We start from the raw sequence: 57,671 nt of genomic DNA on the forward strand, positions 1-57,671 counted from the left end.
AGGATTTCTATTGGTGGAGGGCGATATGGACTACAATTCAGGAGAAAAAGCATGGTTTGACACGAAACGCCTTCGCAACTCTACTGTAGCGGCGGGTCGTCGTCATACCGTTGGTCTTAAAGCAGACGGTACAGTAACAGCTGTGGGTGATAATAAATACGGACAATGTAAAGTCAGCAATTGGAGCAATATCGTCGCAGTTGATGCTGCAAATGTTCATATGGCTGCAAACACGGGGAATGCCCACACCGTTGGCCTTAAAATGGATGGTACGGTAATAGCTACAGGTTGGAATAAACATGAGCAATGCAATGTAAGCGAATGGCGCGATATTGTTTCTGTTTCAGCAGGTTGGTGCCGTACTGTCGGGGTTAAGTCAGATGGAACGGTGGTTGCGGTGGGGCGAAATAACGAAGGGGAGTGTGATGTTAACAGCTGGCGCGACATTATAGCGGTCACGACAGGGGACTGGCATACAGTCGGTCTCAGACTAGACGGTACAGTAACAGCCGCAGGCAACAATAAGTATGGACAATGTAATGTTAACGACTGGAGCAACATATTAGCCGTCTCCGCCGGGTATCTTCATACGGTTGGGCTTCAATCGGATGGTACGGTTGTGGCTGCAGGTAGGAATAAGGAAGGTGAATGCGACGTAAAAGGATGGCGGGATGTTGTGGCCATTGCAGCGGGAAGTTATCATACGGTTGCTCTAAAATCGGACGGTACGGTCATTGCTGCGGGTTCAAATAAACATCAGCAATGCGCTGTAAGTGAATGGCATGAGATTAGAGCAATTTCAGCAGGATGCGCCCATACCATTGGAATGAAATCGGATGGTACGATGGTTGCGGTGGGCGATAATGATTATAGACAAAGTGATGTAAGTGAATGGAGTAACATCCAACATTAACAATAAAATAAAATGATATAAAAGAAAACCCACGCAAAGGTGGGTGTCCTCACTGTCTTTCTATAAAGGTTGTATACGTTAAAACCCGAGACATACATGACCTGCTTGAAATTTGAGATTTAGATTTGCAGGTTAGATTTGCAGGTTATCTTGCTCTTCAAGCATTCGTTTCAGCATTTGGCGTTGCCGTTTTTCCTTCTGACGACGCTCGCGATCCTCCGCTTGCAAAGCTTTGAGAAGAGAGACGCACATCCCGATCAGAACAACAGCGAATGGCAATGCGGCCACTATAGAGGCCGTCTGTAGGCCATTCAATCCTCCACTGATCAACAGTACGACCGCGATAGCGGACTGAAGAATTCCCCAAGTTAGCTTCACTCGATTACTCGGGTTCAGCGTACCGTCTGAAGTCAGCATGCCGAGTACAAAGGTAGCCGAATCAGCCGATGTAACAAAGAAGATCATAATCAAGATTGTAGCGATAAATGCTACGATCGTGCCTAAAGGCAGCTGTTCCAGCATAAGGAATAAAGCAGTTGTTGTATCTTCCTTGACAGCCTCTGCCAGACGCACGCCATCAAACAATTCCAGGTGAAGTCCAGTTCCGCCGAAGACGGAGAACCAGATAAATCCGAAAAGGCTTGGAATAAGCAAGACGTAAATTACAAATTCCTTAATGGTTCTACCTCTTGATACCCTCGCAATGAACGTACCAACAAAGGGAGCCCATGCAATCCACCATGCCCAGTAAAATAACGTCCAGGCTCCGATCCAGGTTTCTCTTGAAAACGGCGTCAGTCTCAAACTCATGTTAATAATATTCTGTAAATAACTGCCCATGGTTGTCGTGAATGTATCGAAGATAAACGTTGTTGGGCCAGTCACCAATACAAAAAGCATTAATAACACAGCGATCACAAGGTTGGTGTTGCTTAAAATCTTAATCCCTTTATCCAGACCGGAAGTCGCCGAGATTAAAAAAAGTACAGTTACAACGGTGATAATAACAACCTGAACTATTGTCGTATTAGGAATTCCAAATAAATGACTCAGCCCCCCGCCAATCTGAAGCGCGCCCAATCCAAGCGAGGTCGCCACACCAAAGATAGTGGAGATGACCGCCAGTATATCAATGGCCTTACCAAGCCAGCCAGCAGCAAGTCGCTCACCGATCAGAGGAATAAAGGTGGAGCTGATCAAACCTTTGTAGCCTTTCCGGAACTGGAAGTAAGCAAGTGCTAAACCAATGACGGTGTAGATCGCCCAAGGATGCAGCCCCCAGTGAAAAAAGGAATACCGCATTGAAAGTCTGGCTGCCTGCGTAGTCCCGGATGCTGCTCCTTCTGGTGCAGATAAATAGTGGGAGAGCGGTTCAGCAACACCCCAGAAAACGAGTCCAATGCCCATACCCGCGCTAAACAGCATGGACAGCCAGGAAATCGTAGAATATTCCGGTTCATCATCGTCATCCCCAAGCCTAATACCGCCAAATCGGCTGAAAGCCAAATAAAAAGCGAAGATCAGAAAAAACAGTGTCGCCAGCAAATAGAACCAGCCAAAATTTTGAATCGAGAAGTTGTAAGCTACATTAGCTACATCCGCCAGCTGATTCGGTGCCACCGCTCCCCATATTGCAAATAGTGCAACGATGATAATTGTGATTGTAAATACCATGATGAGACCTCCGTTATGTATGCTTTTACCAAACTGTTCCTTAGTATGTGCTAGTCCTGCTTGTAATCATGCGAAAAGCCAGCTGTTGATAAAATAAAACAAACCAACGTATATTGAAACATCCTCACCTAAATATATACTAGCGAAACAAAATTGAATGTTGGTAGTCTTTATATAAGACCTATAGTAACAGGAGTGGTCATTTGAAAATAAAACAAGTGCATGAATATAATATTGACGAGAAATTAGAAGCCGATATACAAAATGTATTGAATCGTTGTTTTCCTGAAATTTACCCGACAAATCGAATCTATTTCAAGCAATTGCCCCATCTTAGATTTCTTGCGTTTAATCAAGAGAATCAACTTGTGGGACACGTTGGTCTAGACTATAGAGTAATGAATTTAAATGGAGAAATTATAAAAGTGCTAGGTCTAATTGATTTATGTGTTTCGATAAATAACCGCTCCAAAGGAATAGGTTCCTTATTGTTATCAGAAGTAGATCGATTATCCAAAAAGGGGATCGTAGACTTTATACTATGGTTTGCAGATAATACGAATTTGTATACAAAAAACGGGTATCAAACGGTGGAAAACAACTGTACTTGGTTGAAAATAAATCATGGATCACAGAATACCATAGATATAGGGAGCGAATCCATTAATGGATTAATGATTAAGAAGGTTGGAAACAAAGAGTGGGTACAGGGGAATTTAGATTTGTTAGGGTATTTATATTAAGTTAAAAATCCCAATTTATTACAAACAAGCTGTGGTAAAAGAACATATTCCTTCTGAAGTCGCTATATTATAGGTTTTTTATTTTTATTGGTACAAGTCCGTGACCTGAGCTACGGGCACGAACTTGTTATCGGATTTCACAGAAACATAGTGTACTCAGAAGTTTGTAACAATTAAATCGGACCTGACCATTAGAGTTAAGCCTTCTCAGGGCAGCAAATTCATAGCCGTTTGAATGTTTTTCAGATCGAGCTGAATTTGTTCAGGCATATTGTAAGGGTGGTATAAGCCTTGCTTCACCATATAATTAGATATTTTTTCATGAGAGTCTATGGCTTCGTCAAGGTGTTTCATCAAAATTTGCTTGATTTCGGGGGTGGCGCATTCGGTCACAGCCATGGCGTAATTTCTGACTCCGCTCTTCGCGTTTATCAATAAATCCATTGCAATCACATCATCAGTCAGCGTATGGAGACCTGACATGTGTTCTAGTATTGGGTTCATTTTTTTATCTCCTATACAGTCGCTTTAGACAGCACTTCACCGAGTTCCTGAAGCTGCTGTTGGGATAATGTCATATCTTGCTGCAAAATTTGCATCAGCTCCGGGTCGGTGACCAAAGCTTGCATGGTCTTGGATTTAGTCACGCAAACCGTCTTGAATGCAGCTATTTCATGTACCTCGAGCATTTCATGTAAGGCATATTTGGAATTCATTCCGATTGTCCTCCCGTGGTCTGTCCATATTCAAGGCTTTAAAATGACTTTAATGCAATTGTCCGTTTTTGTATCGAACACTTCATACCCCCGCTTGGCATCGCTAAGTGGAATGACGTGCGTAACAATGTCGCCCGGGTCTACTTTGCCAGACGTAACCAACTCATACATATACGGCATGTAGTGAATAACGGGAGCTTGTCCGGAACGGATATTCACGTTACGCTGCATGATGTCACCTAACGGGAAACCGTTATATCGGCCACCGTATACCCCTGTGACTTGGATGGTTCCGCCTTTACGGACCGCTTGAGATGCAATGATAAACGCACTCATGGTTCCGCCTTGCAGTTTCAAACCGCTGGCTAGAAATTCAAGATCGCTCATCTTGCCGTCCATGCCCACCGCATCGATCACGACATCGGCGCCGCCTTTGGTCATTTCCTTAAGAGTGTTGCCAATGTTATTATCTTGTTCAAAGTTTACGGTTTCGACATGATTCGTTCGCTTCGCGTGTTGTAAGCGGTAATCGACATAGTCAACGGCTATGACCCGCTTGGCTCCTTTAAGCCAGCAGAATTTCTGGGCCAGGAGTCCTACTGGGCCGCACCCAAGAACGATGACCGTATCTCCATTTTTCACGCCAGCATTATCTACGCTCCAGAATGCCGTAGTCATGGCATCAGCGATCAAGCTTAGCTTTTCGTCCGGTTGTTCGCAGTTTTCGGGAATTTTGAAGTGAGTGAAATTGGCAAACGGAACCCGTAAATACTCGGCTTGCCCGCCAGGATATCCGCCGGTCGTTCCAGAGTAACCGAAATATGCACCCATATCCCCATGCTCGTTGGAAGTGTCACATTGACTTTCCAGCTGATTTTTACAGAAAAAGCATTCTCCGCATGCAATGTTGAACGGAATGATTACACGGTCGCCTTTTTTTACCTTTGTCACGCCAGGACCTACTTCTTCTACGATCCCCATCGGCTCATGACCGATGACATAGTTCTCCTGAAGGTTAGGGATCATCCCGTGAATCAGATGAAGGTCAGAGCCGCAAATGGCGGTACTGGTGATCTTTACGATCATATCGTCCGGTTTCACAATCTTTGCATCCGGAACCTCTTTGACCACGACATTTTTAACCCCTTGATATGTTACCGCCTTCATGCTTGGTGTCCTCCAATATGTTCATCTGGGGTCCGATCAAACATCCCTTTACGTGACGTATCACCCGGGAACAGATTCATCTGCCCGATCATCACCGTATTGTTAGCTGAAAGCTGGTCAAGTTGATATTGCTCGTTCAGCTCGTAAGGATGGAACCATTTTTTGCGAATCATGAGCTCCGTAATTTCCTGGTGCATTGCAATCCCCTGTTTCAGGTGATCACGCAACAGGGCTCTTACATCTGGCGAAGCCGTTTCTGTCAGGGCGATAGACAAATTACGCACACCCTCCTTGGCACGAACAAGGAAATCCATGGCAAAGGTCATATCGGCCATTTCCGGCATATTTAAAGCATTAATTGGGTCTAAATAATCGGTATTCATTTGAGCTCCCCTTAATGTGTTATAGGTGTAGGGCTATTCGGAACAGGCGCTTGGAAAGGAGCTTTCGCGTAAATGGCTTGTAACTCGGCGATCTGTTGCAAGGATTGCGTTACGTCTTTTTCCATTAAAGCTTTTAGCTCTTGGTCAAAGACCAGGCCTTGCATCAGTTTTGATTTAGCGAGACACAGCGTTTTAAAATTCAATGCTTCATGCAATTCCATCGATTCGTGCGGCGCTAACGTTGGATTATTCATCGAGGAATGATCACCTCCTTTTCTCATCAATGTTAGACTTTCCATCAGATCAGATCCTATACTTAAATGGATTTAAGTGGATTAAAAACCTCATATTCCTATTTATTTGCTAGAATATAAACTAATTTTTAACCCGATACTTATTGTTGTTTACAAAGGGAGGAGGTCTCACTTTGCCCAATCAAAACAAGGTTGATCTAGCTACCGAAAACGCAAAAAAACCAGCAGAAGGTTCGCTAAACTCGAGTGGACATACACTGGAGCAGCATGCATCTAACGCGGTTTCTGAGGTGCAGACGGCTTTAAATCAGGCTATAAGCTCGGTCAATGGAGCCAATGCGGCAACGGATTCACAAGCGTTGGAGAAGGCCGGGCAGCAGATAACCCGAGCAGAAGAATTTTTAGATCAAGCGCAAACTTCAGCAAACGCATTACGTCTGCCGGACCAACAATAAAACGGCCGTGGTGCTGGTCACAGCGTTTTTCCTTCTTTTCCGAATCTTCTCCGATAACATATGCATGGGTATTTACTCTGCATTGACGATTGGAGGAAGCATTTTTCCTAGCACACATATAGTCACTATCAAAATGCTTCGGCTTGCGCCGAAGTTTTTTGTTTTTTAAGTTGGTTCGGACCGTTTTAAGAAGCAGGTTGAAAAAGAATGATTGAAGGCCAGGTATTAGAAAAAGTCTTGAACATATTATAGGTAATATCTATTCAACTATGGTTAAGGAGGAAATGATAAAAACGATGTTACCTATGGAAGAATATTTTGGTAAGTTAGAACTCGTTCATTCATTTTATGGGGCTATGCCTACAGGCGTTAGTGTTTCCGAAACCGGTCGTATCTTTGTTTGTTTTCCGAAGTGGGGAGATGATGTCAGATTTACGGTAGCGGAAATTGTTGAGGGTCAGTTGCAGCCTTATCCCAATGCAGAAACGAATTTATTCAACCCTTCGAATATCGCGATGTCCCTCATCAGTGTGCAAAGTATAGTTGCGGATGGAAGGGGAACCCTGTGGATACTGGATACGGCTGCACCCAATTTTTCCGAACCCGTTAAAGGAGGGGCAAAATTAGTTGCCGTAGATTTAAGCACAAATAAGATAAGAAAAGTATATACATTTACAGAAGAGGTTGTCTTGCCGACAACGTATCTGAATGATGTCCGATTTGACTTTCGTGTAGGCAAAGCAGGTTACGCCTATATAACGGATTCTTCTTCCAATGGTCCAGGCGCCATTATCGTCGTGGATTTGGATAGCGGAAATGCGTATAGACGGTTGAATGGAGCAAGTTCTACCTCACCTGACCCGTATTTTGTACCGAAAGTGGAAGGTAGAATCCTGATGAATCGTAACGCGGATGGTTCGACATCGCCCTTTCGTTTGGCCTCTGATGGTATAGCCATTTCTCCGGATGGAAAAATGTTATTCTATTGTCCGTTGACCAGTCGCCAGCTATATTCGATCTCAACAGAATCTTTAAGAGACAGAGCAATACCCGATTTTAAGTTAAGTGATTTTGTGCAGTATTGGGGAGAGAAGGGTGCATCGGATGGCATGATCACGGATGCGAAGGGAAACGTTTATGCCGGAGATTATGAGAACGATAGCATTCGAAAAATATTGCCCAATGGAGTCATGGAAACCATTGCCCATGATCCCCGAATGTTATGGCCGGATACCTTCTCGATTGGCCCGGATCAATATTTATATGTAATTGTGAACCAATTACATAGGCAGGCAAGATTTCATTATGGAAAAGACCTGCGAGAAAAACCTTACATTTTATTGCGTTTGAAAATAGATGAATTACCTGCACCTACATTTTGATAATTAAAACTCTCTTCAAAGGGAAACGATACAACACCAACCAAAAGAGGCAGTGGATCACCATGATCTACTGCCTTTATTTGTTGTAACTATGTATAATTATATATGAATCTATACTATTTGTGGTAAATTTGAATAGTAGATTGTAGTCGAAAGCTGAATACCGTTCAATTTACAAAGAATTATGCTTTTGGGAAAATGATTGTATATCTTAAAATGACGTGTAGGGGAGAGCTTTCAATGCAGGTTCAGAAGGTTAAGCACCATGAATGCTTCGAGCAAATATATAACCATACACCGATTGGAGTTGCTCTCATAGCTCCGGCAGGAAATTGGCTGAAAGTGAATCCTGCTTTTTGCCATATGACCGGTTTCACTTGTGAAGAACTATTGGAGCTCCGCGGCCAGGATTTAACACACCCGGAGGATTCTTCGAAGGATGTTATTAAAGAAGCTGGAATGTTTGACAACAAAGCCAAAGAAAATATATACGACATTCGCTGCATTAAGAAGAATGGCGAAGAGTTGTGGTGTTCATTTCATGTAACTCCAGTCCGTGACGAAGTAACGTCTGAAATCATTTACTTCATTTGCTATATTGTAGATATTACGGATCGTATCCGATCTGAACAAAGACTTTCGCACAGTGAAGGCATTGGCATCAATGCCGAACGCCTGGCGAAGATTGGAAGTTGGAAATGGGATGTAGTTCATGATCAGATCACCATTTCCAAACAGGTGCTGGAGATCTTTGAACTTGACCGAATTAACCAATATTTCTGTGCAAAAGATGTCTATAAGGTAATGAGTCCTGCCGATGCAGCATCTTTACGGGAAAGAATAAAAGACGCAGCGCAAAGCAGTCCATTTGTTTTTGAATTTAAATCTACTCGCTCAAAAGAGAGCGTAAAATATATTCAATTACGTGGGTTAATCAATTTTGACGAACACCAACAGCCCATAGAGTTAAAAGGCGTGCTTCAGGATATTACCGATCAGAAACAGATCGAATTCAAGCTTCAAGAAACCATTGAACGTTATACCTCGCTTAAAAAGTATAATCATGACGCTATTATTTCATTCGACATGAGTGGAAACATTATTAACGCCAACCCAGCGGCCGTAAAGATGACAGGTTACGAAGTAAACGAGATGGTTGGGAAAAGTATAGGACGATTTATTGGAGCTAGCAATCTAGGCCTCATTCTGCGGAATCACTATGATTTGGCTGAGAAGAAAATGAACCATGTTTTGCACAGGGACGGCCGTGAAACGGAAGTATTGGCAACCCTTGCTCCAATTATTATTAACAATGTCAATGTCGGTTACTATTTAATGGCCAAGGACATTACCGAACAGAAAAAGCTTCTTGTCGCAAAAGAAACAGCTGAAAGAATGAATCAGGCGAAAAGCGATTTTTTGGCGATGATGAGCCATGAAATACGAACACCCATGAATGGTGTGATCGGAATGACAGATCTTCTTCTGGATACGCCGGGTCTAAGCTTGGAGCAGAAGGAATATATTCAGATCATTCAAAAAAGTGGAGATTCCTTACTTACGATTATTAATGACATCCTCGATTTTTCTAAAATCGAGTCTGGGAAAACCGATTTAGCAGTTGATCCATTTGATCTTCAAGAAATCGTGACAGAAACGGTGCAGATCGTAAAACCTTTGATCCGAGAAAAGAAGTTAGATATTCATATTTCTTTGGATGAGGCGCTTCCAATACCGCTATATGGTGACGCACCTCGTTTAAAACAAGTACTTACTAATCTCATCGGTAATGCTGTGAAGTTTACTCTGGAAGGCAGTGTAGACATTGAAGCAAGGGTTAAAGAACAATGTGAGGAAAACGTATATCTTCATTTTAAAGTCAAAGATACAGGAGTAGGGATCCCGGTAGAGAAAAGGCAGCAATTATTTGAGCCATTCTACCAATTGGATAACTATATGACCCGCAAAACGCAAGGAACGGGATTGGGACTGGCGATCAGCAAAAAATTGATAGAACTCATGCATGGAGATATATGGATTGAGGATTCGGATGAACCTGGCACAACGTTTGTATTCACAGCCTGCTTTAAAATAAAAAATGAGGACGTTGGCCAGCACATAGAGTCCTCTCAAAAAAAGAGTAGAGGCACCCCTCTCCATATTCTGATTGCGGAGGATAATGAAATGAATCAGCTCGTCCTCAGTAAAATGATTGAGAAAAAGGGACACTTCGTAGATCATGTCGTGGACGGAAAAGAAGCTATAGAGGCTGTCCAACGAAATGTATACGATATCGTGTTTATGGATGTGCACATGCCAAAATTGGATGGACTTGAAGCAACACGAGCAATTAAAGAGAAGCTATCTTCTGAAGAATGTCCTTATATTGTTGCAGTGACTGCAAATGCTCTAAGAGGAGATAGGGATCGATGCTTGAAGGCAGGAATGGATGAATACATTAGTAAACCGATCAAAAGTGAATCTATATATCAAGTGATAGAGACGTACTATAACAAAAAACAGATGAATCATTCGTAATTACAAAAGTTCATGTGGAAATAACCAGCCGCAGTCTTATACTGGAAAATAATATCTTAGACTGCGGCATCTGTTAGAGACACGTAATACTAATTTCAGTTTAGGTTAAACATTCTTACTACAAACTTTACTCCTCGAATACGGCCCATTCACCACGTTCCTGACGAATTAGTTATATAGCGGACTCCTCTAACTCTTTTACCAACGTAAAATCGGCAGTCGTGCCACGCCTGAGTCATTCATAGTATCCTTCAGTAGATTTTCTCAAAGTACTGAATTGATCCGCATCATGCCCGAACCACACTTGGGATCTCGTGCGCGCGGCCAAAACACGAATTTTCTCCACGGTGTTTCGGTAGCCGATCAGATCATAGATTATTCCAGGTGGCTTGACCGGCGGACCAAAGCTTTCCGCAGAATAGATGGCATCGGAAGCTAAAATAATTCCGCCGGTTTCTGGCATATCGATCTGGAGACCTAACATTCCCCATGCATGACCGCTTCCGAAATTCAGGATTTTGATACCGTCTACCAATTCTAGATTGTCTTCTCCCGGTTTGATTGTTTTCCATTGAAGCTGGTTCTTGATCCATGCATCGATATCAGCCCACACATAGGCTCCTTCCTTCTCATTACGGGCGTAGGTCTGCAGCGCTCCATTAAATTCATCCTCATGCACGATAATGGTCGCATTCGTGAACAATTCGAGGCATCCTGCATGGTCCAGATGTAAGTGGGAGGCAATGACATACTTGACTTCGTCCGGTCTAACCCTTAGCTGCTCCAGACGATTATGCAGGTAACATTCCTCGCTTGCTGACCACGGAGACGACAGTTGAGTCGACTGTGCCCAACGCCCTTGAACGCCCATCGAATTCGGGTTACAGGCGGTATCAAATAATATTTTTCCTTCAGGATGATCAATCAGTACCGTATAGATTGGAAATTCAACAAATTGTGTCTGGGCATTCGGATTATGGATGGTTGCCGGATTATGCATGGAGATGATCCAGTTTTTATCCATGCTCATTCGACCGTTATCCAACACATATAACTTGGGACGCTTTTTAATGATGTTTGTCATGTGATTTACCCGCCTTCGAAGGAATATAGTACAGGGCACCCCCTGGTATAGACATACAGTAATCCAAAAAATAAAATGATATAAGTAGGCACTTTAAAGTGTCCTGGGAACTTCAGCGGGCATAGGAGGGGAACGGTTTGGCACATTCAGCAAAAACGAAACAATCAGATATTTCGTTATCCAATTGCGGCTATAGCAAAGTTCTTGATATTATCTCTGACAAATGGACTGCACTTGTTATATATGCTATGGAAAACGGTAAGATCAGATATGGAGAAATACTGCGGAGAATTGAGGGGATATCTAAAAAAATGCTTACCCAAACGGTACGCAAGCTGGAGCGAGATGGTTTGGTTCAAAGACATATTACACCTACAGTACCTATAACTGTCGAATATTCTCTAACAACATTAGGGGAAACCTTGCTTGAGCCGATGAAAGAGATCAGGCAGTGGGGAAGGGAGCATTACACTCAAGTCGTTGAGGCGCGAGTTCAATATGATTCTGCTTATACCTTTCAAGAATAGCCTGAGCAATCGCTCAAAACAGGGACTTGAGTCTCCCTTTACAGGAGACCATATACTTGCTCTTAAGTAGTTAGTCGCAACACGACAAAGGAGCTGGGTATATGAGAAATCTGGAGGCTATTGTCATCCTGTGGAACATTGCGGTTTTGGGATGGATTTTGGTTGGAACAGAAAAAAAGGCGCGAGGCTTATTTATTAGTCTCGGTATATCGGTTATTGTCATTTTTCTGCAAGGTATACTGGAAGGCATCCGTTGGCAGCTCATTCCTGCTTGCGCCCTTGCTGTTGTACCACTTTATATGCTTGTGCGATCTAGACTCCCATGGTCTACACAGCCCAAAAGCTCTAAATCAAGCGTAATGAGAAGGAGCATTGGAATGACGGCAGCTATCATTTATGCTTTTGTAGCTGTCACGCTGCCAATACTACTGCCTGTTTTTACTTTTGCCGAGCCAACAGGAAATTATAAGATAGGAACCACATCTTATGAGTGGACAGACGCAACAAGAGAGGAAACCTTTACTCCAGAAGATGGGGATAAGCGTAAACTTAAAATTCAAATTTGGTACCCTGCCGATAAGGATTCAAAGGGAGAAATAAGCCCATACGTACAAGACGGGGCATTGTTGGCAGAAGGTTATCATCGACTTTTAGATATGCCAAAGCAGTTATTTAACAACATACGCTATGTAAAAACACATTCCCTTGAAAATGTGGACATCTCAGATCAGGAAGCAGCTTACCCTGTCTTGATTTTTTCACATGGCTTGAATGGCCATAAAAATCAAAATACATTCCAAATCGAGGAAATCGCCAGTCACGGCTACATTGTCGTAGGTATTGACCATACCTATAACAGCACGGTTTCCCCATTTTCCGACGGTACGGTTGTTTACTTTACTCCAGGTCAAGATGAGACGGTCGAGATGATGGATCAAACGAATGAGATTTGGGAACAGGATGCCAAATTTGTTTTAGGTCAGGTGGAAAAACTGGCTGCTTATGATCCAGATCATCGTTTTACAGGCCGAATGGATTTGCAGCGTATCGGAATGTTTGGACATTCCTTTGGCGGGGCAACAAGTACACAAATGTTAATGTCCGATCCTCGAATCAAGGCAGCCTTGAATATGGATGGGGTGCTTTATGGAAAGCTGCGAGTGCCTGAAGGGGGCTTCAATAAACCTTTTCTAATGATGAGTGCGGATCAATCCAGATATTTTGAGCAGCATGTTAAAGATCCTGCACTCACTGCCTCATTGACAGATTTATTCAAACGATATGATCATATTACAGATGACGGGAATTACTGGCTAACACTGCGTGATATGTCGCATATGGGCTTTTCCGATCTGTATCTTACATCGCCATTATTTGAATGGATGGGCGGTATAAGCTTGAAAAAATCACATCCGATTATCAATGCATACACGCTGGATTTTTTTAATCACTTCTTGAAACAGGAGCCATTGAAGCTACTTGATCAAAATATAGGCGAGCATACGCTGTTTACGTTAGAAAAAGGCGAGAAATAAGCTGAAAATCCGGAAGTAAAAAGCCAGTCATTCTAAACTGCAACCAAGTTGTCAGATGTTGTTCTGACCAATGGTTTTCAGTCACGGTGACTGGCTTCTCTATGGTTTCTTACAGGTTAGATCTGCTGAAGCTTCCATCTCAAGCCGCGAAATAACAAGTCGTCTCTTTGGGACAATTGTTCAAATTTGGGGCTAAGCTTGGAACAAAGCCTTACGGATCGTTTGAAATTTTCGGTTTCGAGTTTGTCTATATGGGCTTTTATCGTGTGAAGAAACGCCTTGCCGTCATTCGTAGCATTAGAGTGGGAATATAGCTGTAATGCATCCTCAACAATGGCTTGTACATAGCTGCTATGAGGTTCGTAGTTATTTTTCAGAGCAATACTCAATCGTTTCTGAATACGGTGCATGAGCCGGACCCATTCCTTAGTCGTATAAATTGCATGCTGAGCGATGTTAACAAATAGAAACTCTACACTTTGAAGATCAGCAATGAATTCAGGGGAGCTAATCAGCTCTTTTAACTCCTTCCATGCCATGAGTTGCTTGGCAGACAGGTTTTCCGGATGAAGGATGTACTGGTTGAAGTAATGGAAAAAAGCATCTTGCCATGCTGCTGGAATAGTTGACATAAATCCGATTTCTTCTATTTTGGTTAAAACGAATTGCTGTCTGTTTTGTTGATTTTGCTTCTGGATATCAACTAATTCATGAATGTGCGAAAGAAGAGGGGAGGGAGTCGTCTTGGAATCCTTACTATAATCGTTAGCTGTGCTTCTGGCATTTTGCAAAATCGCAATCATGCCATTCAGTGCTTGAACCTCCGTTTGTAACGTTTCTATTTGCCAATCCAGCGAGGTCTCCATCGATATTTCCCCGGAAAGAAGTTTCTTAATATCATCGATCCCGAATCTTAGTTCACGAAGTGTTTTAACAAGCTGTAGACGCCATATGGCCTCGGTTGTGTAAAAGCGGTACCCGCTGTTATTTACAAAAGATGCTTTCACTAAGTGTATTTCATCATAATAACGAACCGTCTTTACTGTAGAATCTATCATCTGCGCAGTTTCTCCAATGGAAAATAACACACTGTCTGCTGTTTCTTGTTTTAATGTTTGCATGGTAGATCGCTCATTTTGTTTTCGCTGCATAACCTTTTCACCTCTGTGATTGTATAGTATATCATCTCCTGTTAGGGGAGACTCAACACAACAACTTTTCGGGCTCTTGATCGCAGCAAAACTATAATATCTGATTGAGCTTGCTTTCAGGCTCTTCACCATTTTCAACACGTTTTATATTCGTTATGAAGAAATCATATCTTTTTTTATGAAATTTCCGACCATCAGGCATTCCTGCTGTATGAGGAGTAAGTATTACATTCTCCATATTCCGCAGTTCACTGTCCAGAGGCAGCGGTTCAGATTCAAATACATCCAGGCATGCGCCTGAAATATCCCCGTTTTTTAATGCATCAATCAAGTCTTTTTCGTTGACAATCCCGCCACGAGAGGTATTGATAAACAGAGACGAATCCTTCATTTTGTTGAAAACCGCTTTGTTGATCAGGTGTTTGGTTTGCTGATTCAAAGGAATATGTACACTGACGATGTCCGATGTGCTTACAAGAGTATCGATATCCGTCATTGTCACAAAACCGTTCGATTGTACATCGATGTTTCTCGCATAAGCCAGTACATTCATGTCAAAAGCCTTACAAAACGCAGCCAGTTTTTTTCCGATAGCACCCAAACCGATAATGCCGATTGTTTTGCCCTGTAATTCACTACCTCTATAGTCCAAATGATTTTCATCCATCTTGTTTTTCATGAAGGTATCCAGAAACGGTATGTTTTTATAATACGAAAATATCAGTGCCATGACGTGCTCGGCCACGGCTTGTGCATTCACTCCTGCAGCATTAGCCACCCAGATCCCAAACTCTGTACAGGCAGGGACATCTACATTATCAAATCCTGCACCGGTCTGTACCAATTTTAATTTTTTTGCGGTAGAAAGCAGGCTGTGATCCACTTGAATATGTTCAGGGATAATTACATCGCAATCTTCAATATGATCCAGCATCTCTTTTCCAGGCGGAACAACGACAATGTTCCATTCTTGCGGAAAACATCTTAAAATATTTAATTTTGAGATCTCGCTAAAATAGCCAACAATGAGAATCTTCATTGCTAAACCACCTTTCATATTCTTCTGTGCCTATAAATTATAAAACAACTTTTGGAGCAATGGAAAAGACTTTGCTGATCTCGTTGCTCAATTGACAATGATAATTATTATCATTATAATGTGTGCATTCTATATATAGGGGGAGAAACGTTGTTACATACAAAAAAATACTTCAGGGTTGCTTTACTCCTACTGCTGATGAGTACCCTTTTCCTTTCTGGTTGTAGTACAAGTGAAGGTAAAAGTGAAGCAGGGGAAAACACAATTGTTGGAGAGCCCAAAAGGATTGCCGTTTTAAATTGGCAGCTTGCTGATTTTCTCTTAGCCCTTGGCATCAAACCTTATGCTATGACAAACTTTATGGGAGAGACGAACCTTGAATATTTAGAGAAGGATGCATTAGATGGTGTCATTGATCTTGGAGATAAGCCTAATCTCGAAATACTCTCTCAAATCAATCCGGATTTAATTATCGGTTGGGAAAGCCGAAGAGAAATTTACGACCAGTTGACCAAAATTGCACCCACAATCCTTACAAACGAAAATGATGATTGGCGCAAATCTTTGCACGAACTCGGAAGCATGCTTGGAAAAAGCAAGGAAGCCGAGGAATGGTTAGCCCAATATGATCAGAAGGCAACTGCTTCAATGCAACTCCTAACCTCAAAGATTGATCCTGCTGAAACTGTCCTCTATGTGCGTGTGATGCCCAAGGTACTTCGAATTTATGGCGCAACTCAATCCTTAGGAGCAACGTTATCTAAAGATATAGGTCTACAATATTTACCCCAAACCGAATCGATCCAAAATTTTGAAAATACATCAATTGAACAGCTACCTGAGCTAAATCCAGATCATATATTTATTCAGGTTGGGCGCCCTCTGCGTGGCGGAGATCAAGAAGCTAAAAAGATCTATGAGGAATTAACCCAAAGTTCGATCTGGAACAACATGAAGGCAATGAAGAACAAACAAATTTATACTGTACCTCAATGGATCATTAGCGATGCTCCTCATATTAAGGAGAAATCGATTGATCTTGTGTTAGAAAAGCTCGGCATGAACTAATGATGCAGCTTTTTGCTAGAGAAATGGGTTACTCCTCCGCCATCCTTTTTAAATAAATTGGGCAAGAAATACAGTCGGATTCCTTTGTATTTCTTGCCCATGTCTTTTAGTTTGTCACAGCTTTCAATCTGTTTTGTAAGCTGCCTGAATGCCAAATACCAAAGTTACCGTTGCTTTTTAACAAAAAATCGCCGATCCAAAAAATAACCCACCAACAGTGAGAGCACAACAAGGATAACAGGTATTCCAAACGATTCCTTAGAGAAGGGGGCTCCTTCCAGCTTTAAATGGTCTGTGGCACGATATTCGAGACGTTTGGCAGCAAATTTTGCAGTCATAACATCTTCTTGTTTAGCTAAATCTTCAAATGCCGGGTCCATTGCAAATCTTTCCTGCATATTTTTGTGTAAAAATAACAATTCCGTATTGTTGTATAATTGTTTCCATACCCTGATGTCCTCCGCGGCTATAGTCTCAGCTTGAGGGCCAACAACGATCATCTTGGATAGTGAGGGAACATCGTTCATCTGATAACGCGCAACCAAATTCAAACCATGCTTCGTTACGATCGGTTGATGTTCAAGCGATATCGTTAAAGTCGTTGTTGTTCCAGATGCTCCATAGGTATCAAAGGCAGCGGACAAATCTAATTCATCAGCACCTGGATATAACAGTACGCCGGCTTTGACCTTATTCCATTGATAGGATTGATTCAAAATATATGTAATGTCACTCAATCCTGCCGTGAAAGGTTCCATCTTCGGCTCGATTACATAATGGTAGGAAGGATAATGGAGCTCATTCGCTACCTGTTTTGCGGCTGACTCCCCTAATTGTTGCGAAATGACATAAAGGGTCGCATCCATACCGGATGTAAGGCCTGCTGAAGAGACGATGTTCCCTTGTGGAACGTAACGCTGATCTTTTACCCAATGGATTTCCGGATAACTTTTAATCAACCGTTGAATATCTCCCCAGTGTGTCGCAGCACTTTTACCGTTTAGCAGTCCCGTATCGGCCAGATTCTCGGCACCATTGCATATGGATAATAAAATCGTTTTTTCACTGGAATGCTTACGAATCCATTCACGGACAGGAGCGTATTTTTTCTCATCCAGGATCGGCATAAAAGGGATCACGATAATATCTGGACTTTTACCAAGCATCTGGTCCATATCAGCAAAGGAATAGTGGGGGATGACATCCAATCCTCCGGTTAATGATTTGATCCCCGAATCTGGTGCAACACTGAATACGTTGTACTTTCCTGTGAGGGCAAACATCTCATATGGGACTAGAAAATCAAAAACTTCCGTTACTTCATTAGACAGTAAAACAGCTACCGTTGGCTTGTTAGCATCGTATGCAGGTTTCTTTACCTGATCTAATGCAGGAGGATTGCTTTGGTTATACAAGGACATTCCAGCATTTGTTGTATGAATGAAACCGACTGCACCTGATCCTCCCACGATTAAAATAACGACTAAAACATACATCAAAATGCGTAGCAAAACTTTCACTTGCCCGTTCCCCTTCCGACTAAAAAATATTTTACCTCAAGAAATATACCAATTGAGGATCGAATACACACCTGACCAAGGACGGATTGCATCCCTTGGCTGCGGGTGGATGAGCTACTAGACTTAAGTCTGTTCTATTTTATGTACAAGACCCGTTAGAGCTATACTCCTAATTTGAATTGATAAATTTTTTTGAAATAGTGACTTTTATCTGAAAAGCTCTGAAAAGAAGGAATAGGGACAAACGTTAAAGAAAAGAAACTATTAAGCAACATCGCAATGAAAACGTTAAGAAACAATGGTTAACCTCCATTTGAGACTCTAGTACAGTTCAAAGGAATGTTCCTAGTACTATTCATTGAAGGTATTATTTAATAGAGGGGGTATTGATATTCATATGAATTTCCGTTTACAAGAAGCTATCGAGATATTGGAACGTACACCGCAAACGCTGAAGCACTTCTTATCCGGTCTTTCAGACGGATGGCTGGGAAGTAATGAAGGGGATGGAACCTGGAATACAAAAGAAGTAATCGAACATCTCATTGAAGCAGAGAAACATAACTGGATTCCGAGAGTACAATCGATCGTGTTGGACGGGGAGCATCGGCTGTTTCCTGCTTTTGACCGTTTCTCCCACTTGAAGGAGACATCGGAACGAACCACAGAAGAGGCATTACAGGAATTTAGCAACATCAGAAAGAGAAGTATTTCCTCACTCAACGATATCATTCTTTCGTATCCTGATCTGGAGAAAACGGGCTTGCATCCGGAGTTTGGCCTGGTAAAGTTAAGGGAGCTTCTATCTGCATGGGTCGTTCATGATTTTACGCATATTGCGCAGATTGTTAGGGTGATGGCGGAGAGATACAGGAATGATGTTGGACCCTGGAGTGCTTATCTCGGCATTTTAAATAGAAGTTAATTTCATATATCGTGTTAAAGTCGCTCATTTAGCGACTTTTTTTATGTTGTACACATCACCATTTTAAAAAAATAACGCTGAAGCTCATTACATAATGAAGTGTCTTCTTTCCCCACAACTCCAAATTGGTACGCAAAAAAATGCTTATAGTGGTACTTAAAACAATCAAAATGTTCATGTTAGCATAATCTAACAGCATGCTGCTTAACCGAATATGAATCATAGCTATGATTATCTAACATCAAAGGCTTATGTTGGAATGAAAGGGGAGCATATGAATGCAACAGATCCCGCAACGAACAAAATAGGCAAGGTGCCTTACGTTATTGCGATATTATTCATTTCATTCATGGTTGGCTTATCCGAAATTTTACAACATTCAGAGATCATTTTACCAGAGGTTGCGGCGATGGCTATCGCCATGTGGGTATACAGAGAACCAGGGTGGATTAGACATCCCACTGTCATCTTCATTGCACCAACCGTAACAGCTACGATAGGTCTGGTCATCAATCAGCTCCAGATTCTTTATCCAATCAAGATCGTTCTTACTCTAATGATCATGATGTTGTTTTTAAGATTAATACGCTCGAATCTTGCACCCGCCATTGCAACAGGTCTATTACCACTCGCTATTCATACAGAGGATTGGTCATTTGTGTGGATTGTCCTTGGTTTCACATTGACTTTAATGGCCGGAGTTGTTGTGTTTCAGCTTCATAAAAATCTCGCAACCAAGTCGATGATCCAATACAAATACATGGTAATATTCCCAGTAATTTCAATATGCTGGCTTAGTATTTGCTGGTTACTGGGTTATGAACAAGTGGCAGTGATTCCGCCTATTTTTGTAGTCCTTTACGAATCGCTCCAAAAGCCAATGTACACAGCAAAAATTGTGTTTAAGCAAGCATTTACGCTAACACTATCTGCTGCCGTTGGTGTTCTCATTTTTACGCAGGTGGATTCGCAGGTGCTGGCTGCAGCCATCAATATGATTGTAGTCGCCCTGATATCCCGCTTTTTTCATGCTCGCATTCCTGCTCTGTACGCTATACCGTTACTAACCTTTATATTTCCCGAAGAAAAAGTGTGGAGCTTGCCTCTTGTCACGCTTTTTGCAAGTCTGTTTATGTTCAGCTTCGTATTGTTATACAAATATGGGGAAAAGAGGACTCTGAACAATAAATAATTCGGATACTTGGGCAAAAAGCGAATTTGGGAGGATCAACGTATGGTATTTGGCCTGATTGCAGCACTTTGTTTTGGTTTGTCGGACTTTATGGTTACCCAGGCCACCAGGAAGGTTCAAACTTTGCCTGCTTTGCTCGGGATTCAGTTCATTGCTTCACTTTTGCTGGGAGGGTATGTACTTACGCAAACACCTCATATGGATCAAAACCTAATGGTGTGGTTTGCAATAGCTGGCATCAGTGTCGTCAATTTTGCAGGTACGTTACTGTTATATCGGGCATTTGAAAAGGGGACTCTATCCATTGTTTCTCCAATCGGCTCGGGATTTGCTGTGGTGACTGCGGTTCTTGCTTTTGTAGGCGGAGAGCGATTGCCCTTCAATTCAATTCTTGGTGTCATATTGCTCATTATCGGTGTGTTGACGGTAACAAGATCAAGTAAGAGCGTTGGACAACAAGTAACGTTGTCGGGCATACCGGAGGCGATTATCGCCTCAATCTGCATTGGTTTTTATTTTTGGGCGATCGGATACATCACTCCTCATTTGGGGGTGACTCTTCATGTGCTCGTCACACGGATCATCCAATTTGTCTGTGCGTTTATACTTCTTCGGGTAAAAAAAATCCAACTCCCGCGCATAGGCCTGTCTACCGGTCTGATTCTGGTTGTAGCCGCGCTACTGGACACAGGAGCTTTACTCTCTTTTAATATGGGACAAACCGTTGATTATACCACAAGCACAACAGCACTTACGTCATTATATAGTGTCGTTACCATACTTATGGCCGGATGGATTCTGAAAGAAAAGCTGACGAAGAGTCAATGGACAGGGATTGGCATTATTCTTCTAGGGGTCATTATCGTCAGCGTCTAGAGAGGGGTAGAGGATGAACCGCGTGCATACCGTCTATTCATTGATTACCGACGCGAATGATTCACATCTATTAATGGTTCAAAACAGAGGCTCAGAAACCTGGTCTCTGCCGGGTGGTCAAGTTGAACCTCATGAAACGTTGGAACTCGCCGCCATTCGTGAAGTATGTGAAGAAACAGGTTTACAGGTACAGCTCAAAGGAGTCGTAGCCATAAACGAGTACAGGAAGAAAGATTGTTCTGAACATGGCATATGTATTACCTTCAAAGCATGTATTGTGAGTGGAGTTGAAACCATTTCAAGACCTGACGAGATCAGACATATAGCCTGGATTCGTATTGAAGAAGCGGATGCGCTTATGCCATTTTATGAGGAAAGTTTACAAGAAATCGTTCGTAAAAATGTGCAGGTGCCCTATTTCGATGAAGGGCTCATCTGATGGCACAAAGAAATGAAACTGAAGTAAGGAAGGGCAGGGGCCCTTCCTTTTTTACTTGATAATGTTCGAATAGTCAGTTGAACTAACATAACAGCTCAAAGTATTAGATAAATTTCGCAAGCACTTGAATCCCATCGGAAATCTGAGTCTCGTTCACATTGCCAAAGCCCATGATAAGGCTGTCATTATGCTGATCTTTGCGAATAGTATATCGCTCGGCAGGGTAGATCTTGATCTGATGTTCTTCCAGTTCCATTGCAGTCAAAAGATCGGCGTTACGTCCTGGCCAAGTTGCGATAAGGTGCAATCCTGCAGCATCACCCGATATCTGGACATTCTCTCCAAATGTATCCTTTAACGCATGAAGCAGGTGATTTCTCCGTTTATGGTAGATTCGTTTCATTCGTAAAATATGACGTTTCAGATGCCCTTCGTTCATAAATCGGGCCAGTGTTGATTGCGATAAGATAGGAGACTGCATATCGGCCGTACGTTTGAGCTGTATGATCGAATCAACCAACTCTTGTGGGGCCACAATATAACCGAGCCTTAATGCAGGGAACATATTTTTACTAAATGTCCCTACGTAGATTACCCGCTCTGGATCAAGCTCTCGCAAGGCATGAATCGGCATTCCCCCGTAACGAAACTCACTGTCATAATCATCCTCTATAATGTAAGCTCCTGCGTTTCGAGCGTAGTCCAGCAATTGGAGCCGCCTGCTGATCGACAGAATACTCCCAAACGGAAATTGATGGGACGGCGTTACAAAAATACATTTTGGATTCACATCGGTTGGCAGCTTCTCTACACATAGACCATCGGAATCTACGGAGACAGGCACAATCCCGGCACTCGTTTCAGCGAAGATATTATGAATGAATGTTGCCGTCGGGTCTTCCATTGCAATCGTTTCACCAGCAGTTAATAAAAGCTTGCCGAGTATCGAAAAAGCCTGCGTTGCGCCAGCGGTCACGATAATTTGCGAAGGCAGACAGTGAAGGCCCTTGATATGGAGAAGATGATCACAAATAGCTTGTCGAAGCTCCACATCGCCAGCCAGATCCTCCTGATACCCGAGCATAGAAGGCGGGAAATTATGGTACACATCGAATGCAACTCTTTTCCACTTTTGGAGAGGAACATGCTCAAGAGCAGGAAAACTGGGACGAAAATCGATATAAGATGAACGATCTCCATACATTGGAGAGATATCCTCATCCCTGTAACTCCTATCTTCAGGCTGCAGATGTAACGTTGTGCTTGAGCCAATATCTCTTACAAAGGTCCCTGAACCTTGTTTACCTTCCAGAAATCCTTCAGCAGTTAGCTGTTCGTATACCTCTACAATAAGGGCGCGTGAAACCCCAAGTTCTTTGGCCAGCTCCCGAGTGGAGGGGAGGGAGGTCCCTGCTCTGTAAATGCCTTGCATAATTCGATCTCTAATCCACGAGTAGACTTGCCTGGTTTTCGTTTCATTACGTCCGGGTTGCATGAGGGATCTCCTTTCACTCTAAAGTGGTATGGTTAAAATTCGTGAAAAATGGATCTAATGAAGACCAATATATCATGTTAATATGGATCATGCCAAATCCAATTCCTATAGAAAGAAGCCATTTGCATGAGAAACCTTAGAACCAAAAGCCTTAGAGCACCCACAAAGAACTTAGCACCCAAGAGTGTACCTTCGATCGCAATCCGATCCATGGACAAAGATTACGAACTGAATCGTTGGCTATGCGTTTCCGCACTTTTTATGGCATCTCTGAATCTAAGACCTGTTGTTTCATCTATTGCGCCTGTCTTGGGAAGCATTCAACACGACCTTGGCCTAAGCGGCGCTGTATCGAGCTTGCTCGTTTCTATTCCGGTGTTATGTATGGGAATACTTGCTCCGTTCTCAGTTAAATTGAGTGAAAAATGGGGGATTGAGCAGGTTATTACCTTCTCCTTAACGCTGATTGGGGCGAGCACACTTTTACGCCTGTTTATCCATTCCGCTTCGTTGTTATTTTTCGCTACATTGTTATCCGGTGTGGGTATTGCTATGATGGGGCCCTTATTATCCGGCTTTATTAAGAAACATATGGCCGACAGAGCACCTTCCATGATTGCTATCTATTCTATGGCTCTAGCATTGGGCGCGGCACTTGGTTCAAGCCTTACTTCACCGTTGAATTGGAAGCTTCATTCGTGGCAAATGTCATTATCGTTCTGGGTGATGCCCGTGATTCTCGCTTTACCCCTATGGCTTAGTATACTAAAGCGACATCCTTCTAGTTCTAAGACGAACTCAACCGTTGCATACAAAAAATTCTTAGAACTGCCTTGGCTAAAGAAAAAAGCATGGATTCTAGCTGTGCAATTCGGAATGTTATCCCTTGTATTTTATTCCCTGTTAGGTTGGCTTCCCTTAATCCTTATTGGTGCAGGTGCTTCCAAACTTCATGCCGGGCTTATGGTTACTGTGTTCGCTTTGATACAAATTCCAAGTGGTGCCATTGTGCAGCAGTTACTTAAAAGTCATCCATCAAGAAGAAACTGGCTCATCGTATCCGCCATGATGCAGGCAGCCGGTCTGTTACTTCTGTTCTTTTCCACTTATTTATGGCTTGCTGTGTTTATTTGTGGTTTGGGATCGGGTATGCTGTTTGCACTGCTCAATTTGCTTCCGGTTGAACTGACTCATTCGCCTGAAGAGGCGGCCTCATGGGCCGCTATGACGCAGTGCATAGGCTTTCTAATTGGGGCAACTGGCCCATTCTTAACGGGTTATTTGTATGATCGTATGGATCACTTTAATGAAGGAATATTGGTCATGGTATCCACCTCTATAGCGATGGGAATCCTATCTTTAACTATGGTATCTAAAGAAGATTCATTGGTTTTATCATAATAAAGCATACGAAACTTCAAAATAATAAACTGTAAAACAGAACCTGGAGGTCTATTTCTATGAAAATTTTTGTTGCTGGCGCAAGTGGCGTTATTGGGAAATTGTTGCTTCCGCAACTCGTACAGGCTGGACACGATGTCATTGGCATGACGCGGAAAGAAGAGCAGAGACAGGCCATTGAACAAACAGGCGCCAAAGCCGTTCTCGCAGATGTGTTCGATCGAGAGCAGATGGTAAGTATTTTAGCGGAAATTAAACCCGATGTTGTTATTCATCAACTTACCTCATTAAGTCAAGGTAGCTCAGCAGAAAATGCACGCATACGCATTGAAGGAACCCGGAATTTGGTAGATGCTGCAAAACAGGCGAAGGTACAAAAAATCATTGCACAGAGTATATCATGGGCCTATGAACCTGGCACAACTCCTGCGACGGAAGAAACCGCATTGGACATGTTCGCTCCTATGCCTAGGAATACAACCATTAACGGCGTTGTAGCCCTGGAGGAATATGTAAAAGAAATTCCTGTGCATGTCATTTTACGATATGGTACTTTGTATGGACCTGCAACCTGGTATGCTAAAAATGGGGATACAGCAATAAAGGTCATGAACCAAGAAGTGAAGGCAACGGATGGGATATCTTCTTTTGTGCATGTCGAAGATGCTGCGAATGTTGCTTTGCTGGCGCTGGATTGGCCAACGGGTACGTACAACATTGTAGATGACGAACCAGCTAAGGGAGTGGACTGGCTACCTGTATACGCTCAAGCCTTAGGTGCACCAGCACCAGATATTCAATCGGGAGCAGCCCAATGGGAGAGAGGAGCTTCTAACCACAAAGTCAAAAACGAATGCGGGTGGGCTCCAGAATATCCCACATGGAGAATAGGCTTTGCTAAGTCGCTTCAGTAAACTTTCTCGCTATGAGCATGGTAACCAAGAATCGGGAATACAAAAACTCGTAAAAAGCTAGAATGCGAAAGGAGTCCCTCAAAAGGGGACTCCTTCTTTTAACCCTATTCAGACAATTTAGTTCTACTTCGGTCTATTAAGATACAATGGATGGTTCTTTTCCGGACTTTCGTGATTTAGTATTTTGTAGGTGGACTGGCCTGTATATAATGGAATCTGGAGCTTTGAGAAGTCGGGGAGTCCATTCTCTAAAAAGCATGGATCATCTCTATACCGTTGTACAATTTCTCCTGCGATCCACTCATGGTCGCCAAAGCTTGTAATGCTCAACGTACGGCATTCATAAGCAAAATAGGCATCCGTGAGAACAGGTATATCGACTTGAAGTCCTTCTTCATACTTAATATTGAATTCCTTGAATTTGTCCAGATCTCTCCCACTGTATGTTCCAACGGCTTGAATTATTTCTGAACAATGTGCAGGTAAAAAGTGTACACCGAATACTCCGCTTTGCTCTATTAATGTATAGGTATAGGTCTCCTTGCGAAGCGATATACCATATATTCCTGGCGAAGAGCCGATGTACGTATGCCATCCAGAAGCCATAATATTTTGTCGCCCCTCATGGCGCGAAGTCACTATGGCAACCATTCCGGGATATGAATACCATGATTCGTCTTGGATCGGATGTCGCATGAAAATCACTCCTTTTAACCGATTTTTCAACAGGGTTGGGGGGGGGGGCTAATTAGAATTTCACTAGTCCACTTTATTGATCTTTAGGAATCGTTTCAAGCACAGCAAGCTGGCGAGCAAACTTGTAAGATTCCGTAAATTTTTTAGAGGTCCTAGATCTCTTATTTGGTTATCATTAATCAATAAACTTTCCAAATTGCGTAATCCTGAAATCCTTATATGCTTTAACAATAAAGAATATACCATAATCTGGAGCATAGTACATTGTCATATAGTCATAATAGTATGCATTTAAATTAATAGCATTATTTTATCTGGATGGGAGCTTAAAGATGGCATTTAGAATTGTCGGAGAATTAGAAAACAAATTGATTATCTACGGATACAGGAAATCCTTGGGATCGCGCACTTATTTACCTTTTCTCCCCGAAGCTCTCTCTACTGAATTTACAGATGCTGAAACGGTGCTAGAGCGACACAGTAAAGAACAAATGATTTATCAAATTTATTACTGGATTGAAGGAGAGGGAGAATTCATTTTGCGAATAATTGTCTCGTATTGGGATGATTCAATAACCATCCTTGCAGATGATGCTAAAATTGCGGTACGAGCCTATAATGCTCTGTGCGAAAGTCTGGCTCGTTGGCAGTTACAGTGAAGCTAACTTGGAATAGTAACTTAACTCATTACTTGAAGCTTTAATAATTGAAAAAATAAACAAAGATTAGTAGCGATTGTTTCCGGGAATAAGCAAGCAATCGCTATGTGTATTTGCGGATATTTTGGCTTTTTGTCCTCCACATGTGTACAAACGACGAAAAAGATGCTACATTGAAATCAGTATAACTCCTTTTATAACAAGGTTTTTCAAGGGAATAACATGTCTCCTGTACAAGGACACTCGTATATCGAGGAGGGAATAGAATGTCAAGCAAAGCATTGGATCATTTTTTAAGTTCGAACATCGAAGATCTGAAGACCAGAGGTCTATATAACGTTATCGATACGCTACAGGGTGCAAATGGTCCAGTTATTCGAATCGACGGAAAGTCTCTAATTAATTTGTCTTCTAATAACTATTTGGGACTGGCAACAGATTATCGCCTGATTGACGCTTCGGTTAAGGCAGCGCAGACATACGGGGCAGGAGCAGGCGCTGTGAGAACCATTAATGGTACGATGGATCTTCATATTGAGCTTGAAGAAAAACTTGCCCTTTTCAAAAAAACGGAAGCCGTTATCGTGTATCAATCGGGGTTTAACTGCAATATGGCTGCTATATCCGCAGTAATGGATCAGCATGATGCGATTTTATCAGATGAGCTGAACCACGCTTCAATTATTGATGGCTGCCGCTTGTCGAGAGCCAAGGTGATCCGCTTTAAACATTCGGATATGAACGATTTAAGACAGAAGGCGAACGAGGCCAAGGAATCCGGTCAGTATCATAAAATTATGGTCATCACCGACGGGGTTTTCTCCATGGATGGTGATATCGCAAAGTTGCCCGAAATCGTGAAAATAGCAGAAGAATTCGATCTGATTACGTATGTGGACGATGCCCACGGTTCAGGCGTTCTCGGAGCAGGTGCGGGAACCGTGAAGCATTTTGGATTGTCCGACCGCATCGACTTTCAAATTGGCACTCTCTCCAAGGCAATCGGCGTTGTCGGCGGTTATGTCGCGGGTAAAAAACAACTGATTGAATGGTTGAAGCTGAGAAGCCGTCCGTTTCTATTCTCGACATCGCTGCCTCCGGCTGTAATCGCTTCTTGTAGTGCTTCTGTCGACATTTTAATGAATGACAAAGAACTGATCGAGAAGCTGTGGGAGAACGGCAATCATTTAAAAAACGGCTTGAGTCGGCTTGGGTATAATGTAGGCCAAAGCGAAACACCGATCACACCTTGTATCATTGGCGATGAAGTAACCACCCAACAGTTTAGCAAACGGCTCTATGAAGAAGGCGTTTACGCCAAGGCAATCCTGTTCCCTACGGTTCCGAAAGGAACCGGAAGAATACGCAACATGCCGACTGCTGCCCATTCCAAGGAGATACTGGATCAGGTCATCTCCGTTTATGCGAAAGTTGGCAACGAAATGAAGCTGATTTAGTTGCACTACGGGAGTCTATTTCGGGAGGGATGTCTTATGAAAAAGATATTGGTGACCGGAGCACTGGGCCAGATCGGTTCTGAGTTAGTTGTTAAATTACGTGAAATTTATGGTGCGGATCACGTTGTTGCTACGGATCTCAGGTCATCATCCCACGAAATTACCCGATCCGGACCATTCGAAGTGCTGGATGTGACAAATGATAAGGCCATGTTTGAAATCGCCAAACGGTACGAAGTAGATACCGTCATGCATTTGGCTGCGCTACTGTCGGCTACGGCAGAGGAGAAACCTCTGCTTGCCTGGAATTTGAATATGGGCGGATTGATGAATGCACTCGAAATATCCAGGGAGCTCAGTTGCCAATTTTTCACGCCAAGCTCGATTGGATCTTTTGGCCCTTCAACTCCGAGAGACAATACCCCGCAGGATACAATCCAGAGGCCCAATACGATGTACGGCGTGAACAAGGTGTCCGGCGAACTACTTTGTGATTATTATTTTTATAAGTACGGTCTGGATACGAGGGGGTTACGATTCCCCGGATTGATATCTTATATGACACCTCCCGGTGGAGGAACGACGGATTACGCGGTGGAAATATACTATGCAGCTGTGACGACTGGCCGGTATACATCCTATATCGCCAAAAACTCTAACATGGACATGATGTATATGCCGGATGCCTTGAACGCTATCATCGATTTAATGGAAGCGGATTCATCCCGATTGATACACCGAAACTCATTTAATGTCACCGCAATGAGCGTAGATCCGGAGGCTATTGCTGCAGCGATTCGGGAGGAGATTCCTGGCTTTATCCTCGATTATGATGTTGATCCGAAGAGACAGGCAATTGCCGATAGCTGGCCGCATTCCATTGATGCGACGGCAGCGAAAACAGAATGGGGATTTCATGCCCGTTACGACTTGAAGGCCATGACGAAGGATATGCTCTCACAACTAAGTGAGAGACAAATACTTCGCAAAGCTTAAAGATACGTTGAATTCGTTGTATAAAGCGAGTAGAAATGCAAAAGAAGCTGCATCAAGAGGTTGGGCGTTACCACGACCTTTTGTTGTAGCTTCTTTTTTTATCCTCCAGCCCAGTCGTTTCCTTAGTCGGATTCAATTATGCTCTTGATATTTTTAATTGTTGAAAAGTGCATTGCTTCATGGTAAATCAGAAAACCCAGTAAATGTTCTACATTCGTAAAGCTAAGTCCTGTGGAAGACTTGTAATGAGGATGGATTTCTTCTTTCAATTTGCTTGAAAGTACCGATTCAACTCTTTCCATTTGTTCAGTTAACAGATCAATTAATTGAGACAACGTTGGAGCCTCTGTATCCCAGTCAGACGGTTTAGTTCCTGGATCAAACAAATTACTAAAATTAGCAGGATATTTGGTTTCTTCACCAGTAAGTTGGAAAGCGAACTTCTCATGTATAACATACATGTGGCCCAGATTCCATTTTATATTATTTTTCAAACCTGTTGGAATGATTTCGGATGCAGAGTCATTTATATTCCTTACATAATCAACTGCCTGTCGGCGAACAAATTTCAATTGATCTGCGACAAAATGGCTCATGTTATTGACCTCCCATAAAATAAAGTCGCTAATGAAAACGTAAGAGAAAATACTTCTGGTCAGTTGCTTTTAGAAACATAAGATGAGACTCGTTGTGAAAGATTTGCCAACGTACGTTCAAAGAAAGATTTGTCATTAAGCGCTCTACTCAGAACCAATGCTCCTTGAATACTAGCAATTATTTCCTCTGAAAGCTGATCAGCAATCTCTTTAGAGACACCTGTTTGAACTAGTGCCGCGCTTAAGGCTTCAATCCATCTTATAAAATATTGCTGAATTACAGTAGCGAATCGATCTCTTGTTCCGTCCAAAGCGAATGCACCAATAAGGCATATGCGCTGTCCCGATTGAAAATAAGTATCGATCTCTTGCCACATATGATCAATGGCTGCCAGGGGCTCATTCTTTTCGAGCGGTTCAAAAATATTTTTGACAAACCATTGATCGATATGAGTAAGAATTTCAGCAACCATCTCATCTTTTCCACCTGGAAAGAAATAATATAAGCTTCCTTTTGATAGACGCGTACGGGCTGTAATTTTACTTAAAGATGCACCTTCATAACCTAATTCACGAAATACCTCCGTAACGAGAGGGACGACATCCGATTTTTCAAAAACAGTACGTGTCATAGGTTTAACTCACTTAGACTTGGGTGTTCAGCAGGGCGTGTGCCGAGAGGCCAATGAAATTTTCGTTCCGATTCCTTAATCGGCATGTCATTAATCGAAGCAAATCTTCGCTTCATCAACCCGTCATCAGCAAATTCCCAATTCTCGTTTCCATACGATCTGAACCAGTTGCCACTATCATCATGCCATTCATATGCGAATCTAACTGCAATACGGTTATCGGTAAATGACCAAAGCTCCTTAATAAGGCGGTAGTCCAGTTCTTTGGCCCATTTTCTAGTTAGTAAAGAAACAATTTCTTGGCGGCCTGTGATAAACTCGCTCCGATTTCTCCAATAACAATCTTCAGTATACACAAGTGAGACACGCTGAGGGTCTCGGCTATTCCAGCTGTCTTCTGCCATACGAGTTTTATGGATTGCTGTCTCAAGTGTGAATGGGGGAGCTAAATTATTCATTAGATTTTCCTCGCTTTCTAAACCTTTTGTATTACTATAAACCGATCGGTTTATAAAAGCAAGTTCAAATCACAATACTTTAGCTGACAAACGTGAAGATCTTGTGGTGGACCAAATAGCAGAATTGGTATGTTGTAAAAGAATAAAAATGGTACTTACTTGATCCCAAATTAAAATGCTAACATATTTCTTAGATTACGATGAGTTTGACTCTGATGAAAAATACAAAGGCAAACACTCACTTCATGGTGAGTCTAAGCGTAGAAGAATTAGGGGGATTGATCTGATGCTAATCAGAGAAGCCAATATAAAAGACTATCCACAATTGAGACAAATTTATCTAGATTCCCGTCGTGAGAGTTTTCATTGGGTTAACACAGATGAAATGACACTTGATGATTTTAACAGGGACACATTAGAAGAACAAATCCTTCTTGCAGAGGAGAACTCCCATATTCTCGGATTTGCTTCATTATATGTACCTAACCGATTTATTCATAATTTGTTTGTACACCCCACTGCTGCTGGCAAAGGTGTTGGCGATCTGTTACTCAAACGGGCAGCTGTTGTTGAGGAAGGAGAGCCTGGAGCGAAATATTGGGTTCTGATTTATGAGGTTCATACTTAACATTAACGCAGGAGTGGTTACAATGGATATTCGTGTAGATGATTTGACCGGGGCACAAGTGATTGGGTTAATTGCAGAACATTTGCAAGGAATGGCAGATGACTCTCCACCAGAGAGCATTCATGCCCTTAATCTGGACGGTTTGAAGGCATGGGAGGAAGATGAGCTTCTTGGCTGTGGGGCTATTAAGGAATTGGACAAGGAACACGCAGAGCTAAAATCGATGCGGACTGCTAAAGATCATAAGCGTAAAGGTGTTGCTAGAAATATTCTTGCCCACATTATTGAAGAAGCTATCAACCGTGGATACAAAAGGATCAGTCTAGAGACTGGCTCCACGGATTCATTTATTCCAGCTCGCAAGTTGTATGAAAATTTTGGTTTCACGTATTGTGAGCCATTTGCAGATTATATCCCAGATGGGAATAGTACATTTATGACCAAGGAACTGTAAACCTTTCCTAAATGTGAAGATATAACAAACAGAAACCGACCTTACTCCATTGTTGGAGAATTTAAGGCCGGTTATTCGTTATTCCATGGCGAGATTTTGGTTTCAGCAAATTATTACTAGTCCTAACAGCATGCATCACTTTAATCTTTGATTGGAATCCCCGCAGCTGTTAAATGTCCGTGAGTTAAAATTTTTCCAAATTGAGAGGCAAGTTCACTCGGAGTATACGAAAAATCATTTTTAACCCACCATATTACAATGCCCATAAAAGTAGATGCGATATATTGAAGTAATAATTCCTTTGAAATCTTCAGAGGGGTATGATCCAAGCCATCTTCCACAGTATTTTTTATAATCTCCTCCATTTTTGATTGAAAACCATAAATTCTGTTCTCATCCAGTAAGAATGCTTTGTAAAAGGGGATATTGTCCTTAATTTTCTCCAGTATGGTTTGCATCAGTTGTTCAAGCATAGAGCCACTTATAGTAGATGTGCTACTCGAACAAAGCTTGAGTGTACTCTTTAACTCATCTAATAATTCGTCCATAGATACATTTAACAAATCGGGTTTGTTCTGATAATGAAGGTAAAATGTATTTCGGTTAATCATCGCCTTATCGGCTATATCTTGGATCGTAATCCCCTCGTATCCCTTCTCATTGAGAAGTTCTATAAATGCTTTTTTTATCGAATGTTTGGAGCGAATGATACGCAAATCAGTTTTTTTCTTCATCATGACCCGTTCCCTTAACTTTTTTTTGTTAGATATACGACATTGGAGTTGAAACTGTATTTTATCTCTCAAAATCAAAATTATTAAACATTGAATGCAGATCCTTTATTAATCATAATAAACAAAAGATAAATATACAACACGTTGTCCATTATTTATCTTGTTGATCATTAACTCTATTTGAAGGGAAGATATGAAATGAAAACGATAGCGATTGTTGGAGCAGGAGCAGGATTAGGGATGTCCATTGCAAAGAAATTCGGACAAAATGGCTTCCGCGTAGCTCTTATTGCGCGAAATGAAGACAAATTGAACCAACTGGTTATTGAATTAGAACAATTGGGAATCGAAGCGGCTTCTTTTCAGGCGGACATATTAAACAAAGAACAAATTGAGATGGCATTTGCTGCTATTAAAGAGAAATACGGATTTATCGATGTTCTTGAATACAGTCCAACGCCGAGCTTTGACACAGTAGCGCCAACATTAGATGTAACTGAAGAAAATGCGTTATACCAATTTCAATATAATGTTTTAGGTGCTTTATCGAGCATTAAACAAGTACTTCCGGATATGCTGGATAAGCAAAGCGGTGCTCTGTTATTTACAACTGGAGGTGCTTCAGTCCACCCGGTACCGATGATGGGTAATGTAGGAATTGCAATCTCAGGACTTCGTAATTATATCTTTAATTTGAACGGCGAATTAGCGGACAAAGGAGTATATGCAGGTCATCTTTCGATCGGAATCTGGATGCAGCCGAATTCAGGAGTTCAGGATAAAATCGCTGATATTTGGTACGACATGTACACCAAAAGAGATAGAGTAGAAGAGTTTATAACTGAAGATAAAGTGTGAGTTGAATAATTTATTTTAAAGGAGATACAAGAGAAAAATATGAATATCACTGTTTTTGGTGCAAGTGGTGCAATTGGACAGCTTGTAACACAACTAGCTTTGGATCACGGAGATTTCGTTACGGCATATGTTAGAAACCCCCAAAAAATCAGCCTCAAACATCCAAATTTGAGCCTTGTACAAGGGGATCTTTCGAATACTTCAACCATCGAGAAGGCCGTTGCCGAATCAGATGTCGTAATCAGCACATTGGGGCCAGCATCCGATATGTCACGAAAGCTTAAAAGCACGCCGATTGCTGACGGGCACGAACGGATCATTAAGGCTATGAACAAACTTAACAAAAAAAGGCTCATTACACTTGCGACGCCGGCTTTGCAATCCGATGACGATAAGAAAAACATTTCCACGATACTTCCAGGTGTCTTAGCGAAAGTTTTCCTACCAAACGGTTATGCAGAAATGAAGAAACTGGAAGGAATGATTAAGGAATCCAAACTGAATTGGACAGTCGTTCGAATTATTAATCCCAATGTCAAATACAAAGGGCAATCTTATGATTATTCATTCGGTGATAAACCAGCTAAATTAGGTGTTTCCAGAGAAAATGTTGCTAAATTCATGTACTCTGCCGCTCGTGACAACGCATTGATTAGGAAAATGCCTATTATTTATAACAAATAAATTTAAATGTAGTATTCACCGATTAAGGTGGTTAGTGGGGGAGGATTCAAAATGAAAATCGAGATATGGTCGGATTATGTTTGTCCATTTTGTTATATTGGTAAACGACGATTAGAATCTGCACTGGAGCAATTCGCTACTCCGAATGAAGTGCTTATTGAATATAAAAGCTTCGAACTTAATCCGCAAACATCCATGTACTCAGGCAAAAGTATGCATCAAATACTTTCGGAGAAACATGGTATGAGTCTCGAACAAGCGAAAAAGGCACATGCTGAACTTGAACAACAAGCAGCAATGATGGGTCTCGTGTATAATATCGACCAAATAAAGCCCACCAATACGTTTGATGCGCATCGTTTAACCCAGTATGCCAAATCTGTGGGTAAAGATCAGGAATTAGCTGAGAAGCTGTTCTATTCTTATTACACGGACGCCAAGTTAATTAGTGATCATGATACTTTAGCCAGTATTGCAGAATCAGTTGGAATGAATAGGGACGAGTCAATCGCAGTTCTCCATGATTCCTCCAAATATGCTAGCGAAGTGCGTTCAGATGAAGCCACAGCAAAACAATTAGGCATAACAGGAGCGCCTTTCTTTGTCATTGATAGAAAATACGCGATATCCGGCGCACAACCAACAGAGGTATTTTTAAAAGCTCTTAAACAAGCATCTCAGGAACCCTTCGTATGATTTTAACGATTATAAGCAAGTTTTAGTGAACATTTTAACACAACATTTTGGTTTAACTAACTAACAGATTCAATGATGAATGTAAATCTAACCGTGCTTAATAAATCAAGGAGGCAACTGATCTATGATTGGTTGCTTTTTTCATGCATTCGAACGCGCCAAAAAAACAGGTAGTTATCAGAATAAACTTAAATAAGCGAGTTAAAATGAAATAATAATTGCTTCTCAATCCTGTATGCGATATATTGCATATAAGAATAATTGTAATGAGGATGAAAACCATGCCAATTCCTAAAGATTTTGCCTTACCGGTCCGTATGTCCGCAAAAGAAAGAGCGTTTTCTCAGATTCAGCGATGGATTATTGATGGAACACTGCAGCCAGGTGAGAAGCTTATTGATGCGGAAATGGCTGAATCACTTGGAGTCAGCCGGACTCCGATTCGGGAGGCATTTCAGTTACTCGAAGTTCAAGGCCTCGTGTCGATGCATCCAGGGAAAGAAACAAAGGTAACGAATATTGAGAAAAACGATATTTTTAAAATGTATTCAACGATGGCTGCTCTTCAGGCATTAGCTGCTGAAATCACCGCCCAGATTATTGTTCCAGAACAGATCGAGAAACTAAGATCTATTAATTTGGAATTTGCAAATTCCATTAAAAATGGTCAAGTGTATCAGGCCATGGAGGTAGATGAGCTATTTCATAATTATATTGTGGAGCTCTCAGATAATCCTTATGTGGCCACATTTAATGCATCTCTTCAGATTCACATTAGGCGATTTAAATATGTGTTTTTAAAACAACCTATTACGGCTACACTAGCTTCAGTCGAAGAGCATGATTTGATTATTCAAGCTTTTGAAGGCAAAAATAGTGAGGATGCTCACGTACTAATGAAACAAAATTTTATCAGGCCTATGCAGGAACTGAACGAAATACTTTGAAATGAGGGAAGAAACATGGAGAATAAAAAAGATCTTCGTATTCGAAGTAAGGTAATCAGTGAAGGAGCTAACCGGGTACCAAACAGAGCAATGCTGCGTGCGGTTGGTTTTCAGGATGAAGATTTTAAAAAGCCAATGATCGGCATAGCGAGTACCTGGAGTGAGGTAACACCATGTAATATGCACATCAATGATTTAGCGGTACAAGCTAAGCAGGGCGCACGCGATAACGGTGGTGCTCCACTAATTTTTAATACAATTACCGTTTCAGATGGAATTTCAATGGGTCATGGCGGGATGTTGTTCTCACTGCCTAGTAGGGAAGCTATCGCTGATTCAATTGAAATTGTGACCGGAGCTGAGCGTTTTGACGGCGTTGTTGCGATTGGTGGTTGTGACAAGAATACACCTGCATGTCTGATGGCTATTGGACGAATGAACATTCCTTCTGTCTATGTATATGGGGGAACCATTCAACCAGGTAATCTCGATGGAAAAAAAGTGGATATCGTTTCCGCTTTTGAAGCCGTTGGTCAATATCAAGATGGCAAAATAACAGATGAACAGCTACATAAGGTTGAATGTAGTGTTTGCCCAGGCCCAGGGGCTTGCGGGGGGATGTATACCGCTAATACGATGGCCGCAGCTGCAGAAGCCATGGGTATGTGTTTGCCAGGTTCTTCCTCGACATCAGCGATTTCAGCGGATAAAGCATTAGAATGCGAAGCAGCCGGTAAACAGGTCATCTCACTGCTTGAACAGGAAATCTATCCAAGAGACATTATGACGAAGAAAGCATTTGAGAATGCGATCACCGTTGTTATGGCTCTGGGAGGATCAACTAACGCATTTCTCCATCTGCTAGCGATTGCGCACTCGGTAGAAGTCGATTTAACCTTAGATGATTTTGAACGCATTCGCCTCCGTGTTCCTCATTTGGCGGATTTGAAGCCAAGCGGCCAATATGTGATGCAGGATTTGAATGATATCGGTGGCGTCTCAGGGGTAATGAAGCTATTGCTTGCTGAGGGATTACTACATGGGGATTGCCTCACCGTAACCGGTAAAACATTGGCGGAGAATTTAGCGGAAGCTGATCCACTTCCGAATGATCAAGAGATTATACGACCACTCGATAATCCGCTGAAACCTGATGGACCATTGGTTGTACTTCGAGGAAACCTCGCTCCCGAAGGTGCTGTTGCCAAAATGTCAGGCATGAAGATCCAGCAGTTCTCCGGCCCTACCAAGGTGTACGATAGCGAAGATGAAGCAACAATAGCGATTACGAATGATGAAATTAAAGAAGGCGATGTCGTGGTCATACGTTACTGTGGTCCGAAGGGCGGCCCAGGTATGCCAGAGATGCTTTCCGTTACAGCACTTATCGTAGGCAAAGGACTCGGCGGGAAAGTGGCTCTCATCACGGATGGTCGATTCTCGGGTGGCTCACACGGATTTGTAGTCGGACATGTATCACCTGAAGCACAAGTAGGCGGACCGATCGCGTTGCTCAAAAATGGGGATATTATCACCATTAACAGTGATATTCAGGAAATGAAGGTTGAAGTATCAGAAGAAGAATTAGCCGCTCGAGCGAAAGCGTGGGTACAACCTCCGCTGAAAGTAAAATCCGGTGTACTCGCCAAATATGCTAAATTAGTTTCTTCTGCTTCAAAAGGTGCAGTAACCGATTTGATGGAATAGACAACTTTCTATTGTTATGCTTATAGTAGGGTAGGAAGAAACTGCTACGACGAATACTTGAAGCGCAATAAACTAAAAAAGCACCAGCTTTAAAAATCAAGAATTCACCAGAAATGATGAAGAATACGTTTTGTAATGATTAAATTGTTAATCTCCCGTTATTTTCATGAACTGAAAATTAACGGGTTTTTATTTTATCTGGACAGATTCTTTTCTTGCGTCAAAATGACTTGATTCTCATTATTGATAATCTCGTTTAATTCACGCTATTATGTGAGATAAGAACAACCATTTTGTCGAATTGTAAACATATGAATAATACATAGATATGTGTTTCATTGAAAGTAACTGGTTAATTCCCAATTGAGATTACAGGAGGTTGTGCAGATGATGGGAGGGCTGTAATCCTGTTGACTGATAAATACATTGGTATATAATAGATATTTAAAACAAAATAAGGATAGTGCATTCTTGGTATAAAATGTTGGTTGAACTTGGTATTAGAATTGGTGAACTGAAATAATTAGGTATGAATAAGAATGAAGTAGACAGAGTTATTCAATATTATGTTAATGAATATGAGAAGGGTACTAACTATTTTAACTTCTTATACAATTTATTTTCACGAATATCGAGTTAAGCCTTTGCCTTCCCTCTGTTTCCACTAAGTATTACAAAGATTCAATTAAATTGGATAAATCAAAATCCTCCTGAGTGGAGGTTTTTTTGATTGTGAAATTCAGATATCTATACTTATGTAAGGTTGGTTTTATCAACATATAAGAAGTTCTAGCCACCTTTCATCCAATCCATTTACATTACTACCAATAAGGCAGGAGACATATGATATAAGACCATCTGAAAAGTACGTTACGAATGATTATGAAGAGGAGAGCTGTGCAGAATGGAATTCAAATTTGGGAACGTTGCTATTGTTCTACCCCCTTTACAAATCACAATTATTGGGATCATCATTATACTCTTGTTAGTACGGTGGAGCAAACAATTAGAGACAAGACGTTTTACCGTATTCTTATACTTTTGGATCAGTACACTAGTTATACCAATCTATTCCTATGATTCATCAGAAGGTGACTTTCAGCTATCGCTTCCCATTGGATTTTTATTGATTATATTATATCTATCAAACCGAGAGAGGTACCACCCGTCAAAAATGAAGGCGAGTCTTCTAGGGCTTTCCATAGCAATATACCAGCTAATTCTTCAATATGTTGGATAGCTACAATTGACGGGGGAGGAGGGATTACGAGTAGTAATTCGATGACTAATATGAAATACCCTAATAAAAAACGACGTATGCCTAGCTCTATCAAGGAGCGAAGTCATACGTCATTAGTCGGTAGAATGTGCAAGCTTTCATAATTTATTTTAAAACGTATTTTGTGATTGTTTTATCCATGTGAATATAAAATGTGTTTGCATCGTGAAAACGAATATCAGCTTGGTGAAAAAGAGCATCATCGATTTCAAGTGTGTTTTTTTACTTTTAAGGTACGTGAATCGAAAATGTAGTAGATCGCCTTCTTCGGCTCTGGTTTAGTTGAATCATACCAAGCTTGTGATCGATCAGTGGTCCGAAGACAATACTCTGATCATTGAGTTGCTGTAGCAATCCTTGTGCAGGTAAATCATCAAACGTCTTGGTCGCAATCAATTGATTGTTAGCATTGTACAGACTAAGCTTATTTTATCTTGAATCAGATAGTTATTTTCTAAGGATATATAGAAAGAATCGTACATGTTATGCGCGTATGTTGTGATGTTTATGTATTAACATTAGATCACTGCAAGGAAATCATTACAGAAAGATGGAAGCGGTTTAGTAAGCGTGCCTTGAATGGTTCAGACACTTACATTTTTGTTGTTGCTTTATGCAAAATCCGATAACAATAGGAATGATCAAATATGGTGATACGAACGAAGATGTTACTAGCTATATCAAAGAGCTGAAAAAAATTATAGAGGGACTAAATCCCTTATTTATTTATGTTGAACAGAATGATCTTGAGCATTCCTTCAGAAAAGCGAGATATAAATGTGGATTAGCTAAACATTCAGCAGAAACAACAGCACTGCAAACTGTATCTCATTTATTACTTGCTGGTTTATAGAATATAAACTTGGAGATTTCTCATAGTTATTTTGAAGCACCCCAATATGTGTCCATTTAACCTGTTATAATGAAAATGAATTAGGCCTTTAGGTGGTGTACAAATGAATTACAAGAGTAATAAAGGATTTCGCTTATTAAATATTTACGAGCGTCTAAACAAGGGAGAAATGATCGATAAAGCTAACCTTGCTACAGACTTTGGAGTGACACAAAAGACAATACAGCGAGATATTGACGATTTACGAGCGTATTTGGCTGAGATGCACTATTCTGAAAGTGATGTATCTATCAGATATGATAGACGTAAAAATGTCTATTATTTAGTTCGTTTTGAGAGAGAATGGCTTGCAAATAGTGAAGTCATGGCGTTGTGTAAAATCTTACTTGAGAGCCGTGCATTCGCACGGGAAGAGCTAGATGCATTAATTGGAAAACTACTTAAACAAGTTGTACCAAACGACCGTAAACAAATTCAACAAGTAATTAGCAATGAGCAACACCATTATGTTCCTCTGAAGCACAACAAACCTTTGATAAAAACCATATGGAAACTATCATTGTTAATCAGTAAACGGAAGATTATAAAGTTTAACTATACCCGTCAAGATGGCAGTTCGAAAACTAGATTTGTCAAACCTTTGGCCATTATGTTTTCAGAATATTACTTTTATTTAATTGCTTATATGGAAGATGGCAATAATGAGTTTCCAAAAACATTTCGTGTAGACCGAATTTCAGGTTTAGCGGAAACAAAACGTCATTTTAATCTTCCTTACAGAGATAAATTTAATGAGGGAGAGTTTCGTAAGCGAGTACAATTTATGTATTCAGGTGAATTAATGAAAATTGTATTTAATTTCTCAGGTCCTTCATTAGAGGCCGTACTTGATAGACTCCCTACAGCAGAAATCATCTCAGAAAACAATGGTATTTACACCATTCAAGCTGAAGTTTACGGTACAGGAATCGATATGTGGCTCCGAAGCCAAGGCCAGTATATCCAAGTTTTAGAAGAGCAAAAGGGAGATGGAAATGGAAGATAAAACAGTTCGATTAATGTACAGTCTAACAGCTAATCCAATTTTGCAAGAAATGAAAATTCATAATCAGAAGCAGTATGGAGTTACTCAGGAGTATAACAGTGTAAATCGAAATAAATTATGGGATTCAGCATCTGCAAAAGGTAAATTTAAGCAATCTACTTTTAAGGATCGGAAAATCTACGATGACCCAATAAGCGGACAGCAATTGCATTTCTCACAAAAAGCAGCTCAACGTAGGTTTCGCATGAAAAATGAAGCAGGAGAGAATATTTCATCAGCTTGGGCGAGACATTCTGCTGAGGTTGATCATGTCGTTTCCTTAAAAGAAATACATAATCGTGTCAAATATAACCCATTCTTTAGCGATAAAGATATGAAGGAAATCGCAAATCAAAAGAGTAATTTCAGGGTCACTTCCAAGTCATTGAATACATCTAAAGGTAGTAAAAGTGATTTTGAATTGGCATTCGCGCCTGACAGTAAGAGTTCAACCCCAGGGAGAGTCAAGCTAATACAAGGTAAGGTCGTTGCGGAGGCCAAAGTCAATACGGATATTTTGTCTAGATCTATGAAAAATGCTGGAGCAGACTTTACAGAAGGAGCACTATTTTCACTGCAATCCTCTGCTGTCCCATTAGTAGTTGAAGGTGTGGGTAACTTGTACAAAGTTGCCTTAGGAGAGAAAAAGTTTGAAGATGCTGCCAAAGATATGGGGAATCTAACTCTATCTGTTGCAACTACAGGGGGCACAATACGAGTTGTTTCTACGGGAGTGACACATTTACTTGAAAATAATGGAAAAGAAGCAATTCGTAAACTAGCAAATTCAAATCAAGTGATGCAGGTAATTACTATCTCTCTAATGCTAAAAGATTCAATTTTCAAATATGTAAAGGGAGAAATAGATGGAAAACAATTTTTCGAGGAAGTCGGAGAGAAGGGAGTAGGAATGCTTGCAGGAACTATCGGAGCAATAGCAGGTCAAGCACTTATTCCAATTCCGGTTGTTGGTGCGGCTCTTGGATCATTGATCATTTCAACGGTATGCATGGATCTTTATCACTCATACCGTAATGTGGATGAATATAAACAGCTTGAGCAGACATCAGCTAAGATTGCATCTGAAGCTTTGCAGGAGATGGACAGACAACAAGCCGTATTAAAACAGCTAATTCAAGAAGAATATGCCGAGTGGAATGCACATTTTATTAAAGGATATAACATGATATTTAATGGATCTGTATCAGATTCACCAGAACAAATCAACGAAGGTTTAAGTACAATTCTCTCTGTTTTCTCAAAGAATGTCTCTTTTGAAAATCAAAAGGCATTTGATGATATGTTCTTTGATAACAATTCAGTATTCAAAATGTAGGCTAGGGGGCGTTTTTATGTTGTTAGAAAGTATTTTGCTCGGCGGGGCAGTCAGCAGTACCGTAGCGAGGATGATAAAGGCAGATAAGTTAAATGAAAAGGCTGAAAGTGTTAATGTCCGTTCGTTTGAACGAGTAGTGGAGGCAGAAGAAAAGGTCAAAATACAAAGTTCAAAAACGCAAGCCAGCATTCAAAAGCTTATCAATCGAAAACGGGGTATATATAAAACTTCAATTGTAAACTTTTTAGAGCTGTACAGAAATCTACAGAAAATTGAAATGGAGGAGGGAGCGGGATTAAAGGAATTGCGTTCTTCTTTTCTATCTCCAATTGCTGTTGAATCAATGAATAAGATGGTTGGAGTATCTAAAAGTGAACTATCTGATTCTCAAGTTTTTTCTACTTACATATTTTCAGGAATTGCCGGAGTGATAAAAAAAGAAGCAGAGATGAACTTGTCTGCAGCTAATGCCCGTAGCTCGCAATCATTCATGATTGAAAAACAAGCAGAGACAATTTGCATTGCTCTGGATGCTATATTCCAGCGTTCAGAACATATCTGTGATGTTCTACGGAATTTAAATGCATTATTTATCAGATCATTGCAACAATGTAGATCAATTATCCAACGTAACGATAACGAAAAAAATCAATATTCGCAAAAAGACAGGGAAGCTTTCATGATTTGTTTCAACTTTGCCAAAGGAATCAAAGATATATTGGATGTTCCTCTACTTGATGAGACTGGTGAAATTAACTTGAAATCACTTGAATTGATAGAAACAGGAGAGGCTTTTCTTAACAAAATGAAGAAAATAAATATTTGATATAAGGAGAAAATTGAATGCAACAGTTAATGAAAAGAATTGCCGTATCAGATAAATGTGTAGCTTGTGGATCATGTGTTGTAAATTCTGAATTTCTAACAGAAACCCCTGAGGGTTTTGCCATACCTGTTGATCCAGGATTAATTACCGAAGTGCAGTATCTTGATTTTAAAGAAGTAGAGGTAAGCTGTCCCGTTCAGGCCATATCTGTAGAAGATGAATATATCACAGGACATAGTGGGTCTGAGGCACTTGTAAAGCTCAAAGCTTTGATCTCCGAAAAACTGGATAACTTTTCAATTCCTTATCCCTCCCAATCAGATTATGATTTTGTTGAGAACAACTATGAAGCTCCTCCACTATTAACTAAAGACATGTCTGCCAAAGTGTATAACTCATACGATAAGGCAGATAGAGAAGGCTTTAATGCCTTTAAAGATACGATGTACTCCCAGCAAAAAGCACTTATTCAGGCAGTTTGTATTAATTACAAGACTAAACAACTCAAGAAGTTTTCCTATTATAATAAAACTGAAGGAAATTACTTTTATGATATCAATCGAGAAATAGCTAAAACGCTAGGAGAAGTAGTTGTATTAGGGCAAGCGATCTCTAACAATCAGCTAAATCTCCCTGCCGATTTTAGTGAGTTTGACGTTGGTCCTGATTTTGGCTTTGAAGGAGAATCTTATTGTTATCGGTTGAGGCATTTGGAGCGATACGATTGGAATACCGGAATGAAAGAGGCTGAATTTTTCAAAACTTACATCAACGTTGAAGATTACGGAGATGGCTACAAATATTCACTAGTCGAGGCCGAAAAGACATTCCGTGAATACATTGTATTTGGGCTCTCTATGCAAATGTATAAAGAGTTAGATCCGAAAATTGAAACATTGTATAAGAAATATTCAGAAGTATTCCAGGAGACATTAAATAAAAAGTTAAGCCTTTTAAAATCCGAACTGAAAAAACACATTAATTTAGAAAGTTCACCAAATGTCAATCAAGATGCAATTATTCAACAAATTAAATCTCTCGTGAATGAAACTAAGTCAATCCCATTAAAAAAGGAATCTGTCTTTCGCTCAATTGATACAGATTATGACAGCTCTTTTCGTTTTTCATCTCACAGTAAAGCGAGTGAGGCAGCACAAAATCGTGTTTGGCGGCTGTATAAAGAATGCTCAAATTATTTAGAAATTGGAAATGCAGATAGAATTAGTTTTGACTTAGCAAATAAGTATCAGACTCAACTGGAAAGTACGGTCAATACATTTAAGAAGAAGCTACAAGCGATTTATGATAAACATGGTATGGCTTATCCTAATTTCACATTGGAGCTTGATTGCGGAGCGTATATCATACTTGTAGATCTGTCAGATTATAATCAAGTAACTTCTCACATAAATGGGGGTATTCGCGAATTCATAGATGAAAATGTAATAGGCTGGGGCAGAGGGATAGATAAGGAAAACTACTTCTCTTATAGTGATCTAAGCTATGATGTAATAGAATCTATTACATGGAAGCAAGGCTTATTTGGAGAGAAAGAAGTTCCTGTCTTCTGCTATCATTACTTCAGTGGAGAATTTCTAAGTGGTTTTTATAGAGCTATTGAAGCTTGTTGTGATTATGTATTTGAGAGTGGTTATATGAGAACCTTGGTATTCAAGGTCTACGAATCTTTGCAACAAGAAGTGAAACAAAAAATTATACCTACATTAAAAAAATGATAATTTCTTTAGTGATGATCTACAAAGTAGATAACTTGAATTTTTTAATGTACATAGTTTGATGTGGGAGGGGAAGTATGGAGAAAGATAATGAATTGCTTTTACGTAAAGCTTATGAAAAACTGAAGATTGAATTATCTCAACCTGAAAACCAATATATTGAGCGCTCTGCTGTGCAGTTATTGGATGAGTTAAGCCAAGAAGTTCTTAACTGGAATATTAATGATACAATCTCCATATTCGATAAGTATTGGACAGCCACAAGAGCCAATGATATTTCAAAAGAGGGCACAGCTAAAATTTTCCGTTCAGAATTCAATAATATATTTCTTAAAGATCAAGATGTGCAGAATAAGATTCAAAGTTTAATTTTACTTCGCTTGCAAGAACCGCTTGACTACCGTCTTATTAGTAAAATTGCAAATGTTAAATTAATTGAGCAACTAAATAGAATCCCGTTTGAAAATGGTAGACCACTTTTCTACGTACATCGTTTAGAGATTATGATTTTTCCGCAGCTGTTTACTACTATAGCTGATAGAAATAAATTGGATAAAACAGCAAAACTACTTCGTATTAAAAGTGATAAAGTCGCTTTTGAACGTGTACAGTATCAAATCCGTGAAAAGGTAAACGACTTTATTCACAATGAGAGACTAAGTCAAGAAAGCGAATTTATAAAAAGTGCAATTGCCTGGTGGTTACTTGAAGTAGGAAATAATTAATTAAGTAACATGTATAATGTACGTGTATTATAAAAGTTATAAACGATGAACAAGAACATCTTCCTATTGAAGTCGCTATTATAAGCGGCTTTTTTATTTCGTCGTTACAAGTTCTTATCCTACGCCAAGGACAAAAAGCGTATTTAGGTAAGGATTTTTTGGGAGAAATACGCATTATAGATTAACAAACTGTGTTTTTGAAGGTAAACAAAGGCTGCTAAGCATTACAAAATTGAAATTTAGTAATAAAACTAGCCGCTGAGGGACACGAACCTGTTTCAATTCCTGATTAGCGACAATTCATAAATACTAAAAGTCTTTATATACGCGATATATTCTAAACGGAATGGTTTCCATCGACCTTATTACTTCCTGATTCTGTTAAACTCCATTTTTCTATCATTTCTCCAATACATGGCATAAAAACATTTAAAATGGCCCCACTGAAGCAGACAGCCAGTGCAGTTCCTATACCTATGGGTCCATTAAAAATGAATGCCATGAACAGGATTACAACATTAATCAGAGTTCTCGCAAAAAATATATTCGTTCGAGTTATTTTTTGTAGTAAGAGTGTTAATCGATCGATCGGAATCGGTGCAAAATTGGTCTGTAGATACATGGCCGTTCCTATTCCTGCAACAACCAAACCAGAGCCGAAACACAAAAATTTCAAAAACATTAGATCAGGTGCCACCCAAGTCCGTAACAATAACAGCCAGAAATCAATACAAATGCCTGTTATAAGTGCAGTTACTAAACCCAAATATTCAGGTTTTTGTTTTTGTAGCAACGAATTAAAAAATATCATAACTAGGGCAATGATAATCTCCCAGCTGCCAACAGTTAAACCTACGTTTAGGGACAATCCGACCAGAAGAGCATCGAATGGAGAGCTTCCAAGCTTTGATTGTATGGTCAATGTAATGCCAAGAGTTAAAATTAAGATACCTATTGCATAAATTAAATATTGATTTACACGTGATAACGGCATCATTTCGATAATAAATCTTTCACCATTAGATAATGCGGTATTCCATCTTCCATAAATACATCGGAGGTCGTCTGGTATCCTAGCTTGTGATAAAATCCCTCTGCATGTGTCTGTCCGTGTAATTTAACTTTGGAAATTCCTTTATTTTCTGCAATTTCTTCAAGTGATGTAACGATTAATTTACCCAGACCATATTGGCGATAAGGTTTCAAGATACATATTCGATCGAGTTTACCTACGCCATCTCGAAGAATAATTCTGCCTGTTCCGGCGGGTAGTTCATTAAAATAAACCAGGATGTGCTCACATTGTCCATCTAAATTATCATGATCATCAAACTCATCTTCAAGGGGTACATTTTGTTCTTTTACAAACACTTCTTCTCTTATTTGAAAAGCGATGTTGAGCCCCTCAATGGAGTCTATTTTTTTTGATTTCATTTCTTATAATCCTTTCAGAAATTCATTTTGTAATTAAAAACAAATTAAACGTTCTTTTTAATAATTATAGATGATAATAATTTTGTTGTAAATACAACAAAAAAAACGAGTTAAAAGGACTACGATTAATCCATAAGCAATCAAAGAAAAAGGAATGTTTGATCAAGTGGGAGTCGGCCGGAAATGCAGTTTGCTTAATGAGGCGTTAACTTGCGTCAGCTAGTGCTATTGTAAAATACTTAACCCGTTGAAAAGAGATGAAATATTTATTTGCTTCGATACATATTGTGTCTTATAATTTTCATAGAGATACATATTGTATCTATAAAAACTTGTATTGCGCAAGTAATGTAAGGGTGCTCACATCTTGGTTCCAGTTTTTTGTAGAAAGGAGGAGACGACCGATGGAAACGAAAAAAGCGCCTTGGCAGGCACCGAAATTAGAGGTTCTGGATGTGCGGCAGCAAACGATGGCTGGTCGTGGATACAAGCAAATTGATTGGATCTCCGAACATGATGCAGACCTATATAATCCAGCGTCCTCAAGTTGAAAATCGTTTCTTGCTCAAAAGGTCGCCTGTGGGCGGCTTTTTCGATTTTCCACTTAATTGATATACATAAGCGATATCAACAAAATCATGTTGATGCATCATCGTAAACGGCTCTTCTTTGGATTATTTGTTGGGTTGGAACAGGTTCTACGCCATTTATAGCGTTGTGAGAGGAGAGTGGGTCATTTTGAATACATCTAAACAAGTGATGCCTCAGCATTCCAATGATCGTTTTAGTAAACTTGGAATTTATAGCGTCCAAAGTGTCTTTATTATTCTGTTCTTGCTGTTAACCCCTGTCTACTATTTGAACAAATGGGATTTTAAACGTCATAAAAAGCGGAAACCTTTCTACACCAGTAAATTGGTTCGATTGCAGGAGCGTTATCCGATTTTTTACGAATTGGCCATGTACGTTCAAAATTTTCCTATTCCTCGTAATGTCTACAAGGTTTTACCCCCTTTAAAGGGCGATGTTCTTCAGGTAGGCTGCGGTACAGGTTTATTGAACAAGTATCTTCGCAAGCAGAAGGATGTTCGTTTCCTCAACATGGATCCGAATTTAAATGCGCTAAAACTTGGAAAGAAGTGGGGAAGGTTTGATTCTTATATTCATGCTTTCATTGATAAGCCGACTCCTTTACCTGATCATAGCTGCGATATGATTTTGTTTGCACGAAGCTTTCATCACATTCGTTATCACAAAAAAGCCTTCGTAGAGAGCTGCAGACTGTTACGTGACGGTGGATCTATCATTATCGCGGACCCGGTTATTCTCAAGTCTCTTGCAGGTTCTGTAACGGACGGCGGTTATATGGCGAACTCTTCGATTGATGGTGTAATTTGGAGATTTACCAAAGAAACATTAATTACTCACATCGAGCGCTGTCTTCCTCCTGAATTAAAGATTGAATCCGTAACCGAAACGAGACAAGTGCATGTAACGAATTATAATTTATTTGTTCCTCAGACAGATATCGTAGTGGTCCTGCGAAAAAGAGAGGCTGTATACAATGACAACTAAATTTATTTATGGTGTTTGAGATCTGTAGCATTATTCCATGTTTATCCTTTGCTCAGCAAGAAACATGTCTTGCGGATAATATAGCTAAAGGCACCTCTCCACAGAGGTGCCTTTTTTTGTTTCTGATAACGCTCTACCACTTAATAATGATTTTGAAATATAACAACTAGTGTAACGAAGCAAACTATGGTATTGGGCATGAAAAAACTTCAACAGCACAAATCGATAAATTAATATTGCTCGTTAATCAAAAAGGCCGCTGATCCATCTGTTTCTAATCACTTCAGGCTCATTGTAGTGACTATTCTCAAGTTTTGGTTTTAACCTCCAAAAACCTTTTTCCCACTGTGAACAATCGTGTTCAATATATTGAAGTCCGCTAATTACAGAATCAATATCAGAAGGGGAGAGATCGATGAGTTCTTTTTTATGGAATAGGGCTGTAAAGCCATGTTCAATAGAAATTCTGCAGTTTTTGTTAAAATTAAGGGAATAGTATGAATGCCCATCTTTAGCATGGTCATGTAGAATCTGAAGTATAGGAAAACCTACATATGAATGGATATCCTCTATCTCTTTAGGATAAATCGTTTCAAACGAGTGATCTTGTTCATCATATATCTCATAGGCAATCCCGTATGATTGCCATTCCAACAAACTTTCTAAGAAGATCGTATATATCTCGTGAAAATGCTTTTTAACATAATGAATTGTATTTAAATCTTCCGTGGTTAGTGCATGAGTAGTATCGATAAACGTAGTAAGCAAATAAATTTCCGTATTAAATAAATCTACCGAAGCTTTAACCTCCAATGACCCATCCCAACTTTGATATTTTTCGATGTATCGCAATTGATCTACTGCTCTGTTCATTGTTCACCTCATAATTAATCTTTATTGAATGGCAGCTATTCAAATTAAAAATGCAACGTGAAATAAATGTGTTAAAAGGTTGATATGCTTGGAGATAAAATACTTGATATGCGACATATAACACTAAAAAGTAGAAATGTACCGTGCTTAGCAAAGCAAACCTTTGTTTAAAAGTGATATGTTCTCTCCATCACTAATTAATATAACAGAAAATTATTAGGCATAATAGAATAACAACGAAAGTGTAGGGAAGAAGACATAGCACTTGTCGGGAACAAGAACTTGTACTGATTTTGATAGGCCTTGCACAAAGAGGAATTGGACAGTTACAACTCCTACAGCCATTTTGGGGCTTGTTACTTTCAGCTCTTATTCTACATGAACAGTTGGATGGCTCACCTTTTTTTGTAAACACTTGTGTCGTAACAGGCAGGACAGGATAACCATGTTATCGAACATTAGATAATAAGGGGATTTTATAAAGGTCAATTGACTAGGAGTGAGGGTATGAAATTATTACTGACATCTGCAGGCGTTAATAATCAAAGTATACACAATGCGTTAGTTGGCATGCTGGACAAGCCGATTGCTGACTCCAATGCCCTGTGCATTCCCACGGCAATGTACGGACATCCCTGGGTTGGCCCTGGCGTCAAAACCTGGGAGTTTATCAGCGGGAAATCCGAGAATCCCATGGTTGACCTGGGCTGGAAGTCTGTAGGCGTGCTGGAGCTCACCGCACTGCCAAGCATCAGCAGAGAACACTGGGAGCCCCTGGTCCGGGAAACAGACGTCTTGCTGGTATCGGGTGGCGATGCTCTCTTCCTATACCATTGGATGCGACAATCCGGACTGGCAGAACTCTTGCCTTCACTGAAGGCCGTTTATGTGGGAATGAGCGCCGGCAGTATGGTGATGGCACCTAAGATCGGGGAATACTTTGTGGGGTGGACTTCACCTACCGGTGGCGATGAAACGTTGGGACTGGTTGATTTTGCAATTTTTCCGCACCTTGATCATGTCATGCTGCCACATAACACGATGGCTGCAGCTGAGAGCTGGGTCGCAGAGATTCAAGGGCCGGCATATGCAATCGATGATCAGACCGCCATCAAGGTGATCGATGGAGTAGTAGAAGTGGTTTCCGAAGGGAATTGGAGGTATTTTGCGCTCTAAGATTCCTCACTGGTGAAGAAACGGGATACAATAATCCAATATGACCAAGAAAAGCAGCCGATCTACGTGATCGGCTGCTTTTCTTCTGCTAACGGGCATTTGAGTTGAGGTCGACCCTTTTTGAAAGCTTGACAAGATCAAAACATTTATATATAACTAATTTAGTTATAACCATTATGGTTATATTTAAAGAATGAAAATTGGAGGTTAACATGAAAATCATCAATCATTTTATACCTGTTTTTACCGATCACCTGGAACTAACTGTTACATATTATGAATCTCTTGCTAACCGATCTATGGATCGCACGTGGAATATTCCCGAGGCTGGCTTATCTTTAGCCACTGTATATCCTTACGTCATTGTATCTGGAAGTCCAGAGGCCTTGGAGCCTGCTAGATCGCTCCGTGCAGTGGTGTATGTTGATTCCATGAACGAATTAAAGGCAGAATTAAAAAAACAAAATACCCTTATCGTAAGAGATCAGCATGGTCCTATTGGTCCAAGCGTTTTTGTTCAACATCCGGATGGTAGTTTTATTGAATATGTTGAGCCTGCCCAGGCTTCTGTCTGAATTGGTGCAAAATCAAAAAATGTAAAATAAGCTACTCCGATAGAGGAGTAGCTTATTTTACATTGGCCTTCATACGTAGTTGTTCTACAATCTGAGCTAGAGTAACAGAAGCTAGTTCATGCTCCATAGCCTTCTGTGCATTAGAGAGTTGGGGCAATAGAATGGATTCAATGTTCGTTCCTACCGTACAATTGGGGTCAGTATCCTTGTGAATTTTGAAAAGCTGACTTCCATCCACAGATTCGACTGCTTGGAAGATATCCAGTAGGGTTAATCTTTCAGGAGATATCAGAAGAGAGGCTCCCGCAACTCCTGGTTTTGTTTCAATATAACCTGCTTTTTTGAGCTGGGCCATAATCCTTCTAATGACTACAGGGTTGCTATTGATGCTACGGGCAATTCGATCGCCTGTACTATATAGGGGATCCAGCGAGATCATGGAAAGAATATGGACTGCCATTGAAAAGCGACTACTTATTTGTTTCAATCTGCTCACCTTCTTTGCTAAATAGTATAGTTTCATTTAAAGAACAGGTCAATCGACGGTATGGTTTTGAGCCAGAAAGGTTGCATCATATTGCGGATGAAATTATGTCAGTGGTAAAATCTGTCTAAGAGCAATCCAGCATCTAGAAAAAGGCTATATTGTAATTTCAGCAGGGGAAACGATCAACCTTATTTTGGAGTAAATAAAAGAAGCCCGTTCTTTCAGAGCTCTTGAAAAATATATAAGAGGAGGCCACTCATTTGAAGGCACTTGTATTTCATAAATTCGGAGGACCGGAAGTACTAGAATATCTTGAAATTTCGGATCCAGTTATCGGGCCTGACGAAATATTAGTAAGTATGAAAGCCATCGGATTGAATTTTGCAGATATCTATAGAAGGAAAGGGAACTATCATCTTACCGGGAACTCCCCGTTTATTTTAGGTTATGAAGGGGCAGGAGTCGTTGAAAAAACGGGAGCTAATGTCCAGGGAATCAGCGTTGGCGACCCTGTTGCATTTGCAGATGTCCCCCATGCTAACGCAGAAAAAGTAGCTGTTCCTATAGAAAAGGCAATTCCTATTCCAGAGACCGTTTCATTTGACAAAGCGGCTTCTGTTTTACTGCAAGGGTTGACTGCCCACTATTTAACAAAAGATAGTTATGCGGTTAAGGAGAATGATGTAATTCTAGTTCATGCCGCAGCAGGGGGCGTTGGACAGTTGCTTGTTCAAATAGCAAAGCTCTTCGGTGGGAGGGTCATTGGTTTAACCTCCTCGATGGAGAAGGCACTGGCAGTTAAAAACTCTGGAGGGAATCCGGTTTTTTTGTACTCGGATGATTGGAAAAGAAAAGTCATGGAGGAGACAAACGGAAAAGGTGTGGATGTTGTCTATGACTCAGTAGGATCCACGCTCGAAGATAGTTTTGCAGTCACTCGTATTGGGGGGACGGTTGTATTTTATGGAATGGCAGGGGGAGACCCTGCTCCAGTTGATCCACGGATGTTGATGGATACGTCAAAAACGTTGACTGGTGGCGATCTTTGGAATTTCCTTACTTCCCGCGAGGAACGGGCAACCCGTTCAGCCGAGTTGTTCCGCTGGATCGAAGAGGGGAAAATAACGGTATCCGAGCCTACGGTATTTGCACTACGAGATGGAAGAAAAGCGCATGAATTTCTGGAAAGCCGCAAAAGCACGGGGAAAATCTTATTAAGACCATAAAATCTTATGAATCTAACCAAAACTCAAGCTAGCTATTCTTGCTGTATACAATGACAACTAAATCTATTTATGGTGTTTGAATTCTATAGCATTATTCCATGTTTATCCGTTGCTCAGCCAGAAACATGTCTTGCGGATAATATAGCTAAAGGTACCTCTCCACAGAGGTGCCTTTTTTTGTTTATGATAACGTTCAATCTCCCCATAAACTTTATGATTTTATAATCAATTGGTCATATAAAGCCTAGTTCCTATATATTATAATACGGCACGTTAAGCGCTTACAACACGGACTTTTAGAATTGTTTGAAAGGTTAGAATTATGTTAAGGATGGTGGTCCCAAGATGGATTGTAACTGCTTAAATTAACAGAACTAACTAGTCAGCCGACTTTTCAAATGCATAACAAAAAAGAGAGGATGACGAACAAATGAAAAAACGCAGTGCTTTAATCTCCATCGTTACACTCCTTATTATGTCACTTGTTTTTACTGCATGTGGTAATTCTTCTGGTTCAAAAACGGAAACAAAGCAATTAGGGGCTAATGCCGGTGAGAATGCAACAGAATTATCATTTTGGACATTCGTAGATTTGCACGGCAAGCATTTGGATAAAATGCTGGGGTTATGGAACGAGCAGAACCCAGACAAACAGATTAAGTTAAATGTAACGGTTATGCCTTACGATGATATGCATAACAAGCTCTTACTGGCAGTTACAAGCGGAAAAGGTGCTCCTGATATCGCGGATATCGAGCTAGGTAAATTCCCTAAATTTTTGGAAGGTGACAACGTTCCCCTGGAATCTTTGAATGATGTATTTACACCGTACAAAGACACTGTTGTTCCTTCACGTGTCGAGATTTACTCCAAAGCCGATCAGGTTTATGGCTTTGATTATCACGTAGGCGCTACGCTTGCTTTCTACAACACTGAAATTCTCGAACAAGCAGGGGTTGACTACAAGACCATCAAAACGTGGGAAGATTACAAACAAGCAGGTATCCAGGTTTACGAAAAGACTGGCAAGTACTTAGGTACTGCTGATACGTCAGCTTCGTTCCAAGCATCGCTGCTACTAGCTCAGCAAAATGCTGATTTTACAGATGAAAATGGTAATCCAAAAGTGAATTCGCCTGAAATGATTAAAGCGTTTGAAATGTTAGTCGATCTGCAGAAGAACAATGTTATTCATACGATCCCTGGCGGACAACCCGACACAGAAGAAGCAAAAGGCGAATATAACAAAGGCAACTACGCAAGTGCATTAATGCCTGAGTGGTACATGTCCCGCTTTGTAAACGAAATGAAAGACCTTAAAGGGAAGTATGCAATAGCTCCATTGCCTGTATTCGAAGAAGGTAACCCTCGTTCCGTTGGCTTAGGCGGTACTGGCACGGTTGTTACTAAGAATGGTACAGACGTTCAGTTGGCAAAAGAATTTGTAGCCTTTGCTAAGCTTTCGAAAGAAGCTACGACTGAAATCTGGAATACACTTGGATTTGACCCAATCAACATGGAAGTATGGAAAGATGATGCAGTTACGAAAAACCCTGAAAATGAATACGTCCAATACTTTAAAACAAATGCATTTGATACTTTGAATGAAATCAAGGACGAAATTCAAGCGATCAAGTCCGTTAAAGCTTCACCAACCATCGGCAACATATTCAATACGATTACTTTGAACGCGATCTTTGAAGATGGCCAAGACGTGAAGGAAGCGTTGGATGAAGCACAAGCAGCCATTGAACAAGAATTGAAATAAATATAATAAGTGAATAGTTTGATTAAACCTGTCGCTTAGGTATAGTGGTCGGCAGGTTTAACCATAGTCAAGGGAGATTGAGAATATGATAAAGAGATTTGTATACTCTCAGAAAGTTGCACCTTATGTTTTTGTATTACCATTTATACTTATATTTTTAATGTTCTGGTTTTTCCCGCTTATAAATTCATTCGTAATGAGCTTTCAAGATAGGATGTTGGGACAGGATCCTAAATGGATTGGTGAAGCGAATTATTCGAAATTGCTTACAGATAAAGTGTTTTTGATCTCTATTAAAAATAGCGTTGTGTACATGTTAGGAACCTTAGTGCTGTTAATTCCCTTTCCCATGTTATTCGCCGTTATGATCAACAGTAAGTTAATGAGGGGAAGAGAGTTTTTTAAATCTTCGTTCTTTCTCCCTGCATTGACATCTGTCGCAGTTGCGGGGACCATTTTCCGCCTGACATTCGGTGAAATGGAAGGTTCATTAATGAACAGTTTCCTGGGTCTATTTGGTGTAGAGCCTATTAAATTTTTGAAAGACGGAAGTTGGAGTATGGCAGCACTGTTAATCCTCGCATGTTGGAGATGGACGGGCGTTAATATGCTTTACTATCTATCGGGTTTGAAAAGCATTGACAATGAATACTATGAGGCTGCTTCAATTGACGGTGCATCTGCTTGGCAGAAGTTTAGAATGATCACAATGCCATTATTGAAGCCGACCACGGTATATGTTACCACAATTAGTGTTTATGCAGGTTTAGCCATGTTTACCGAGAGTCTGATGATGTTCAACGGTAACAAATCACCCCAGAATATTGGTTTAACCATTGTTGGATACTTGTATAGACAAGGGATTGAGCAGAATAAGCTGGGTTACGCAGCTGCAGTTGGTATCATTCTGTTGGTCATTGCTATGGTTATCAATTTAACGCAGTTGAAATTTAGTGGAATGTTCAAGAAGGAGGAGGATTAGAGTGGGCAAAAGTCAGACGAGAAGTGATTTCATCTCTAGAATAGTAATGATTTGTTTCTTCGTTATACTATTCGTTATCATTATGATTCCATTCTATGCAGTGGCCCTATCTTCCTTTAAGCCAGGTGAATCATTAATTAGATATGGTCTTAACCTAAGTTTGGATTTTGAAATCATGAGTTTTGATAATTTCATCTATCTTTTTACTGGAGAACATGATTATTTTGTTTGGTTTTGGAATAGTATGATTTTAACCATCGTTCAAGTGGTTTTAACACTTTTTGTAAGCGCATTTGTTGCATATGGTTTTGCAGCTTATCATTTTAAAGGTAAGAACTTCCTCTTTATATGTGTTTTGCTCATTATGATGGTGCCTTTCGAAATACTGCTGGTTCCTTTGTACAGTCTAATTAATGATTTGGGAATGGTGAATAGCTATTCGGCAATCATTCTGCCCGGTATAGCCAATGCCGCAACCATATTTTTCTTCAGGCAATATCTACGAAGCATACCCAAAGAGATAATTCAATCTGGGCGGGTTGATGGAGCAAACGAGTATGCGATTTATTTCAGACTAATTATGCCGATTATGAAGCCATCCTTTGCTGCAATGGCCATTTTGAATGGTATGAATAGCTGGAATAATCTATTGTGGCCATTCATGGTGCTCGGAGATCAGAGTAAATATACACTTCCAATCGGTTTGAAAACGTTGTTAACCCCTTATGGCAATAACTATGACCTATTGATCGTAGGCTCCTTTTTCTCCATCGTTCCCATTTTCATACTGTTCATTGCTTTTCAGAAATATTTCATAGACGGTATGACTGCAGGCGCTGTCAAAGGATAGTATATATTAACAGGTAATACGATGGGAATCCAACAACGAACATCACAAGACAGAAACGAATGAAGGGTTGTTCAACCATCGGACATGCTAGAGAATGAAAATGTCAATCCGCTCCAAGAAGAACATCGAAGGCACCCTAATTGGGTACAGTGTGCCTTCGATGTCGCTCTAAAGATAATACTCCGAACCGTATCATGAGGGCGGGATAGCTTAACAAATAAGTCGAAGAACGGGACTAACCTTGCTTAAAGAGGAATAAGATACCGTAATTAATAAAATGTTGTTCACGGAATACTTACGCTATCGCTAATATTAAATACTTTATATACATAAAAGAGCTCAATGAACTATGGAAAGAAGAGGGCGAGGTTCAGTCACACGTTGATAAATGTCCAAGGACAAACTTGTACCGATTGCAGGAATGGACAAGAGGATGTTGTGGTTCAAGGTGAAGTCGGTGAAAAGGAGCAACTGGGAAGAACTCACTGATCGTAGATGAAGAGCAAATATGTTTGGATTAAGTGGATGTGATTTTAGTCCAATCCATTTTCTTCGTGAAGCTAGAGATGTAGACCAATCAAGGGAGATATACGATCCAGGCCATACTACCAAATAAGCCTACGTGGGAATAAGGCTCTCAACAGTACAATTTAATGTTGGAAATCATTACAATGTATCAAAAAATGTTGTTGGAGAACCATTGTAACAACAGCTTTTTACGATTGAAGGAGTGCTTAGCTTGCTAGATCATTTCATGATTCTAATTAGAAGTATCTCTGCCTTTTTACTTTTATTAGTTATCGCAAGGATACTGGGTAAACAAACCTTGTCAAACATGAATTTTCATGAATTTGTCACTGCAGTAATCATGGGAGCGATTGCAGCTAATTTAGCTTTTAACGAGAAGATGGAAGTCATGCATCTAATCATATCGTTAATTGTTTTTACTTGCACCTCCTATCTGTTGTCTAAAATGAATCTAAAAAGCAGAAAATTACGTTTAATGGCTGAAGGTTCTCCAACTGTATTAATTGAAGGAGGGAAAATTATGGAGAATAACCTCGCCAAGAATAAACTAACATTAGATTCCTTGAACCAGATGTTAAGACAAAAAGATATATTTAATATCGAAGAAGTAGAATATGCATTATTGGAAGTAAATGGACAAGTTTCGGTGATGAAAAAAGCCGGTTACAGAGTAGCTACAGTTCAGGATGTACATAAAAAATCTGAACAGAAACGGGAAAGTATGCCTGTGGAGCTAATTATGGATGGAGAGGTATTAGTGATGAA

Annotated in this window: 59 protein-coding genes and 1 pseudogene (1 of these 60 only partly in view); 40 read left to right on the forward strand and 20 right to left on the reverse strand. The window is 40.5% G+C overall.

What is annotated here, in order from left to right:
• Nucleotides 1-25: 25 nt before the first annotated feature.
• Nucleotides 26-913, forward strand: a complete 888-nt coding sequence (locus tag FS818_RS07600) for an RCC1 domain-containing protein (protein ID WP_145332801.1) — start codon at nucleotides 26-28, stop codon at nucleotides 911-913.
• A gap of 132 nt (nucleotides 914-1,045) precedes the next feature.
• Here the strand turns inward: FS818_RS07600 and FS818_RS07605 are convergent, their stop codons facing one another.
• Nucleotides 1,046-2,587 (reverse strand): glycine betaine uptake BCCT transporter, encoded by a 1,542-nt coding sequence (locus tag FS818_RS07605; protein ID WP_145331061.1) that lies wholly within the window; start codon nucleotides 2,585-2,587, stop codon nucleotides 1,046-1,048.
• A 203-nt stretch (nucleotides 2,588-2,790) separates the two neighbouring features.
• On the opposite strand from FS818_RS07605, the gene FS818_RS07610 reads away from it, so the two are divergent.
• Nucleotides 2,791-3,330: a GNAT family N-acetyltransferase gene (locus FS818_RS07610; RefSeq protein ID WP_145331063.1), complete on the forward strand. Its 540-nt coding sequence runs from the start codon at nucleotides 2,791-2,793 to the stop codon at nucleotides 3,328-3,330.
• A gap of 207 nt (nucleotides 3,331-3,537) precedes the next feature.
• On the opposite strand, the gene FS818_RS07615 is transcribed toward FS818_RS07610, so the two are convergent.
• From FS818_RS07615 to FS818_RS07635, 5 genes are read right to left on the reverse strand one after another with little or no spacing between them, the layout of a single operon-like run.
• Nucleotides 3,538-3,834 (reverse strand): spore coat protein, encoded by a 297-nt coding sequence (locus FS818_RS07615; protein WP_145331065.1) that lies wholly within the window; start codon nucleotides 3,832-3,834, stop codon nucleotides 3,538-3,540.
• 11 nt (nucleotides 3,835-3,845) lie between these two features.
• Nucleotides 3,846-4,046 (reverse strand): hypothetical protein, encoded by a 201-nt coding sequence (locus tag FS818_RS07620; RefSeq protein WP_145331067.1) that lies wholly within the window; start codon nucleotides 4,044-4,046, stop codon nucleotides 3,846-3,848.
• A gap of 30 nt (nucleotides 4,047-4,076) precedes the next feature.
• Nucleotides 4,077-5,213 carry a zinc-dependent alcohol dehydrogenase gene (locus FS818_RS07625; RefSeq protein WP_145331069.1) on the reverse strand — a complete coding sequence of 379 codons (1,137 nt, stop codon included), beginning with the start codon at nucleotides 5,211-5,213 and terminating at the stop codon, nucleotides 4,077-4,079.
• Nucleotides 5,210-5,596, reverse strand: coding sequence for a spore coat protein (locus tag FS818_RS07630; RefSeq protein WP_145331071.1), 387 nt, complete (start codon nucleotides 5,594-5,596; stop codon nucleotides 5,210-5,212). The genes FS818_RS07625 and FS818_RS07630 overlap by 4 nt, the downstream gene beginning before the upstream one ends.
• Before the next feature lie 11 nt (nucleotides 5,597-5,607).
• A complete protein-coding gene (locus FS818_RS07635) occupies nucleotides 5,608-5,850 on the reverse strand; it encodes a spore gernimation protein GerQ (protein WP_145331073.1) in 243 nt (80 codons plus the stop codon).
• Nucleotides 5,851-6,023: 173 nt separating this feature from the next.
• On the opposite strand from FS818_RS07635, the gene FS818_RS07640 reads away from it, so the two are divergent.
• The 3 genes from FS818_RS07640 to FS818_RS07650 all read left to right on the forward strand — a co-directional run bounded on the left by FS818_RS07640 (nucleotide 6,024) and on the right by FS818_RS07650 (nucleotide 10,225).
• Nucleotides 6,024-6,305, forward strand: coding sequence for a hypothetical protein (locus tag FS818_RS07640; RefSeq protein WP_145331075.1), 282 nt, complete (start codon nucleotides 6,024-6,026; stop codon nucleotides 6,303-6,305).
• A 296-nt stretch (nucleotides 6,306-6,601) separates the two neighbouring features.
• Entirely contained in the window at nucleotides 6,602-7,687 is a 1,086-nt protein-coding gene (locus tag FS818_RS07645; RefSeq protein ID WP_397351725.1) for an L-dopachrome tautomerase-related protein, read from the forward strand.
• A gap of 240 nt (nucleotides 7,688-7,927) precedes the next feature.
• A complete protein-coding gene (locus FS818_RS07650) occupies nucleotides 7,928-10,225 on the forward strand; it encodes a PAS domain S-box protein (protein ID WP_186375432.1) in 2,298 nt (765 codons plus the stop codon).
• 235 nt (nucleotides 10,226-10,460) lie between these two features.
• On the opposite strand, the gene ahlS is transcribed toward FS818_RS07650, so the two are convergent.
• Nucleotides 10,461-11,309 carry an AhlS family quorum-quenching N-acyl homoserine lactonase gene (gene ahlS / locus FS818_RS07655; protein ID WP_145331079.1) on the reverse strand — a complete coding sequence of 283 codons (849 nt, stop codon included), beginning with the start codon at nucleotides 11,307-11,309 and terminating at the stop codon, nucleotides 10,461-10,463.
• A gap of 137 nt (nucleotides 11,310-11,446) precedes the next feature.
• Here ahlS and FS818_RS07660 point away from each other — a divergent pair, with 137 nt between their 5' ends.
• A complete protein-coding gene (locus FS818_RS07660; RefSeq protein WP_145331081.1) occupies nucleotides 11,447-11,836 on the forward strand; it encodes a winged helix-turn-helix transcriptional regulator in 390 nt (129 codons plus the stop codon).
• A 101-nt stretch (nucleotides 11,837-11,937) separates the two neighbouring features.
• Nucleotides 11,938-13,371: an alpha/beta hydrolase family protein gene (locus FS818_RS07665; protein WP_145331083.1), complete on the forward strand. Its 1,434-nt coding sequence runs from the start codon at nucleotides 11,938-11,940 to the stop codon at nucleotides 13,369-13,371.
• A gap of 116 nt (nucleotides 13,372-13,487) precedes the next feature.
• Here the strand turns inward: FS818_RS07665 and FS818_RS07670 are convergent, their stop codons facing one another.
• A complete protein-coding gene (locus tag FS818_RS07670) occupies nucleotides 13,488-14,654 on the reverse strand; it encodes a MerR family transcriptional regulator (protein ID WP_260989866.1) in 1,167 nt (388 codons plus the stop codon).
• A complete protein-coding gene (locus FS818_RS07675) occupies nucleotides 14,614-15,561 on the reverse strand; it encodes an NAD(P)-dependent oxidoreductase (protein WP_145331087.1) in 948 nt (315 codons plus the stop codon). The genes FS818_RS07670 and FS818_RS07675 overlap by 41 nt, the downstream gene beginning before the upstream one ends.
• A 150-nt stretch (nucleotides 15,562-15,711) precedes the next feature.
• Between FS818_RS07675 and FS818_RS07680 the strand changes: the two genes are divergently transcribed.
• Nucleotides 15,712-16,629 (forward strand): iron-siderophore ABC transporter substrate-binding protein, encoded by a 918-nt coding sequence (locus FS818_RS07680; RefSeq protein WP_145331089.1) that lies wholly within the window; start codon nucleotides 15,712-15,714, stop codon nucleotides 16,627-16,629.
• A gap of 164 nt (nucleotides 16,630-16,793) precedes the next feature.
• Here the strand turns inward: FS818_RS07680 and FS818_RS07685 are convergent, their stop codons facing one another.
• Entirely contained in the window at nucleotides 16,794-18,149 is a 1,356-nt protein-coding gene (locus tag FS818_RS07685; protein ID WP_145331091.1) for a DJ-1/PfpI family protein, read from the reverse strand.
• A 397-nt stretch (nucleotides 18,150-18,546) separates the two neighbouring features.
• On the opposite strand from FS818_RS07685, the gene FS818_RS07690 reads away from it, so the two are divergent.
• From FS818_RS07690 to FS818_RS07705, 4 genes are all read left to right on the forward strand, one after another.
• Nucleotides 18,547-19,074, forward strand: a complete 528-nt coding sequence (locus FS818_RS07690) for a DinB family protein (RefSeq protein ID WP_145331093.1) — start codon at nucleotides 18,547-18,549, stop codon at nucleotides 19,072-19,074.
• Between the two features lie 274 nt (nucleotides 19,075-19,348).
• Nucleotides 19,349-20,266 carry an efflux RND transporter permease subunit gene (locus tag FS818_RS07695; RefSeq protein WP_145331095.1) on the forward strand — a complete coding sequence of 306 codons (918 nt, stop codon included), beginning with the start codon at nucleotides 19,349-19,351 and terminating at the stop codon, nucleotides 20,264-20,266.
• A gap of 42 nt (nucleotides 20,267-20,308) precedes the next feature.
• Nucleotides 20,309-21,142: an EamA family transporter gene (locus FS818_RS07700; protein WP_145331097.1), complete on the forward strand. Its 834-nt coding sequence runs from the start codon at nucleotides 20,309-20,311 to the stop codon at nucleotides 21,140-21,142.
• A 13-nt stretch (nucleotides 21,143-21,155) separates the two neighbouring features.
• Entirely contained in the window at nucleotides 21,156-21,581 is a 426-nt protein-coding gene (locus FS818_RS07705; protein ID WP_145331099.1) for an NUDIX hydrolase, read from the forward strand.
• A 103-nt stretch (nucleotides 21,582-21,684) separates the two neighbouring features.
• Here FS818_RS07705 and pdxR read toward each other — a convergent pair whose 3' ends face one another.
• Nucleotides 21,685-23,076 (reverse strand): MocR-like pyridoxine biosynthesis transcription factor PdxR, encoded by a 1,392-nt coding sequence (gene pdxR / locus FS818_RS07710; protein WP_145331101.1) that lies wholly within the window; start codon nucleotides 23,074-23,076, stop codon nucleotides 21,685-21,687.
• 210 nt (nucleotides 23,077-23,286) lie between these two features.
• Here pdxR and FS818_RS07715 point away from each other — a divergent pair, with 210 nt between their 5' ends.
• Both FS818_RS07715 and FS818_RS07720 read left to right on the forward strand, forming a co-directional pair.
• Nucleotides 23,287-24,477: an MFS transporter gene (locus FS818_RS07715; RefSeq protein WP_186375433.1), complete on the forward strand. Its 1,191-nt coding sequence runs from the start codon at nucleotides 23,287-23,289 to the stop codon at nucleotides 24,475-24,477.
• A gap of 59 nt (nucleotides 24,478-24,536) precedes the next feature.
• The gene (locus tag FS818_RS07720; protein ID WP_145331105.1) at nucleotides 24,537-25,391 is read left to right on the forward strand and encodes an NAD-dependent epimerase/dehydratase family protein; all 855 of its coding nucleotides are present in this window, start codon (nucleotides 24,537-24,539) and stop codon (nucleotides 25,389-25,391) included.
• A 123-nt stretch (nucleotides 25,392-25,514) separates the two neighbouring features.
• Here FS818_RS07720 and FS818_RS07725 read toward each other — a convergent pair whose 3' ends face one another.
• Nucleotides 25,515-26,087 carry a flavin reductase family protein gene (locus FS818_RS07725; RefSeq protein WP_145331107.1) on the reverse strand — a complete coding sequence of 191 codons (573 nt, stop codon included), beginning with the start codon at nucleotides 26,085-26,087 and terminating at the stop codon, nucleotides 25,515-25,517.
• Nucleotides 26,088-26,419: 332 nt separating this feature from the next.
• Between FS818_RS07725 and FS818_RS07730 the strand changes: the two genes are divergently transcribed.
• From FS818_RS07730 to FS818_RS07740, 3 genes are all read left to right on the forward strand, one after another.
• Nucleotides 26,420-26,746 (forward strand): hypothetical protein, encoded by a 327-nt coding sequence (locus tag FS818_RS07730; RefSeq protein ID WP_145331109.1) that lies wholly within the window; start codon nucleotides 26,420-26,422, stop codon nucleotides 26,744-26,746.
• Nucleotides 26,747-27,012: 266 nt separating this feature from the next.
• Nucleotides 27,013-28,203: a glycine C-acetyltransferase gene (locus FS818_RS07735; protein ID WP_145331111.1), complete on the forward strand. Its 1,191-nt coding sequence runs from the start codon at nucleotides 27,013-27,015 to the stop codon at nucleotides 28,201-28,203.
• A gap of 36 nt (nucleotides 28,204-28,239) precedes the next feature.
• Nucleotides 28,240-29,199 carry an L-threonine 3-dehydrogenase gene (locus FS818_RS07740; RefSeq protein WP_145331113.1) on the forward strand — a complete coding sequence of 320 codons (960 nt, stop codon included), beginning with the start codon at nucleotides 28,240-28,242 and terminating at the stop codon, nucleotides 29,197-29,199.
• A gap of 122 nt (nucleotides 29,200-29,321) precedes the next feature.
• Here FS818_RS07740 and FS818_RS07745 read toward each other — a convergent pair whose 3' ends face one another.
• From FS818_RS07745 to FS818_RS07755, 3 genes are read right to left on the reverse strand one after another with little or no spacing between them, the layout of a single operon-like run.
• On the reverse strand, nucleotides 29,322-29,795 hold the full coding sequence (locus FS818_RS07745) for a DinB family protein (protein WP_145331115.1): 474 nt from the start codon (nucleotides 29,793-29,795) through the stop codon (nucleotides 29,322-29,324).
• 59 nt (nucleotides 29,796-29,854) lie between these two features.
• Entirely contained in the window at nucleotides 29,855-30,427 is a 573-nt protein-coding gene (locus tag FS818_RS07750; protein ID WP_145331117.1) for a TetR/AcrR family transcriptional regulator, read from the reverse strand.
• Nucleotides 30,424-30,885, reverse strand: coding sequence for a nuclear transport factor 2 family protein (locus FS818_RS07755; RefSeq protein ID WP_145331119.1), 462 nt, complete (start codon nucleotides 30,883-30,885; stop codon nucleotides 30,424-30,426). The genes FS818_RS07750 and FS818_RS07755 overlap by 4 nt, the downstream gene beginning before the upstream one ends.
• Before the next feature lie 286 nt (nucleotides 30,886-31,171).
• Between FS818_RS07755 and FS818_RS07760 the strand changes: the two genes are divergently transcribed.
• Together FS818_RS07760 and FS818_RS07765 are read left to right on the forward strand one after the other, a co-directional pair.
• Nucleotides 31,172-31,513: a GNAT family N-acetyltransferase gene (locus FS818_RS07760; protein WP_090916337.1), complete on the forward strand. Its 342-nt coding sequence runs from the start codon at nucleotides 31,172-31,174 to the stop codon at nucleotides 31,511-31,513.
• Nucleotides 31,514-31,535: 22 nt separating this feature from the next.
• Nucleotides 31,536-31,967 carry a GNAT family N-acetyltransferase gene (locus FS818_RS07765; protein ID WP_145331120.1) on the forward strand — a complete coding sequence of 144 codons (432 nt, stop codon included), beginning with the start codon at nucleotides 31,536-31,538 and terminating at the stop codon, nucleotides 31,965-31,967.
• Between the two features lie 140 nt (nucleotides 31,968-32,107).
• On the opposite strand, the gene FS818_RS07770 is transcribed toward FS818_RS07765, so the two are convergent.
• On the reverse strand, nucleotides 32,108-32,704 hold the full coding sequence (locus tag FS818_RS07770; protein ID WP_244159216.1) for a TetR/AcrR family transcriptional regulator: 597 nt from the start codon (nucleotides 32,702-32,704) through the stop codon (nucleotides 32,108-32,110).
• A 195-nt stretch (nucleotides 32,705-32,899) separates the two neighbouring features.
• Between FS818_RS07770 and FS818_RS07775 the strand changes: the two genes are divergently transcribed.
• From FS818_RS07775 to FS818_RS07830, 11 genes are all read left to right on the forward strand, one after another.
• On the forward strand, nucleotides 32,900-33,559 hold the full coding sequence (locus tag FS818_RS07775) for an SDR family NAD(P)-dependent oxidoreductase (RefSeq protein WP_090916341.1): 660 nt from the start codon (nucleotides 32,900-32,902) through the stop codon (nucleotides 33,557-33,559).
• A gap of 39 nt (nucleotides 33,560-33,598) precedes the next feature.
• On the forward strand, nucleotides 33,599-34,243 hold the full coding sequence (locus tag FS818_RS07780) for an NAD(P)-dependent oxidoreductase (protein ID WP_090916343.1): 645 nt from the start codon (nucleotides 33,599-33,601) through the stop codon (nucleotides 34,241-34,243).
• Between the two features lie 51 nt (nucleotides 34,244-34,294).
• Nucleotides 34,295-34,939, forward strand: coding sequence for a DsbA family oxidoreductase (locus FS818_RS07785; protein ID WP_090916345.1), 645 nt, complete (start codon nucleotides 34,295-34,297; stop codon nucleotides 34,937-34,939).
• Nucleotides 34,940-35,220: 281 nt separating this feature from the next.
• Nucleotides 35,221-35,886, forward strand: a complete 666-nt coding sequence (locus tag FS818_RS07790) for a GntR family transcriptional regulator (RefSeq protein WP_090916347.1) — start codon at nucleotides 35,221-35,223, stop codon at nucleotides 35,884-35,886.
• 15 nt (nucleotides 35,887-35,901) lie between these two features.
• Nucleotides 35,902-37,593: a dihydroxy-acid dehydratase gene (ilvD, locus tag FS818_RS07795; protein WP_090916349.1), complete on the forward strand. Its 1,692-nt coding sequence runs from the start codon at nucleotides 35,902-35,904 to the stop codon at nucleotides 37,591-37,593.
• Nucleotides 37,594-39,509: 1,916 nt separating this feature from the next.
• Nucleotides 39,510-39,725 (forward strand): hypothetical protein, encoded by a 216-nt coding sequence (locus FS818_RS07805; protein ID WP_145414273.1) that lies wholly within the window; start codon nucleotides 39,510-39,512, stop codon nucleotides 39,723-39,725.
• Between the two features lie 103 nt (nucleotides 39,726-39,828).
• Entirely contained in the window at nucleotides 39,829-40,770 is a 942-nt protein-coding gene (locus tag FS818_RS07810) for a helix-turn-helix transcriptional regulator (protein WP_145331122.1), read from the forward strand.
• A complete protein-coding gene (locus FS818_RS07815) occupies nucleotides 40,760-42,145 on the forward strand; it encodes a hypothetical protein (RefSeq protein WP_145331124.1) in 1,386 nt (461 codons plus the stop codon). Before FS818_RS07810 ends, FS818_RS07815 begins: the two co-directional genes overlap by 11 nt.
• 16 nt (nucleotides 42,146-42,161) lie before the next feature.
• On the forward strand, nucleotides 42,162-42,971 hold the full coding sequence (locus FS818_RS07820) for a hypothetical protein (protein ID WP_090916359.1): 810 nt from the start codon (nucleotides 42,162-42,164) through the stop codon (nucleotides 42,969-42,971).
• 17 nt (nucleotides 42,972-42,988) lie between these two features.
• The gene (locus tag FS818_RS07825; RefSeq protein WP_090916361.1) at nucleotides 42,989-44,707 is read left to right on the forward strand and encodes a ferredoxin; all 1,719 of its coding nucleotides are present in this window, start codon (nucleotides 42,989-42,991) and stop codon (nucleotides 44,705-44,707) included.
• Between the two features lie 77 nt (nucleotides 44,708-44,784).
• Complete coding sequence (locus FS818_RS07830; protein WP_145331126.1) at nucleotides 44,785-45,432, forward strand: hypothetical protein; 648 nt, start codon at nucleotides 44,785-44,787, stop codon at nucleotides 45,430-45,432.
• A gap of 337 nt (nucleotides 45,433-45,769) precedes the next feature.
• On the opposite strand, the gene FS818_RS07835 is transcribed toward FS818_RS07830, so the two are convergent.
• Nucleotides 45,770-46,429, reverse strand: coding sequence for a YczE/YyaS/YitT family protein (locus tag FS818_RS07835; protein ID WP_260989806.1), 660 nt, complete (start codon nucleotides 46,427-46,429; stop codon nucleotides 45,770-45,772).
• The gene (locus tag FS818_RS07840) at nucleotides 46,426-46,866 is read right to left on the reverse strand and encodes a GNAT family N-acetyltransferase (RefSeq protein WP_145331130.1); all 441 of its coding nucleotides are present in this window, start codon (nucleotides 46,864-46,866) and stop codon (nucleotides 46,426-46,428) included. Before FS818_RS07840 ends, FS818_RS07835 begins: the two co-directional genes overlap by 4 nt.
• A gap of 404 nt (nucleotides 46,867-47,270) precedes the next feature.
• Here FS818_RS07840 and FS818_RS07845 point away from each other — a divergent pair, with 404 nt between their 5' ends.
• Nucleotides 47,271-47,417 carry a paeninodin family lasso peptide gene (locus tag FS818_RS07845; RefSeq protein WP_145331132.1) on the forward strand — a complete coding sequence of 49 codons (147 nt, stop codon included), beginning with the start codon at nucleotides 47,271-47,273 and terminating at the stop codon, nucleotides 47,415-47,417.
• Nucleotides 47,418-47,604: 187 nt separating this feature from the next.
• Nucleotides 47,605-48,441, forward strand: a complete 837-nt coding sequence (locus FS818_RS07850) for a class I SAM-dependent methyltransferase (RefSeq protein WP_145331134.1) — start codon at nucleotides 47,605-47,607, stop codon at nucleotides 48,439-48,441.
• A gap of 243 nt (nucleotides 48,442-48,684) precedes the next feature.
• Here FS818_RS07850 and FS818_RS07855 read toward each other — a convergent pair whose 3' ends face one another.
• A complete protein-coding gene (locus FS818_RS07855; protein ID WP_145331136.1) occupies nucleotides 48,685-49,314 on the reverse strand; it encodes a DUF6985 domain-containing protein in 630 nt (209 codons plus the stop codon).
• A 299-nt stretch (nucleotides 49,315-49,613) separates the two neighbouring features.
• Between FS818_RS07855 and FS818_RS29555 the strand changes: the two are divergent.
• From FS818_RS29555 to FS818_RS07870, 3 genes and pseudogenes are all read left to right on the forward strand, one after another.
• Nucleotides 49,614-49,757, forward strand: a pseudogene (locus FS818_RS29555) (hypothetical protein); the annotation flags it as partial.
• A 64-nt stretch (nucleotides 49,758-49,821) separates the two neighbouring features.
• Complete coding sequence (locus FS818_RS07865; protein WP_145332803.1) at nucleotides 49,822-50,490, forward strand: Type 1 glutamine amidotransferase-like domain-containing protein; 669 nt, start codon at nucleotides 49,822-49,824, stop codon at nucleotides 50,488-50,490.
• A gap of 212 nt (nucleotides 50,491-50,702) precedes the next feature.
• Entirely contained in the window at nucleotides 50,703-51,065 is a 363-nt protein-coding gene (locus FS818_RS07870; protein ID WP_145331138.1) for a VOC family protein, read from the forward strand.
• A gap of 52 nt (nucleotides 51,066-51,117) precedes the next feature.
• Here FS818_RS07870 and FS818_RS07875 read toward each other — a convergent pair whose 3' ends face one another.
• Nucleotides 51,118-51,561 (reverse strand): Rrf2 family transcriptional regulator, encoded by a 444-nt coding sequence (locus FS818_RS07875; RefSeq protein ID WP_313960473.1) that lies wholly within the window; start codon nucleotides 51,559-51,561, stop codon nucleotides 51,118-51,120.
• 251 nt (nucleotides 51,562-51,812) lie between these two features.
• Between FS818_RS07875 and FS818_RS07880 the strand changes: the two genes are divergently transcribed.
• From FS818_RS07880 to FS818_RS07900, 5 genes are all read left to right on the forward strand, one after another.
• Nucleotides 51,813-52,778 carry a quinone oxidoreductase family protein gene (locus FS818_RS07880; protein WP_145331142.1) on the forward strand — a complete coding sequence of 322 codons (966 nt, stop codon included), beginning with the start codon at nucleotides 51,813-51,815 and terminating at the stop codon, nucleotides 52,776-52,778.
• Between the two features lie 430 nt (nucleotides 52,779-53,208).
• Nucleotides 53,209-54,546, forward strand: a complete 1,338-nt coding sequence (locus FS818_RS07885) for an ABC transporter substrate-binding protein (protein WP_145331144.1) — start codon at nucleotides 53,209-53,211, stop codon at nucleotides 54,544-54,546.
• Nucleotides 54,547-54,631: 85 nt separating this feature from the next.
• Complete coding sequence (locus FS818_RS07890; protein ID WP_145331146.1) at nucleotides 54,632-55,528, forward strand: carbohydrate ABC transporter permease; 897 nt, start codon at nucleotides 54,632-54,634, stop codon at nucleotides 55,526-55,528.
• Between the two features lie 46 nt (nucleotides 55,529-55,574).
• Nucleotides 55,575-56,378 (forward strand): carbohydrate ABC transporter permease, encoded by an 804-nt coding sequence (locus tag FS818_RS07895; RefSeq protein ID WP_111270949.1) that lies wholly within the window; start codon nucleotides 55,575-55,577, stop codon nucleotides 56,376-56,378.
• A 730-nt stretch (nucleotides 56,379-57,108) separates the two neighbouring features.
• A protein-coding gene (locus FS818_RS07900) for a DUF421 domain-containing protein (RefSeq protein ID WP_313960461.1) crosses the window boundary here: on the forward strand, nucleotides 57,109-57,671 show its 5' portion. The gene runs 160 nt beyond the window's last position; only the first 563 of its 723 coding nucleotides appear in the window; the start codon lies at nucleotides 57,109-57,111; its stop codon lies off the right edge, out of view.

This window comes from Paenibacillus xylanexedens, assembly GCF_007680605.1.
Classification (GTDB): Bacteria; Bacillota; Bacilli; order Paenibacillales; family Paenibacillaceae; genus Paenibacillus; species Paenibacillus xylanexedens_B.

Excerpts from the sequence above, each read along its gene's own strand:
- FS818_RS07730 (WP_145331109.1), top strand. The coding sequence starts at position 26,420 with ATGGCATTTAGAATTGTCGGAGAATTAGAAAACAAATTGATTATCTAC.
- FS818_RS07790 (WP_090916347.1), top strand. The coding sequence starts at position 35,221 with ATGCCAATTCCTAAAGATTTTGCCTTACCGGTCCGTATGTCCGCAAAA.
- FS818_RS07725 (WP_145331107.1), bottom strand. The coding sequence starts at position 26,087 with ATGCGACATCCGATCCAAGACGAATCATGGTATTCATATCCCGGAATG.
- FS818_RS07750 (WP_145331117.1), bottom strand. The coding sequence starts at position 30,427 with ATGACACGTACTGTTTTTGAAAAATCGGATGTCGTCCCTCTCGTTACG.
- FS818_RS07780 (WP_090916343.1), top strand. The coding sequence starts at position 33,599 with ATGAATATCACTGTTTTTGGTGCAAGTGGTGCAATTGGACAGCTTGTA.
- FS818_RS07820 (WP_090916359.1), top strand. The coding sequence starts at position 42,162 with ATGTTGTTAGAAAGTATTTTGCTCGGCGGGGCAGTCAGCAGTACCGTA.
- FS818_RS07760 (WP_090916337.1), top strand. The coding sequence starts at position 31,172 with ATGCTAATCAGAGAAGCCAATATAAAAGACTATCCACAATTGAGACAA.
- FS818_RS07605 (WP_145331061.1), bottom strand. The coding sequence starts at position 2,587 with ATGGTATTTACAATCACAATTATCATCGTTGCACTATTTGCAATATGG.
- pdxR (WP_145331101.1), bottom strand. The coding sequence starts at position 23,076 with ATGCAACCCGGACGTAATGAAACGAAAACCAGGCAAGTCTACTCGTGG.
- FS818_RS07770 (WP_244159216.1), bottom strand. The coding sequence starts at position 32,704 with ATGATGAAGAAAAAAACTGATTTGCGTATCATTCGCTCCAAACATTCG.
- FS818_RS07745 (WP_145331115.1), bottom strand. The coding sequence starts at position 29,795 with ATGAGCCATTTTGTCGCAGATCAATTGAAATTTGTTCGCCGACAGGCA.
- FS818_RS07835 (WP_260989806.1), bottom strand. The coding sequence starts at position 46,429 with ATGATGCCGTTATCACGTGTAAATCAATATTTAATTTATGCAATAGGT.
- FS818_RS07695 (WP_145331095.1), top strand. The coding sequence starts at position 19,349 with ATGAATGCAACAGATCCCGCAACGAACAAAATAGGCAAGGTGCCTTAC.
- FS818_RS07840 (WP_145331130.1), bottom strand. The coding sequence starts at position 46,866 with ATGAAATCAAAAAAAATAGACTCCATTGAGGGGCTCAACATCGCTTTT.
- FS818_RS07705 (WP_145331099.1), top strand. The coding sequence starts at position 21,156 with ATGAACCGCGTGCATACCGTCTATTCATTGATTACCGACGCGAATGAT.
- FS818_RS07620 (WP_145331067.1), bottom strand. The coding sequence starts at position 4,046 with ATGAATTCCAAATATGCCTTACATGAAATGCTCGAGGTACATGAAATA.
- FS818_RS07785 (WP_090916345.1), top strand. The coding sequence starts at position 34,295 with ATGAAAATCGAGATATGGTCGGATTATGTTTGTCCATTTTGTTATATT.
- FS818_RS07885 (WP_145331144.1), top strand. The coding sequence starts at position 53,209 with ATGAAAAAACGCAGTGCTTTAATCTCCATCGTTACACTCCTTATTATG.
- FS818_RS07855 (WP_145331136.1), bottom strand. The coding sequence starts at position 49,314 with ATGAACAGAGCAGTAGATCAATTGCGATACATCGAAAAATATCAAAGT.
- FS818_RS07600 (WP_145332801.1), top strand. The coding sequence starts at position 26 with ATGGACTACAATTCAGGAGAAAAAGCATGGTTTGACACGAAACGCCTT.
- FS818_RS07895 (WP_111270949.1), top strand. The coding sequence starts at position 55,575 with ATGATTTGTTTCTTCGTTATACTATTCGTTATCATTATGATTCCATTC.
- FS818_RS07805 (WP_145414273.1), top strand. The coding sequence starts at position 39,510 with ATGATCAAATATGGTGATACGAACGAAGATGTTACTAGCTATATCAAA.
- FS818_RS07815 (WP_145331124.1), top strand. The coding sequence starts at position 40,760 with ATGGAAGATAAAACAGTTCGATTAATGTACAGTCTAACAGCTAATCCA.
- ahlS (WP_145331079.1), bottom strand. The coding sequence starts at position 11,309 with ATGACAAACATCATTAAAAAGCGTCCCAAGTTATATGTGTTGGATAAC.
- FS818_RS07865 (WP_145332803.1), top strand. The coding sequence starts at position 49,822 with ATGAAATTATTACTGACATCTGCAGGCGTTAATAATCAAAGTATACAC.
- FS818_RS07650 (WP_186375432.1), top strand. The coding sequence starts at position 7,928 with ATGCAGGTTCAGAAGGTTAAGCACCATGAATGCTTCGAGCAAATATAT.
- FS818_RS07775 (WP_090916341.1), top strand. The coding sequence starts at position 32,900 with ATGAAAACGATAGCGATTGTTGGAGCAGGAGCAGGATTAGGGATGTCC.
- FS818_RS07740 (WP_145331113.1), top strand. The coding sequence starts at position 28,240 with ATGAAAAAGATATTGGTGACCGGAGCACTGGGCCAGATCGGTTCTGAG.
- FS818_RS07700 (WP_145331097.1), top strand. The coding sequence starts at position 20,309 with ATGGTATTTGGCCTGATTGCAGCACTTTGTTTTGGTTTGTCGGACTTT.
- FS818_RS07635 (WP_145331073.1), bottom strand. The coding sequence starts at position 5,850 with ATGAATAATCCAACGTTAGCGCCGCACGAATCGATGGAATTGCATGAA.
- FS818_RS07830 (WP_145331126.1), top strand. The coding sequence starts at position 44,785 with ATGGAGAAAGATAATGAATTGCTTTTACGTAAAGCTTATGAAAAACTG.
- FS818_RS07870 (WP_145331138.1), top strand. The coding sequence starts at position 50,703 with ATGAAAATCATCAATCATTTTATACCTGTTTTTACCGATCACCTGGAA.
- FS818_RS07755 (WP_145331119.1), bottom strand. The coding sequence starts at position 30,885 with ATGAATAATTTAGCTCCCCCATTCACACTTGAGACAGCAATCCATAAA.
- FS818_RS07890 (WP_145331146.1), top strand. The coding sequence starts at position 54,632 with ATGATAAAGAGATTTGTATACTCTCAGAAAGTTGCACCTTATGTTTTT.
- ilvD (WP_090916349.1), top strand. The coding sequence starts at position 35,902 with ATGGAGAATAAAAAAGATCTTCGTATTCGAAGTAAGGTAATCAGTGAA.
- FS818_RS07645 (WP_397351725.1), top strand. The coding sequence starts at position 6,602 with ATGTTACCTATGGAAGAATATTTTGGTAAGTTAGAACTCGTTCATTCA.
- FS818_RS07845 (WP_145331132.1), top strand. The coding sequence starts at position 47,271 with ATGGAAACGAAAAAAGCGCCTTGGCAGGCACCGAAATTAGAGGTTCTG.
- FS818_RS07675 (WP_145331087.1), bottom strand. The coding sequence starts at position 15,561 with ATGAAGATTCTCATTGTTGGCTATTTTAGCGAGATCTCAAAATTAAAT.
- FS818_RS07735 (WP_145331111.1), top strand. The coding sequence starts at position 27,013 with ATGTCAAGCAAAGCATTGGATCATTTTTTAAGTTCGAACATCGAAGAT.
- FS818_RS07630 (WP_145331071.1), bottom strand. The coding sequence starts at position 5,596 with ATGAATACCGATTATTTAGACCCAATTAATGCTTTAAATATGCCGGAA.
- FS818_RS07670 (WP_260989866.1), bottom strand. The coding sequence starts at position 14,654 with ATGGTGAAGAGCCTGAAAGCAAGCTCAATCAGATATTATAGTTTTGCT.
- FS818_RS07690 (WP_145331093.1), top strand. The coding sequence starts at position 18,547 with ATGAATTTCCGTTTACAAGAAGCTATCGAGATATTGGAACGTACACCG.
- FS818_RS07615 (WP_145331065.1), bottom strand. The coding sequence starts at position 3,834 with ATGAACCCAATACTAGAACACATGTCAGGTCTCCATACGCTGACTGAT.
- FS818_RS07765 (WP_145331120.1), top strand. The coding sequence starts at position 31,536 with ATGGATATTCGTGTAGATGATTTGACCGGGGCACAAGTGATTGGGTTA.
- FS818_RS07720 (WP_145331105.1), top strand. The coding sequence starts at position 24,537 with ATGAAAATTTTTGTTGCTGGCGCAAGTGGCGTTATTGGGAAATTGTTG.
- FS818_RS07825 (WP_090916361.1), top strand. The coding sequence starts at position 42,989 with ATGCAACAGTTAATGAAAAGAATTGCCGTATCAGATAAATGTGTAGCT.
- FS818_RS07810 (WP_145331122.1), top strand. The coding sequence starts at position 39,829 with ATGAATTACAAGAGTAATAAAGGATTTCGCTTATTAAATATTTACGAG.
- FS818_RS07665 (WP_145331083.1), top strand. The coding sequence starts at position 11,938 with ATGAGAAATCTGGAGGCTATTGTCATCCTGTGGAACATTGCGGTTTTG.
- FS818_RS07625 (WP_145331069.1), bottom strand. The coding sequence starts at position 5,213 with ATGAAGGCGGTAACATATCAAGGGGTTAAAAATGTCGTGGTCAAAGAG.
- FS818_RS07715 (WP_186375433.1), top strand. The coding sequence starts at position 23,287 with ATGGACAAAGATTACGAACTGAATCGTTGGCTATGCGTTTCCGCACTT.